Source organism: Micromonospora sp. NPDC049060 (genome assembly GCF_040649055.1).
GTDB classification, from domain to species: domain Bacteria; phylum Actinomycetota; class Actinomycetes; order Mycobacteriales; family Micromonosporaceae; genus Micromonospora; species Micromonospora reichwaldensis.
Genome location: NZ_JBEZEV010000030.1, coordinates 1 through 57,671 on the forward strand (window position 1 = coordinate 1; position 57,671 = coordinate 57,671).

At 73.6% G+C, this 57,671-nt stretch carries 43 protein-coding genes (1 of these 43 running past the window's edge); 20 read left to right on the forward strand and 23 right to left on the reverse strand.

The genetic code is table 11. The features are described 5' to 3' along the window. Positions 1-132 precede the first annotated feature (132 nt). Positions 133-405, reverse strand: coding sequence for a GlsB/YeaQ/YmgE family stress response membrane protein (locus AB0B83_RS14105; protein ID WP_311411082.1), 273 nt, complete (start codon positions 403-405; stop codon positions 133-135). A 187-nt stretch (positions 406-592) separates the two neighbouring features. After that, on the reverse strand, positions 593-1,855 hold the full coding sequence (locus tag AB0B83_RS14110) for an FAD-dependent oxidoreductase (RefSeq protein WP_357578520.1): 1,263 nt from the start codon (positions 1,853-1,855) through the stop codon (positions 593-595). Positions 1,856-1,990: 135 nt separating this feature from the next. Between AB0B83_RS14110 and AB0B83_RS14115 the strand changes: the two genes are divergently transcribed. Next, positions 1,991-3,562 (forward strand): helix-turn-helix domain-containing protein, encoded by a 1,572-nt coding sequence (locus tag AB0B83_RS14115; RefSeq protein ID WP_357578521.1) that lies wholly within the window; start codon positions 1,991-1,993, stop codon positions 3,560-3,562. A 4-nt stretch (positions 3,563-3,566) separates the two neighbouring features. On the opposite strand, the gene AB0B83_RS14120 is transcribed toward AB0B83_RS14115, so the two are convergent. The 15 genes from AB0B83_RS14120 to AB0B83_RS14190 all read right to left on the reverse strand — a co-directional run bounded on the left by AB0B83_RS14120 (position 3,567) and on the right by AB0B83_RS14190 (position 24,828). Next, positions 3,567-4,505: an aminoglycoside phosphotransferase family protein gene (locus AB0B83_RS14120; protein ID WP_357578522.1), complete on the reverse strand. Its 939-nt coding sequence runs from the start codon at positions 4,503-4,505 to the stop codon at positions 3,567-3,569. Between the two features lie 37 nt (positions 4,506-4,542). Next, positions 4,543-6,747 (reverse strand): ATP-dependent RecD-like DNA helicase, encoded by a 2,205-nt coding sequence (locus tag AB0B83_RS14125; protein WP_357578523.1) that lies wholly within the window; start codon positions 6,745-6,747, stop codon positions 4,543-4,545. A gap of 131 nt (positions 6,748-6,878) precedes the next feature. Next, complete coding sequence (locus tag AB0B83_RS14130; RefSeq protein ID WP_357578524.1) at positions 6,879-9,227, reverse strand: AbfB domain-containing protein; 2,349 nt, start codon at positions 9,225-9,227, stop codon at positions 6,879-6,881. Between the two features lie 128 nt (positions 9,228-9,355). Then, positions 9,356-12,784 (reverse strand): discoidin domain-containing protein, encoded by a 3,429-nt coding sequence (locus tag AB0B83_RS14135; RefSeq protein WP_357578525.1) that lies wholly within the window; start codon positions 12,782-12,784, stop codon positions 9,356-9,358. Positions 12,785-13,098: 314 nt separating this feature from the next. Beyond that, the gene (locus tag AB0B83_RS14140) at positions 13,099-14,154 is read right to left on the reverse strand and encodes an alcohol dehydrogenase catalytic domain-containing protein (protein ID WP_357578526.1); all 1,056 of its coding nucleotides are present in this window, start codon (positions 14,152-14,154) and stop codon (positions 13,099-13,101) included. After that, complete coding sequence (locus AB0B83_RS14145; protein WP_357578527.1) at positions 14,141-14,860, reverse strand: GntR family transcriptional regulator; 720 nt, start codon at positions 14,858-14,860, stop codon at positions 14,141-14,143. The genes AB0B83_RS14140 and AB0B83_RS14145 overlap by 14 nt, the downstream gene beginning before the upstream one ends. A gap of 8 nt (positions 14,861-14,868) precedes the next feature. Next, entirely contained in the window at positions 14,869-15,780 is a 912-nt protein-coding gene (locus AB0B83_RS14150) for a 2-deoxy-5-keto-D-gluconate 6-phosphate aldolase domain-containing protein (protein WP_357578528.1), read from the reverse strand. After that, positions 15,777-16,778 carry an alcohol dehydrogenase catalytic domain-containing protein gene (locus tag AB0B83_RS14155; RefSeq protein WP_357578529.1) on the reverse strand — a complete coding sequence of 334 codons (1,002 nt, stop codon included), beginning with the start codon at positions 16,776-16,778 and terminating at the stop codon, positions 15,777-15,779. The genes AB0B83_RS14150 and AB0B83_RS14155 overlap by 4 nt, the downstream gene beginning before the upstream one ends. Next, entirely contained in the window at positions 16,775-17,596 is an 822-nt protein-coding gene (locus tag AB0B83_RS14160; protein ID WP_132239812.1) for a carbohydrate ABC transporter permease, read from the reverse strand. Before AB0B83_RS14160 ends, AB0B83_RS14155 begins: the two co-directional genes overlap by 4 nt. Continuing rightward, positions 17,593-18,456, reverse strand: coding sequence for a sugar ABC transporter permease (locus tag AB0B83_RS14165; RefSeq protein ID WP_192581238.1), 864 nt, complete (start codon positions 18,454-18,456; stop codon positions 17,593-17,595). The genes AB0B83_RS14160 and AB0B83_RS14165 overlap by 4 nt, the downstream gene beginning before the upstream one ends. A 97-nt stretch (positions 18,457-18,553) precedes the next feature. Next, positions 18,554-19,849, reverse strand: coding sequence for a sugar ABC transporter substrate-binding protein (locus AB0B83_RS14170; RefSeq protein ID WP_357578530.1), 1,296 nt, complete (start codon positions 19,847-19,849; stop codon positions 18,554-18,556). A gap of 27 nt (positions 19,850-19,876) precedes the next feature. Beyond that, entirely contained in the window at positions 19,877-20,983 is a 1,107-nt protein-coding gene (locus tag AB0B83_RS14175) for a diphosphate--fructose-6-phosphate 1-phosphotransferase (protein WP_357578531.1), read from the reverse strand. A gap of 5 nt (positions 20,984-20,988) precedes the next feature. Next, positions 20,989-22,464, reverse strand: a complete 1,476-nt coding sequence (locus AB0B83_RS14180; protein ID WP_357578532.1) for an aldehyde dehydrogenase family protein — start codon at positions 22,462-22,464, stop codon at positions 20,989-20,991. Beyond that, entirely contained in the window at positions 22,461-23,681 is a 1,221-nt protein-coding gene (locus AB0B83_RS14185; RefSeq protein ID WP_357578533.1) for a mandelate racemase/muconate lactonizing enzyme family protein, read from the reverse strand. The genes AB0B83_RS14180 and AB0B83_RS14185 overlap by 4 nt, the downstream gene beginning before the upstream one ends. A 364-nt stretch (positions 23,682-24,045) precedes the next feature. Then, positions 24,046-24,828, reverse strand: coding sequence for a DeoR/GlpR family DNA-binding transcription regulator (locus tag AB0B83_RS14190; RefSeq protein WP_311411066.1), 783 nt, complete (start codon positions 24,826-24,828; stop codon positions 24,046-24,048). Positions 24,829-24,956: 128 nt separating this feature from the next. Between AB0B83_RS14190 and AB0B83_RS14195 the strand changes: the two genes are divergently transcribed. The 11 genes from AB0B83_RS14195 to AB0B83_RS14245 all read left to right on the forward strand — a co-directional run bounded on the left by AB0B83_RS14195 (position 24,957) and on the right by AB0B83_RS14245 (position 35,240). Next, on the forward strand, positions 24,957-25,832 hold the full coding sequence (locus AB0B83_RS14195; protein WP_357578534.1) for a hypothetical protein: 876 nt from the start codon (positions 24,957-24,959) through the stop codon (positions 25,830-25,832). A gap of 2 nt (positions 25,833-25,834) precedes the next feature. Beyond that, a complete protein-coding gene (locus AB0B83_RS14200; RefSeq protein WP_357578535.1) occupies positions 25,835-26,563 on the forward strand; it encodes a sulfite exporter TauE/SafE family protein in 729 nt (242 codons plus the stop codon). Continuing rightward, a complete protein-coding gene (locus AB0B83_RS14205; RefSeq protein WP_357578536.1) occupies positions 26,557-26,955 on the forward strand; it encodes a DUF202 domain-containing protein in 399 nt (132 codons plus the stop codon). The genes AB0B83_RS14200 and AB0B83_RS14205 overlap by 7 nt, the downstream gene beginning before the upstream one ends. Continuing rightward, the gene (locus AB0B83_RS14210; RefSeq protein WP_357578537.1) at positions 26,952-27,359 is read left to right on the forward strand and encodes a DUF202 domain-containing protein; all 408 of its coding nucleotides are present in this window, start codon (positions 26,952-26,954) and stop codon (positions 27,357-27,359) included. The genes AB0B83_RS14205 and AB0B83_RS14210 overlap by 4 nt, the downstream gene beginning before the upstream one ends. Before the next feature lie 521 nt (positions 27,360-27,880). Beyond that, complete coding sequence (locus AB0B83_RS14215) at positions 27,881-29,530, forward strand: family 10 glycosylhydrolase (protein ID WP_357578538.1); 1,650 nt, start codon at positions 27,881-27,883, stop codon at positions 29,528-29,530. A gap of 46 nt (positions 29,531-29,576) precedes the next feature. Further along, positions 29,577-30,131, forward strand: a complete 555-nt coding sequence (locus AB0B83_RS14220; RefSeq protein ID WP_357578539.1) for a hypothetical protein — start codon at positions 29,577-29,579, stop codon at positions 30,129-30,131. A gap of 128 nt (positions 30,132-30,259) precedes the next feature. Continuing rightward, positions 30,260-31,012, forward strand: coding sequence for a hypothetical protein (locus tag AB0B83_RS14225; RefSeq protein ID WP_357578540.1), 753 nt, complete (start codon positions 30,260-30,262; stop codon positions 31,010-31,012). Positions 31,013-31,114: 102 nt separating this feature from the next. Beyond that, positions 31,115-32,695, forward strand: coding sequence for a phenylacetate--CoA ligase family protein (locus AB0B83_RS14230; RefSeq protein WP_357578541.1), 1,581 nt, complete (start codon positions 31,115-31,117; stop codon positions 32,693-32,695). 3 nt (positions 32,696-32,698) lie between these two features. Beyond that, complete coding sequence (locus AB0B83_RS14235) at positions 32,699-33,139, forward strand: DUF4188 domain-containing protein (protein ID WP_357578542.1); 441 nt, start codon at positions 32,699-32,701, stop codon at positions 33,137-33,139. After that, positions 33,136-34,254, forward strand: coding sequence for a hypothetical protein (locus tag AB0B83_RS14240; RefSeq protein WP_357578543.1), 1,119 nt, complete (start codon positions 33,136-33,138; stop codon positions 34,252-34,254). The genes AB0B83_RS14235 and AB0B83_RS14240 overlap by 4 nt, the downstream gene beginning before the upstream one ends. A 2-nt stretch (positions 34,255-34,256) precedes the next feature. Beyond that, positions 34,257-35,240, forward strand: coding sequence for a nitroreductase (locus AB0B83_RS14245; RefSeq protein WP_357578544.1), 984 nt, complete (start codon positions 34,257-34,259; stop codon positions 35,238-35,240). Between the two features lie 60 nt (positions 35,241-35,300). On the opposite strand, the gene AB0B83_RS14250 is transcribed toward AB0B83_RS14245, so the two are convergent. Further along, positions 35,301-36,590, reverse strand: a complete 1,290-nt coding sequence (locus tag AB0B83_RS14250) for an MFS transporter (protein WP_357578545.1) — start codon at positions 36,588-36,590, stop codon at positions 35,301-35,303. A 209-nt stretch (positions 36,591-36,799) separates the two neighbouring features. Here AB0B83_RS14250 and AB0B83_RS14255 point away from each other — a divergent pair, with 209 nt between their 5' ends. The 6 genes from AB0B83_RS14255 (at position 36,800) to AB0B83_RS14280 (ending at position 46,326) form a co-directional block, all read left to right on the forward strand. Continuing rightward, positions 36,800-39,796 carry an MXAN_6230/SCO0854 family RING domain-containing protein gene (locus tag AB0B83_RS14255; RefSeq protein WP_357578546.1) on the forward strand — a complete coding sequence of 999 codons (2,997 nt, stop codon included), beginning with the start codon at positions 36,800-36,802 and terminating at the stop codon, positions 39,794-39,796. A 69-nt stretch (positions 39,797-39,865) separates the two neighbouring features. Next, positions 39,866-40,168, forward strand: coding sequence for a type VII secretion target (locus AB0B83_RS14260; protein WP_357578547.1), 303 nt, complete (start codon positions 39,866-39,868; stop codon positions 40,166-40,168). 7 nt (positions 40,169-40,175) lie between these two features. Next, positions 40,176-41,840 (forward strand): alpha/beta hydrolase, encoded by a 1,665-nt coding sequence (locus tag AB0B83_RS14265; RefSeq protein WP_357578548.1) that lies wholly within the window; start codon positions 40,176-40,178, stop codon positions 41,838-41,840. Continuing rightward, a complete protein-coding gene (locus tag AB0B83_RS14270; protein ID WP_357578549.1) occupies positions 41,837-42,376 on the forward strand; it encodes a hypothetical protein in 540 nt (179 codons plus the stop codon). Before AB0B83_RS14265 ends, AB0B83_RS14270 begins: the two co-directional genes overlap by 4 nt. A gap of 363 nt (positions 42,377-42,739) precedes the next feature. Next, positions 42,740-44,446, forward strand: a complete 1,707-nt coding sequence (locus AB0B83_RS14275; RefSeq protein WP_357578550.1) for an ABC transporter ATP-binding protein — start codon at positions 42,740-42,742, stop codon at positions 44,444-44,446. Beyond that, positions 44,443-46,326, forward strand: coding sequence for an ABC transporter ATP-binding protein (locus AB0B83_RS14280; protein WP_357578551.1), 1,884 nt, complete (start codon positions 44,443-44,445; stop codon positions 46,324-46,326). Before AB0B83_RS14275 ends, AB0B83_RS14280 begins: the two co-directional genes overlap by 4 nt. A 147-nt stretch (positions 46,327-46,473) precedes the next feature. Here the strand turns inward: AB0B83_RS14280 and AB0B83_RS14285 are convergent, their stop codons facing one another. From AB0B83_RS14285 to AB0B83_RS14300, 4 genes are read right to left on the reverse strand one after another with little or no spacing between them, the layout of a single operon-like run. Then, positions 46,474-47,064, reverse strand: coding sequence for a hypothetical protein (locus tag AB0B83_RS14285; RefSeq protein ID WP_357578552.1), 591 nt, complete (start codon positions 47,062-47,064; stop codon positions 46,474-46,476). Positions 47,065-47,074: 10 nt separating this feature from the next. Next, positions 47,075-50,149 (reverse strand): CHAT domain-containing protein, encoded by a 3,075-nt coding sequence (locus tag AB0B83_RS14290; protein ID WP_357578553.1) that lies wholly within the window; start codon positions 50,147-50,149, stop codon positions 47,075-47,077. Then, a complete protein-coding gene (locus AB0B83_RS14295) occupies positions 50,142-50,723 on the reverse strand; it encodes a hypothetical protein (RefSeq protein WP_357578554.1) in 582 nt (193 codons plus the stop codon). Before AB0B83_RS14295 ends, AB0B83_RS14290 begins: the two co-directional genes overlap by 8 nt. Positions 50,724-50,748: 25 nt before the next feature. Further along, the gene (locus AB0B83_RS14300; protein ID WP_357578555.1) at positions 50,749-51,522 is read right to left on the reverse strand and encodes a sigma-70 family RNA polymerase sigma factor; all 774 of its coding nucleotides are present in this window, start codon (positions 51,520-51,522) and stop codon (positions 50,749-50,751) included. Between the two features lie 242 nt (positions 51,523-51,764). Here AB0B83_RS14300 and AB0B83_RS14305 point away from each other — a divergent pair, with 242 nt between their 5' ends. Then, on the forward strand, positions 51,765-52,532 hold the full coding sequence (locus tag AB0B83_RS14305; protein ID WP_357578556.1) for a DUF2071 domain-containing protein: 768 nt from the start codon (positions 51,765-51,767) through the stop codon (positions 52,530-52,532). Here AB0B83_RS14305 and AB0B83_RS14310 read toward each other — a convergent pair. Further along, positions 52,524-53,003, reverse strand: coding sequence for a winged helix-turn-helix domain-containing protein (locus AB0B83_RS14310; protein ID WP_357578557.1), 480 nt, complete (start codon positions 53,001-53,003; stop codon positions 52,524-52,526). The two genes, AB0B83_RS14305 and AB0B83_RS14310, sit on opposite strands and share 9 nt — an antisense overlap. 357 nt (positions 53,004-53,360) lie before the next feature. On the opposite strand from AB0B83_RS14310, the gene AB0B83_RS14315 reads away from it, so the two are divergent. After that, positions 53,361-57,671 carry the 5' portion of a S8 family serine peptidase gene (locus AB0B83_RS14315; RefSeq protein WP_357578558.1) on the forward strand. It continues 72 nt past the right edge of the window, so 4,311 of the gene's 4,383 nt are visible here — the first part of the coding sequence; the start codon lies at positions 53,361-53,363; its stop codon lies beyond the right edge, outside the window.

Genomic DNA, 57,671 nt, shown 5'->3' on the forward strand with positions numbered 1-57,671 from the left:
CCAGCAGGTGCGCGTTGGAGCCCCGGCCGAACGGCGCACCGGCGTTCACCGGCGCCATCGAGGCCCTCTACCCGGTGGCCTACAAGCTGAAGTCCCGCCACGAGGGCGGGCCGGCACCGTGGGACGTGCAGGTCAGCGGATGCGTCGGCGACCGTAGGCGCCGGCGGCGATGGCGACACCGATCGCGGCGAAGACGACCTGGAGGGCCAGCTCGATCCAGTCGATCCCCTTGGTGTCGTCGACGCCGAGGGCCCCGGCGACGAGGGTGCCGAGGATCGCCGCCACCACACCGATGAGCAGTGTGAGCCAGATCGGGATGTTCTGCTTTCCCGGAACGACCAGGCGGCCCAACGCCCCGATGATCAGGCCGATGATGATGGCAGTGAAGAAACCGGTGACTTCCACGTGGAGCCGTCCTTCCGGGAGAGTTGTCGTCGAGCTGCGGTGTTGCCCCCGCCGGAAGGGCGGCGAAACCACTCCCGGTCACTTCCACAGCTTCTTCATACAACTGTCATGGGGCCGGGTACGAAACGTCATGGCGTCATCCGACGCACGCCGCGCCGGCCACTCCTCGACCCCGGGCGGACGCCCGTCAGCGCAGCGGGTCGAACGGGCGCAGCTCGACGGGCTGCCCACCGCCGGTGATCTGCTCGGCGAGCAGCTCGCCGGTGAGCGGGCCGAGGGTGATGCCCCACATGCCGTGGCCGCCGGCGGCGAAGACGCGCGGCGACCTGGTCCGGCCGATCAGGGGCAGGCCGTCCGGGGTGCAGGGTCGCGAGCCGACCCACTCGTCGGTGCGGGTGTCCAGGTCGGCGCCCCGCAGCAGCGGTCGGGCGGCCTCGGCGATGGCCGAGACGCGGCGCCGGTCCAGCGGCGCCTCGGCGCTGCGGAACTCCATCATGCCGGCGACGCGCAGCCGGTCGCCCAGCGGCGTGCAGGCCACGCGCTGCGCGGGGAAGTAGACCGGGCCGGCCGGCAGGTGCTCGATGGCGACGCTGAAGCTGTAGCCGCGGCCGGCCTGCACGACGGTGCGGACGCCGAAGCGCCGGGCCAACTGGCCGAGCCAGGTGCCGGTCGCCAGCACCACCGCGTCGTAGCGCTCGTCGGTGCCGGCGGAGGTCACCACCCGGACACCGGTCGCCTCGTCGCGGACGTCCAGGACGTCCACGCCGGCCCTGACCGCTGCGCCCCGCGCGCGGACCGAGTCGGCCAGGGCGTGCACGTACTGGCCCGGGTTGACGTAGCGCTGGTCGTGCAGGCGGATGGCGGCGCCGATCGTGTCCGACAGCGAGGGCTCCACCTCCCGGGCCTCGGCCCCGGTGAGGACGTCGAACTCGATCCCCTGGCCCGCGGAGTGGATGTGCGCCAGTTCGTCGAGCAGGACCGACCGCTCGGCCTCGGTCCGGTACGCGGCGAGGAACGACTTCGCCTCGTGCGTCGGCACCGCGACCCCACCGGCGGTCAGCGCGTCGAACGCCTCCAGCGCCCGCCGGTTCATCGGGATGAGTGCCCGCATCGCGCTCTGCCACTTCGACGCCGTGCTGTGCCGCGCGAAGCCGGCCAGGAACCGCAGCAACCGGGCGTCCGCGCGCGGCGGCACGTAGACCGGCGAGGACGGGCTCAGCACGGCGCGCACCCCGTACCGCAGCACCGCCGGCTCCGGCAGGGGAGTGGTGATGCCGGGGGTGAGCCAGCCCGCGTTGCCCCACGACGCGCCCGCCGCGACCCCCGTACGGTCGAGCACGGTGACCCGGACCCCCCGCTCCTGCAGGAACCAGGCGGTGGCCAGCCCGACCATCCCCGCGCCGACGACGGCGACGTGCTGGGGGGCGGGCACTGACTCGACGGGGGACATGGCGTCTTCTCCTTCGGGCGCGACAGGGATCGCGGCCAATCCTGTCCCCACCGGGCCGGGAGGTCATTGTCCGTTCCGGCCAAGGATCGCCCAGGTCATTGGCCCTGCCGGACAAGATCGGGGCACAATCGCGGCATGCTCACCGTGGCTGGCGTGGTGGACGCGGCCGGCGCCGCGTTGCTCAAGGTCGTCGTCCCCGCCGACGAGGCGGAGGTACGCGATGTGACCCTCGCCGACGACGCCACGACCGGCCAGAGCGGTGACCTCGTCCTCGGCGCGGGCGTCGCGACCCCGGAACAGGCCCTCGCCGTCGTCGCGCGCTGCCAGGAGGCCGGGGCGGCCGGCCTGGTGCTCAAGCCTCCGCTGGCCGCGCACCCCGACGTGACGTCGGCCGCCGCCGAACGGCGCCTCACCCTGGTCGAGCTTCAACGTCACGGCTCCTGGGCCCAGCTCGTCTGGCTGCTCCGCGGGATGATCGACCGGGCCGTCGCGCCCGGCTCGTCGGAGGCCGGGGAGCCCGGCGTCTACGACGAGCTGTTCGCCCTCGCCGACGCGACCGCCGCCGTCGTCGACGCGCCGGTGACGATCGAGGACGCCCAGTCCCGGGTGCTGGCCTACTCGTCGCGCCAGGACCGCACCGACCCGGCGCGCGTGTCGACGATCGTGGGGCGTCGCGCCCCCGGCAACGTGATCGCCCACTTCCGTTCCCGTGGCGTCTTCCGCAAGCTCGCGACGGGCAGCGAGCTGATCTTCGTACCGCAGGGCCCGGACGGGACGTTGCCCCGCCTCGTCGTCCCGATCCGCGCCGGCGGCGAGCTGCTCGGCTCGATCTGGGCCGTCGTCGAGGGCCCGGTGCCGGAGGAGCGGCTGCGCGACCTCCAGGGCACGGCGTCCGTGCTGGCCCTGCACCTGCTCCGCCTGCGCGTGCAGGCCGACGTCGCGCGCCGGGTGTCGGCCGACCGCCTGCGGGCGGTCCTGCGGGCCCCCGGCGGGCTGGGCCGGGAGGAGCTGGCCCTGCCCGAGGGACCGTGGCGGGTCGTCGCCCTCGGCGGTACGGGGGAGATGGTCGACAACCTCGCCCTGTGGGAGTCGATCACCCGCCGGCACGGCTGGCGCCAGCCGCTGCTCGCTGACGTCGGGGACGTCCTGTTCGCCGTCCTGGTGGACGAGGGCGCCGCGCCCGGTTCGCGGCGGTGGATGGAGAAGCTGATCCACGACGTCGCCGTGCAGGACCCGGGTCTGTACGCCGCGTCCGGCGGCGTCGCCCGGAACCTGGCGGACCTGCCGCGCTCGCGCGCCGAGGCGGCGGAGCTGCTCGCGTTGCGCGGTCCGGCCGGGCAGCGGGGCCCGGTGCTGCGGTTCGAGGACCACTGGGCGGAGCTGGTCGTGCACCGGGTGGTCGGCGCCGTGCCGGGCGTCGACCTGCTGCTGGGCGGCCCCCTGCCCGGTCTCGTGGCCCACGACCGGGAGCACGGCACCGACTACGTCGCCACCGTCGCCGCCTGGCTCGACCAGCAGGGCGACCCGCAGCGGGCCGCCCGGCAGCTGCACGTGCACCCCAACACGCTCCGCTACCGGTTGCGTCGCCTCACCGAGGTCGTCGCCGTGGATCTCGACTCGCCGCGCACGCGGCTGGCGTTGCAGATCCAGCTCGCGGCGCTGCGCCCCGCACCGACCGCCGTAACCGGGGCGCGTGCGCGGGGCTGAGCCGTCACGGCACGTTCTCGGCGACGAGGGCTTCGGCGGTGGCGAGGAAGGACCGCGCCTGCGCGACGTCTCCGAGCTGCATGAGGAACAGGCCGGTGGAGACCCGTTCCAGGAAGCCCCACTGCCAGATGGCGGCCTCGTCGACGCCGGTGTGTCCGGCCAGGAGCTGGCAGTACCGTCGCGCGGTGCCGCGGGCGTCGCCGGCCGACAGCTGCGCACACCAGTCGCGCAGCACGACGCCGAGGTCGTAGGCGCGGTCTCCGAGGAAGCCGTCCGGGTCGACGAACACGAATCCGGACTCGGCCCCCGTCCGCGGCGTCGGCACCCGCAAGGCGTTGCCGGGGTGCGGGTCGCCGTGCACGACGACGTACCGCTGCTGGTCGGCGGCGGCGCAGCGCTGCTCGGCGAAGTGCAGGGCCCGGGCGACGACACGCTCCGGGCAGGGCTGGCCGAGGCCCTCCCAGAGTCGGCCGACCAACTCGCTGAGCTGGCAGGCCTTGTCCAGCGTCGGGGCGGCGGTGAGTTCCGGCCACGGCGCCGTTCGCCAGGCCTGGCGCAGCGTGCGGCAGAGCACCTCGATGACCTGTTCGACAGGTGTGTCCAGCTGGCTCAGGGACGGCCCGAGTGCCTCGATCAGCATCGCGTTCCGCTCGATGTCGTGCGCGAACAGCCGGGCGTACCCGTGGCCGCGCGCCTCGACCATGGTCGGCACCTGGCGGGTCAGGTCCGGATCGGGTAGGACCAGCTTGAGCACGGCGTCGCGACCGTTCGCCGTACGGGCCCGGGCGACGTACGCCGCGGTTCCGCCGGCCAGGGGAGCGCCGACGGCGATGTGCCACCGGCGTTCCAGCTCGGCGATCAGCGTTGGTAGCCGGGCGAGCCATCGCCGGCCCACGTCGCCGAGCTGGTGTGCCCGTCGTTCGACCAACGGCTCCACCTGCACGATCAAACTCCTCCTGCGGTTCGCCAGCAGCCAGTGCTCAGGCGAGGCGGTGGTCGAGGGCGGTGTGGCGACGCCCGGCCCCGACGGTACGGACGGCGGCGGCGAGGGCGCGGCGGGAACCGACCAGGACGACGAGCTTCTTGGCGCGGGTGACAGCGGTGTAGAGCAGGTTGCGTTGCAGCATCATCCAGGCGCTGGTGGTCAGCGGGATGACCACGGCGGGATACTCGGAGCCCTGCGAGCGGTGGATCGTCATGGCGTACGCGTGGGCCAGCTCGTCGAGTTCGTCGAAGTCGTAGTCGATGCTCTCGTCCTCGTCGGTGCGTACCGTCAGGGTCTGCTCGTCGGTGCTGAGAGCGGTGACGATGCCGACGGTGCCGTTGAAGACGCCGGCCTGGCCCTTGTCGTAGTTGTTGCGGACCTGGGTGACCTTGTCGCCGACGCGGAACACCCGTCCGCCCAGGCGGCGCTCGGGTAGCCCCTCGCGCGCCGGGGTGAGCCGCTGCTGGAGCAGCGTGTTCAGGGCCGCCGCGCCGGCCGGGCCGCGGTGCATGGGGGTGAGGACCTGGACGTCGCGGCGCGGGTCGAGGCCGAAGCGGGCGGGGATCCGGGCGCAGGCGACGTCGACGGTCAGGGCGGCGGTGGCGTCGGTGTCGTCGCTGGCGAAGAGGAAGAAGTCGCTGAGGCCCTGGAGCAGGGGCGGCCTGCCGGCGTTGATGCGGTGGGCGTTGGTGACGACCCCGGACTCCGCGGCCTGGCGGAAGACCTGCGTCAGCCGGACCCGGGGGATGGCCGGGGCGGCGAGCAGGTCCCGCAGGACCTCGCCGGCGCCGACGGAGGGCAGCTGGTCGACGTCGCCGACGAGCAGCAGGTGCGCGCCGGGCGGAACGGCCTTGACGAGCTTGTTGGCCAGGATCAGGTCGAGCATGGAGGCCTCGTCGACGACGAGGAGGTCGACGTCGAGGGGATTGTCCCGGTCGTGGCTGGCCTCCCCGCCGGGGCGCAGCTGCAACAGCCGGTGCACGGTGGCCGCCGGGTGCCCGGTCAGCTCCGACAGCCGCTTGGCGGCGCGGCCCGTCGGCGCGACGAGGGTGACCTTGGCCTTCTTCGCGGCGGCGAGTTCGACGATCGAGCGCACGGTGAAGCTCTTGCCGCAGCCGGGGCCACCGGTCAGCACGGCGACCCTGGAGGTGAGGGCGAGGCGGACGGCCTGTTCCTGCTCGGGGGCCAGCTCTGTGCCGGTGCGGGCCTTCAACCAGGCCAGCGCCCGGCCCCAGTCGACGCCGGTGAAGTGGGGCAGCCGGTCGGCGCGGTCGCGCAGCAGCCGCAGCAGGGATCCGGCGAGGGACTGCTCGGCGCGGTGGAACGGCACCAGGTAGACCGCCGCCGTCGGCTCGCCGTCCGGCCCGGGCAGCGTCTCGCGGACCACCCCCTCCTCACCGACGAGCCCGTCCAGGCAGGTGGTGACGAGGTCGGCGGGCACGTCGAGGATCTTGGTGGCGTCGGCGACCAACTGACCGTCGGGCAGGTAGCAGTGCCCGTTGTCGGTGGCCTCGGACAGGGTGTACTGGAGGCCGGCCTTGACCCGCTGGGGGCTGTCGTGCGGGATCCCGACGGCCTGGGCGATGGTGTCGGCGGTCCTGAAGCCGATGCCCCACACGTCGGCCGCCAGCCGGTACGGCTCGTTCCGGACCACCGTGATGGAGGCGTCGCCGTACTGCTTGAAGATCCGCACGGCCAGGGAGGTGGACACGCCGACGCCCTGGAGGAAGACCATCACCTCCTTGATGGCCTTCTGCTCCTCCCACGCCGCGGTGATCTTCGCGGTGCGCTTCGGTCCCAGGCCGGGCACCTCGACCAGCCGGGCGGGCTCCTCCTCGATCACGCGGAGGGTGTCGAGGCCGAAGTGGGCGACGATCCGCTCGGCGAACACCGGACCGATGCCCTTGACCAGCCCCGAGCCGAGGTAACGGCGGATGCCCTGGATCGTGGCCGGCAGAACGGTCGTGTACGAGTGCACCTCGAACTGCCGGCCGTACTGGGGGTGCGACGACCACCGGCCGGACAGGCGCAGGCTTTCCCCCGGCTGGGCTCCCAGCAGCGCGCCGACCACCGTGAGCAGGTCGCTGCCGTGGCCGGTGGCCACCCGGGCGACGGTGTAGCCGGTCTCCTCGTTGACGTAGGTCAACCGTTCGAGCACCGCGTCCAGGACGGCCGACGACGGGCGGGTGGGGGCAGTCACCCGCCCATCCTGCCTCCCGCCGACGCGACGGCGCCCTCGGCCCGGCCGCCTGCCCGGCCCGACCGATGCGGGCGGCGGCCCCCGGATCCACCGCCACCTGGGCGGCGGTGCGCCGGCTCGCGGTCCGGTCCTCACGGCGCCCAGGGCGCGGCGACGTTCCAGGTGCTGTCCGCGCTCCAGAGGGTGGGCGTGTCGTACGCCGCGCCGCCGGCGCCGTTGCTGAGCCACACCTCCGAGTTGAAGTGGCGCAGGAACGAGCCCCGGAAGTTGTACGACTCCAGGGAGACCCCGCCGCCGGTCAGCCCGGTGCGGGCGCACCAGGTGGCGTCGGCGCGCATCAGCGCCGAGCCGTCGTTCGGCGAGTTGCGGACCCGGGACGCGGCGTGCCGGAGGTACTGCCCCGGAAAGTTGACCGACTCGAAGGAGTAGCAGGTGGCGTCGGCCAGCCCCGCCCGGATCGTGTAGGTGGCGTCGTTCTTCAGCAGCGCCGTGCTGCCCGAGTCGACGACCTCGGTGTAGGCGAGGCTGTCCTGGTGCCGCAGGTACCTCTGCGTGTGTCCGGGCGTGGTCACCTGCAACGACCGGCGCGTGTTCAGCGGCAGTACGACCGGCTGGTTGTCGCCGAGCGACCTGGACGCGTCGATGAGCGCCTGGTTGGCTGCCCGGACCCGGGACTCGACCATCTTGACGATCTGGCGGTCGTAGGTGAGGAAGCCGTTCAGCTCGCCTTCGACGTCGGTGATCTCGGTGTAGACCGAGGCGCTGAGGCCCTTGCCGAGCATCAGGTTCCGGGTGCCCTGCACCAGCCCGACGTACCGGTCGGTGAGGGCGGTGGAGTTCGGCTGCCACTCGTAGGCGAAGAAGCCGCCGCTGGGGCTGTACTCGTGCCCCGGCGTCCGCAGGCCCAGGCCGCCGAACTCACCGAGTACGGCGACCCGGGAGGCCGACGGGCTCGGCGAGGCGGGGCCGAGGTACATGTGCCAGTCGTCGATGTCCCCGTTGCCCGGGTCGCCGAGGGACTGGCAGCAGTTGTGGCCGCTGTGCACGTTCACCAGCCGGGTCGGGTCCTGGTTCTTCACGTTCTGCCCGACCCGCCGGGTGTCGGCGAGCGCGCGTTCGCCCCACCCCTCGTTGTAGACGGTGTAGGCGACCACCGAGGGGGAGCTGCGGTGTTCGTCGACGATCTCCCTCGCCTCGGCCTCGAACTGTGCCTGCTGGGCGTTGTCGGCGTTGATGTCCTGCGCGGTCATCGAGGGGACGTCCTGCCACACCAGCAGGCCGAGGCGGTCGGCGTGGTAGAACCACCGCTGCGGTTCGACCTTGATGTGCTTGCGGACCATGTTGAACCCGAGGTCCTTGTGTTTCTGCAGGTCGAAGGCGAGTGCCGCGTCGGTGGGGGCGGTGTACAGCCCGTCCGGCCAGTACCCCTGGTCGAGGGTGCCGACCTGGAACACGAACTGGCCGTTGAGCTTAGGGCGCAGCACCCCGCCGACCATCCCGGTGGTGATCTCCCGCATGCCGAAGTAGTGCGTCGTCCGGTCCGCCTGGGCGCCACCCGGGTCGCGCAGCGTCACCCGTAGGCCGTAGAGGAACGGATCGTCCGGGGACCACCGGCGGGCGTTCGGCACCGGCACGCTGAAGTCGGTGAAGCCACCGGTGGCCGAGCCGACCAGCGTGCTTCCGTTCAGCGCCTCGGCCAGCACGCTGTGTCCGGTGACGTTGCCCCGGGTGGACACCCGCACCCGTAGCGTGTTGGTGGACAGGTTCGGATAGACGTCGACGCCGCTGATCGACGCGGTGGGCACCGGCTCCAACCAGACGGTCTGCCAGATGCCGGAGCTGGGGGTGTAGAAGATCCCACCCGGGGTCCTGGTCTGCTTGCCGATCGGGGGGAGGCTGCCGTTCTGCCGGCTGTCCGTGGGATCCCACACCTTCACCACGATCTCGTTCGTGCCGCCGTTGAGATGCGGCGTGACGTCGAACGTGAAGGCGTCGTAGCCCCCGGTGTGCCCGCCGACCTGCGCGCCGTTGACCCACACGGTGCTCTGCCAGTCGACTGCCCCGAAGTGCAGCAGGGTCCGGCGGCCGGACCAGTCGGCCGGCACGGTGAAGGTGCGTCGGTAGAACAGGTAGTGGCGGTTGTCGTTGGCGGCGCGCCGCACGCCGGACAGGGCGCTCTCCACCGGGAAGGGCACGTTCACCCGCTCGGGGAGGTTCGTGCCGAACTGCGGGGCGTCGTCGGTGGCGGACTGGCGCAGCTGCCACTCGCCGTTGAGGTTGAGCCAGTCGGGCCGGGTCATCTGCGGTCGGGGGTACTCCGGCAGGGGCGTGCCCGTGAGGGCCTGGCTGGTCCACGGCGTGGTCAGCGGGGGCGTCTTCGCGGGCGCCGCCCGGGCCGGGGACACCGGGGTGAGCAGGGCGGCCAGCAGGGTGAGGGCGGCCGCCAGCGGCAGGGTGCGGATGCGGGCGCGACGTGTCATGCCGTCTCCGATGTGGACGGGTCGCGCGGGCGCGGGGCCCGTGCGACGGACGGGGGTTCTTCAGGCCTGCGCGGGGTGCGGGCCGGGGGGGGGCGACCCGCGCGGGTCGCCCCGCCCCGGGCGTACGGTCAGCTCGTGGGCTCGACCCAGATGTTGCGGTAGTGGACGTTGAGGCCCGGGTCGCCGTGGTCCTGCAGCCGGATCGGCCCCACCGAGGGTCCCTCCGGGGCGCCGTTGCCGGTGGGCCCGTTGATCACCGCGTTGTCGTGGACGGTGACGCCGTTCCACACGACCGTGACCCGGGCGTTCTCCGTCTTGACCCCGGCGCTGTCGAAGCGGGCCGCCCGGAAGGTGACGTCGTAGGTCTGCCACGTCTCCGGTGCGCTGGCCGCGTTGACCGATGGCGCGATCTTTCCGTAGATGGCGCCGCCCTCGTCGTTGGCCGGGGTGGTGTCGCCGAAGGAGTCCAGGACCTGGAGTTCGTAGCGGTCCTGGAGGTAGATCCCGCTGTTGGCGCGGGCCTGGCCGGTGACGTCCGGCGGGAGGTTGGGCAGCCAGAACTCGACGTGCAGCCGGAAGTCACCGAACGCGCGCCGGCTGCGGATGTCGCCGCCGAGGACCTCCACGCCGCCCTTGGCCAGCGGCCACGTGGCCGGGGTGCCGTTGGTGCTCTCGAAGTTGTCGAGGTGGGACCCGTCGAGGAGCGTGACGCGACCGGTGTCGCCTGTGGGGCCGTGGGCCTCGAACTCGTAGATCCGGGCCGCGTTGTCGGAGGTGCTGGTGGCCTTGGTGACGTTGAGTCGGACGTATCTGGCCTGGGTGGGGGAGATGTCGTGGGTGGTGGTGTTGGCGGTGTTGGCGGTGACGTTCGTCGTGGTCGTCCACGAGGTGCCGTTGGTGCTGGTCTGGATGGTGAAGTCGCGGGTGTTCCAGGCGGTGTTCTCGCCGCCGGCGCCGGCGTGGCGTACGACGAAGCGGTTCACGCTGCGGGTGGTGCCCAGGTCGACCTGGAGCCACTTGGTGGTGCCCGTCGAGCACCACTTGTCACTGTTCCCACCGGACACGCTGCCGTTCACGGCCCTGGCCGGGCCCTCGGTGGCCGAGCAGGAACTGTCGGCCGTCGCCGCCCTGCCCAGCGCGAGGTTCCCGGTCGCGGTCTGCCCGCCGTAGGCCTCGAACTCGTAGATGCGGGCCGCGTTGTCGGAGGTGCTGGTGGCCTTGGTGACGTTGAGCCGGACGTATCTGGCCTGGGTGGGGGAGAAGTCGTGGGTGGTGGTGTTGGCCGTGTTGGCGGTGACGTTCGTCGTGGTCGTCCACGAGGTGCCGTTGGTGCTGGTCTGGATGGTGAAGTCGCGGGTGTTCCAGGCGGTGTTCTCGCCGCCGGCGCCCGCGTGGCGTACGACGAAGCGGTTCAGGCTCTGGGTGGTGCCCAGGTCGACCTGCAACCACTTGGTCGCGCCCGTCGAACACCACTTGTCGAGGTTGCCGCTGGTGGTCGTCCCGTTGACGGCCCTGGCCGGGCCCTCGGTGGGCGAGCACGAGCTGTCGGCGGTCGCCGCCCTGCCGAGCGCGAGGTTGACGGGCGGCTGCTGACCCGGGATGGCGTTGAGCGTGTACCAGACCTCGGTGCTCCAGAGCGACTGCCCGTTGCTGGCCGCGAACGGCCGGGGCGAGCGGACGTGCACGACCCGGCCGGGCTTGAGGCCGTTGATCGCCAACGTGACGGTCTTCCCGTCGGCCGACAGGGTGGCCGAGGAGACCGACAGCGTCTCCTCGTCGATCTTCGGCCCGCCGTACGCGGCCGTCGCCACGTAGCGCCACTGCTTGACCCGGTACTTGCTGGCCAGCGCGGTGGCGGTCGACGCCGACAGGGGCTGGGTGTACTCGATCTGGAAGCCGTTGGGGGTGGCCCGCATCGCCAGCATGTCGAAGTTGTTGCCGCCGTTCGGGGCGATCTTCTGCAGGCCGTAGCTGAGCTTGCCCTCCTGCCCCCAGTTGCCGCCGCCGTGCAGGCCGCCGGTGTAGATGGCGCCGTCGGGCCCGACGGACACCTCGGACACTCCCGCCTCCAGGCCCTGGGTCATCCGGAACAGCGCGCCCTGGTACTCGCCGTTGACCTTCTCCAGGTAGGCGCGCTGGAGCCCGCCGTAGGTGACGTCGCCGATGACCATCTGCCCGGCGAACGGGCCCTGGTTGAGCATGACGGGGGTGCTCGGCGAGTTGCCGATCTCGTTCTGCGGCAGCCAGAGCACCGGCTGGGTGACCGGGTTGTTGTCGAACGGGCCGGCCGGGTTCATGTAGTGGTTGAAGAAGCGCCCCTGCTTGACGTGCACGAGCTTCGACGACGGCAGCCAGCCGCCTTGGTTGTCGGTGACGAAGATGTCGCCCTCGGGGCCCCAGCCGATGCCGTGCGGGGTGCGCAGGCCGCCGGCCACGTAGTCGATCGCGCCGGTGCTCCGGTTCACCCGGATGGTCGTGCCCCGGTTCGGGGCCGGCTGCGGGTCGGTCGTGGCTCCGCCGTAGTTGATGGAGACCGAGAGGTTGAGGTAGAAGTAGCCGTCCCGGTAGAGCAGGCCGAACCCGAACTCGTGGAAGTTGCTGCCGAACGGCCAGGTGGCCACGGTGCGGTACTGGTCGGTCACCCCGTCACCGTTGGTGTCGTTGAGCTCGGTGAGTTTCGCCTTCTCCGAGACGTAGATCTTCCCGTCGACGATCTTGAGCCCCATCGGCTCCTGGAGCCCCGTCGCGACCCGCTCCCGGGTCACCTGGCCGGGGCTGGTGCTGCCGGTGACGTTGCCGAGGATCCACACCTCGCCCACGGTGGTCAGTGAACCGCCCCAGGTGGCCACGGCCAGCCGGCCGTCGGGGAACCAGTCGAACCCGGTGACCTGCGGCTGGAAACCGCTCGGGCGCAGGTCGGTCAGGGTGTAGTTCGGGTGCACCGACGTCAGCGGCAGCCCGTCGCCGGGGGAGTCGCCGCTGGCCTCGCACTCCTTGCGGCCGGGTGCGGTCACCCGGACGACGCCGGCGTCGGTGCTCAGCGCCGAGTCGGGGACGGTCACGAACGTGCTGGAGCCCGGCGTACGCCACTGCAACGTGAGCTGCTGGCCGCCCGTACGCTCGAAGTGCTCGATGCGCAGGGAGTGGTAGCCGGCGGTCAGGGTGACGGCGCCGTCCTTCGGTTCCGGGCCGTGCGCGCCGTCGTGGTCGACGATCAGTGTGTCGTCGATCAGCAGGCGGGAGCCGTCGTCGCTGATGAGCCGGAAGGTGTAGCTGCCGGCCTGGGTGATGTTGACGTTGCCGAGGACGTGGACCAGGAAGTGGTCCTCGATGCCGAAGTCGGCCGCGCTCGTCCAGTCGACCGTCGGCATGAGCTTGTCGACGTTCGGTGTCTGGCCGGCCTTCAGGGTGCAGAGGTTGTTGAGTGGCACCTGCAGGTCGAAGACGCGCAGGGTGACACCGGGCTCCTGCGGCGGCGGAGCCGCACCCGCGCTCGGCGGGGACAGCCACAGGCCGGCGAGGGCGACGACAGCGGTGAGGGCGCTTGCGAGGGGCACGCGTGCTCGTCGGGACGATCCGAGCATTCTCTCCTCCAGGGGAGCGGGACAACGACGTACGTCGTCGCGCGGCGCTCGGGCTCAGCGGCGGGCCCGGACATCGAACGGACATCGTTGTCATGTCCTGATGGTTGGCCTGGCACGCCGCTGCCTGGTGAGGGCAACACTATGATTCTTAAATCTAAATGTCTAGATGTTTGTGCGAGATCGTCTGAACTTTCGTCCGGACGGTCAAAAGTCGGCAACGCCGTACGGCGCCACCGGAGCCCGGCCCCGGTGGCGCCGCACGGATGGACCCGCCCGCTTCCGCCTGCCTACCGGCGGGCGGCCTCGACGCCGTGCGGGGCGACGAAGACCTTGTCGGCCTGGCCGACGGCCTGGGCGTCGAGCGCCTGCGAGGCCTTCTCCAGCGGGAAGAACGCCGGCCGCAGCCGGTCCAGACCGAGCGTCGGCAGCATGCCCACGGCGCGGTGGTGGGTGTACGGATTGATGACCGCCCCCACGATGGTCAGCTCGCGCGCGAAGACCTCGTTGGGGCGTACCCGGGCCTCCTCGTCCGGCCGGGCGACACCGAATACCAGGATCCGGCCGCCACGGCTGGCCATGCCGATCGCGGACTCCAGCAGGCGCGCCGAGCCGACCGCGTCGACGACGTACGGGAAGCCCAGACCGTCGGTCATGTCCCGGGCCGCCGCCCCGCTGGCCGGGTCGGTCGGATCGAAGGCGGCGTCGGCTCCCATCCGCAGCGCGAGGTCGCGGCGGTCCGGGCGGGGATCCATGACGACGACGGGGGCGAGCCCCCGGGAGCGGGCCAGCGCCACCATCATCGCCCCCGCCGGGCCGGCGCCGTAGACGAGCACGGGCAGGCCGGAGCGGGGCGCGAGCTGGTCCATGCCGTGGATGCAGCACGCGAGCGGCTCGGTGAGGGCGCCGATCCACGGTGGGGTGTCCGGAGGCAGCCGGTAGGCGATCCGTGCCGGCACGACCATGCGCTCGGTCATCCCGCCGTCGAGCCGTACGCCGTAGCCCCGCTTGGCGTCGCAGAGGTGTTCCTGCCCCAGCCGGCAGTACGCGCAGGCGGTGCAGTAGTCGTGGGGCTCGACGGTCACGAGGTCGCCGGGCGTGAGCCGGTCGACCCCGGGGCCGACCTCCCGCACCCGTCCGCAGACCTCGTGGCCCAGCACGACCGGGCGGGCCGCCGGGAAGCTGCCGCCGACGATGTGGCCGTCCGTGCCGCAGACCCCGACGGCCAGGGGCTCGATGGCCACCTCGCCGGCACCCGGGACACGCGCGGGCAGCTGCTCGACGCGTACGTCGCCGGGACCGTGGCACCGGACGGCGGCGATCGTGCGGGCGTCAGTAAGCGGCACGGAGCAGCTCCTTGAGTCGGCGGATGTGCGCCCGGGCGGCCTCACCCGCGGCGTCGGGATCACCCGAGCAGAGCGCCTCGAAGATGGCCTGGTGGTCGGCGACGGCCTGGGCCATGCCGCCGGTGAGGCTGGTCGAGCGCATCGCGATCAGGACCCGACTCTGGACGCCGTCGAGCATCCGGGTCAGCACCGGGCTCTGCGCGGCCTGCCGGATCTCCCGGTGGAACGCGGCGTCGAGCTCGATGTGGCGGGCGAAGTCGCCGTCCGCCGCGACCTGCCGGTGCTCGGTGAGCAGGGCGAGCAGGCGGCGGCGCAGCGCCGGGCTGTAGCGCTGCGCCGCCAGCCGGGCCACCGCCCACTCCAGAGCCTCGCGGGCCTCGTAGAGGCTGACCAGTTCCTCGCCCTCGATGCGGGCGACGACCGCGCCGCGGTTGAGGGTCTCGCGCGCCAGCTCGTCCTGCACCAGGCGGATCACCGCGTCCCGCACGGGGCTGCGGCTCACCCGGAACTCCTCGGCCAACGCCGGGACGCTCAGCCGGGTGCCGGGCCGCAGCTCGCCGGAGATGATCCGGTCGCGCAGCGTCCGGTAGAGCAGCTCGCCGACCCGCTCACCGGTGTGCGGGTCCGCCTCCTGCGCGGGCGCGGACGCGGTGGCGGGCGCCGGCAGCGTCGCGGCGGGGGGCCGGGGCGGGGAAGGTGGCGTCACTGGTGTCCTCACTCGTGCGGCTCGGGCCCGACCGGCACCGCGGCGAGGAACGCGGCGGCGAATCCGCGATAGTTCGCGGCGACCGCCGCCACCGCCTGAGGGCGGGCCAGGTCCCCGGCGAGCAGCCCGCGCAGCGCGTCCCACCAGATGCTACGCCCGATAGCGAAGCCGGTGAATCCGGCGGCGGCGGCGTCGGCGAGCCACCCCTCGACCCGCGCCGCCGGCGCGTTGGCGCCGAGCAGGATGCACTCGCCGCCGGCCTCGGCCGCGATCCGGGCCGCGGTGCGGTAGTGCTCCTGCCGGTCGAGGTGCTCCAGCTTCCAGACGTCCACCGGCACCTCCTCGAGCAGCTCGGTCATCGCGCGGTGCACCAGCGCGGGACGCAGGTCCCGCTCGAACCGTCCCAGGTCGCCGCCGACGGCGTCGAGCTGCGCGGGCGTGGGCGGCGCGAGCAGCTCGAACAGGAAACGGCCACCGGTGTCGCGGACCGTCGCGGACACCTCGGCCAGCCGGGCGCGCTGGACGCGGTTGCCGTCGACGTCGCCCTCGACGTTGTAGCGGACCAGGACCTTGGGCAGCTCGGGGCCGTGGTGCTCCAGGTGGGACCTGAGGTCGGCCGGCTCGGTCTCGTAGATCTCGCAACCGCCGCGTTCGAGCGGCATGCTCACGGTCACCCCGTTGGCGTGCGCCCGCTCGGCCACGCCGGGGCCGAGCGTCGCGTCGACGAGGATGCCGGCGTGCGCGGCGAGCCTCGGCTCGTCCGCGAGCGCCGCGAGCAGACCCTCCACCACCATGTGCTTGCCGTCGGCGATCGCCGCGCGCTGGCCGCGCGTGGCGGTGCCGGTGTGGCCGTAGAGCGCCTGGGTGAGCCAGGGACGCTGGTCGACCGCGAGGATGAGCAGGTGCTGCGGCTGGTTCATGAGGCGTCCTCCGACACGATGCAGGGTTTGAAGTAGTCGCCGGCGACGAAGCGGGCGAAGGCGTCCGGCAGTTCGGCGAGGGTCACCGGCACCGTCAGCCGGTCCCGCAGCGCGGCGCCGTGGTCGCGCAGCAGGTCCCAGTTCGCCTCGACCTCGCTGGTGGGGAAGTAGAAGGAACGCACCGTGTAACAGTCGGTGCGCCGCCAACGGGGCGTCGCGGGCATCGTGTAGGGCTCGTCGGACTCGCCGAGGGCGATCACCGCGCCGCCGGGCGCGACCACCCGCTGCGCGGTCTCCCGGGCCGCCGCGGCCCCGCTGACCTCGACCACGAGGTCGTACTGGTTCTCCGCCGCCAGGTCGCCGGCGGCCCGGGCGCCCAGCTCGACGGCCGTGGCCAGGCGACCCTCGTGCGGGTCGAAGGCGTCCACCTCGCCGACGCCGAAGGCGCCCGCCACGGCGACGACACCGAGGCCCAACGGGCCGGCGCCGATGACCAGCGCCCGGTCGACGCCGTCGGGCTGCGTGCGCTGCCACAGGCGCAGGGCGTGCGCGGCGGTGCCCACGGTGTCCAGACCCAGCACCGCCGTGTCCAGCGGCACGTCGTCGGGCACCGGCAGAAGGCAGCGGGCCGGCACGTCGACGTGCTCGGCGAACCCGCCGTCGCGCTGCCAGCCGATCAGCTCCCGCAGGTGCAGGCACTGGTTGGTGCGGCCGGCGGCGCAGCGTCGGCACGTACCGCAGAAGACCGGGATGTAGACGATGCCGCGGGTCCCGACGGGCACGGTGACGTCCGCGCCGACGTCGACCACGGTGCCGGCGATCTCGTGCCCCGGCACCACGGGCGAGCCCGACCGCAGCAGCCGCTTGTCCGAGCCGCAGAGGGCGCAGACGTCGACGCGGACGCGTACCTGCCCGTTCGCTACCGGGCCGAGGGTGGCCCGCTCGAAGTCGATCCGTCCGTCGCCCAGGAAGCGGGCACGGACACTGGTGGTCGTCACTTGACGGCACCTCCGGTGATTCCACGCACCAGCCACCGCTGCGCGAAGATCGTCAGCAGGAGGGCCGGCGCTGAGATGAGCGTGCTCGCGGCCATCAGACCGCCGAAGTCGTTCGATCCCTGGCCGATGAAGTTGAAGGCGATGACCGTCAGCGGCAGCGTCTGGTCGTTGGCGAGCGCCAGGGCGAACAGGAAGTAGTTCCAGGAGAAGACGAAGCTGAGCGTGAGTGCCACCGAGACGCCCGGCATGGCGAGCGGCAGCACCACCATGCGGAACCGCTGCCAGGTGGAGGCGCCGTCGATGAGCGTCGACTCCTCGATGCTGATCGGGATCTCCTCGAAGAACGGGATCAGCAGCCAGATGCACAGCGGCAGGGTGACGATCAGGTGCGCCACGATGAGCAGGGCGTAGTTGAGCCCCGTGTTCGACGGGGCGTCGATGCGGATGGAGAGCACGAACAGCGGCAGCACGAACAGCACGCCGGGTGCCATCCGGGCGAGCAGCGTCACGAAGCCCAGCGTGTTCAGCTGCCGCCGGACGATCACGTACGCGGCCGGCGCGCCCAGCACCAGGCCGAGCAGGGTGGAGCCGCCGGCCACGATGAAGCTGTTGACGATGTAGCGGCCGAACTCGAAGCGCTCGAACAGGTTGGTGAAGTTCTCCAGCGTCAGCGGCGAGGCCACGTCGAACAGGGAGCCGGTGATGTCGACGTTGCGCCGCAGCGACGACCAGAGCATGAACAGCACCGGGCCGAAGAAGACCACGGCGAACAGGACGTACGCGGTGTAGACGCCGACCAGCCGCTTGCCCGCGCTCATTTCGCGGCCCTCCTTCGGACCAGGGTGAAGACGGTGGCGATCAGGACGACGAGGACCAGCAGGGCGATCTGCAGGGCGGCGGCGTAGCTGGGCGCCTGGTTGATGAACGCCTCGTTGTAGCCGTACACGTTGAGGGTGTTCGTCGAGTCGACCGGCCCGCCCTGGGTCATGATGTAGATGGTGTCGAAGAAGCGGACCAGGTCGACGGTGCGCAGCAGCATCGCGACGATGAGCACCGGCCGCAGCAGGGGCAGACCGATGTTCCACGCGGTACGCCAGCCGCTCGCCCCGTCGATGGCCGCCGCCTCGAACGGCTCCTCCGGCAACGACCGGATGCCGGCGGAGATGATCAGCGCCATGAACGGCGTCCACTGCCAGATGTCCACGAGCGCGATGGACCAGGGCGCGATGGACGGGTCACCGAGCCAGACCACGGGGTCGATCCCGATGACGGCCAGCAGCTCGTTGGCCGCCCCCAGCGACGGATCCATGATCAGCAGCCAGAGCAGGCCGACCGCCACCGACGCGGTGATCGCCGGGATGAGCATCATGCCCTGGAAGACGCGCCGACCCGGCACGTCCAGGCTCATCACGTAGCCGAGCGCGAGTCCCAGCACGGTCTCCACGGCGAGGCACACCACGAAGAGGAAGAGCGTGACCTTCAGGGAGTTGTAGAACGCCGGGTTGGCGAACATCTGGGCGTAGTTGTCGAACCCGAGGAAGCCCGTGTTCGTGCCGTCGGACTGCCGGTCGGTCACCGACAACCAGACGGTGTACGCGATCGGCAGCAGGACCAGCAGGGCGGTGACCACGGCGGCCGGCACCACGAAGGGCCAGATCCCCCGGGCGGTCGGATGCACCGTCCTTCTCGGCCGGCGCCCCGCCCCCCGCCCCGCCGTGCTGGCGGGGCGGGGGCCGGTCGGGCGTTTCGTCGTCGTGTCGGTGCTCATGAGGCTCCTACTCGCTGTTCTTCGCCAGCAGCGGGGTGAGGCCGTCCTGGATCTGCTTGGCCGCGTCCGCGGCGCTCGCCCGGCCGAGGATCACGGTGCCGACCGCGTCGCCGATGACCTTGCGCATCTCGGGGGCCGCGACACCCACCGGCCCGACCTCGGTGTCACCGTCGGTCTGCGCCTTCGTCAGCGCCGCGTTCCACTGCTTGAGCGTCTCGGTGTTGAGGGTGGCGGTGTAGGCCGGGTCCTGGCTGACCGAGGTGCGCGGCGGCGCGATGCCGGACTTGGTGAGCTCCAGCTGCGTCTTCGCGCTGGTGGCCCACTGCACGAACTTCCACGCCGCGTCCTTGTTCTTCGAGAACGAGGAGACCGACAGGCCCCAGGAGAGCACGGTGGTCTTGGAACCGGCGGCGCCGGCCGGGAAGTCGAGGACGCCGATCTTGTCCGCGATCTTGGAGGTCTTGGGGTCGACGATGCTGCTGACCTCGTTGCTCGACTCCAGCTCCATGGCGGCGTTGCCGGCGGCGAACAGGGCCGAGGACTGGGTGAAGGTGTTGTTCACGACGCCGGGCGGGCCGTACTCGCGGGCCAGGGTGGCGTAGCGGTCGATCGCCTCGATCGCCTTCGGGTCGTCGAAGTTGGGCGTGCCGTCGGGCTTGGTCCAGCTCACGCCCTGCGAGTGCAGGAACGGACCGAAGGTGAACGGCAGTGCCGCGGACTGTCCGCGCAGCGCGATCGGGGTGACGCTGCCGCCGGACTTCTGCTTGATCGTCTCGGCGGCGGTGGTCAGCTCGTCGAGCGTCTTCGGCGGCGTGACGCCGTACTTGTCGAACAGGTCGGTGCGGTAGTACAGCACCACGCCCTCGACGTTGATCGGCGCGGCGATCAGCTTGTCGTTGACGGTCATGCCGGCCCGTACGGCGGCCGGGAAGTCGTCGACGTCGTAGTCCGCCCCCGCCTTGCCGACGTGCTCGTCCAGCGGCTCGTAGTAGTTGGACTTGGCGAACTGGGGGCCCTCACGGGAGGGCAGCGTCATGAACACGTCCATCGAGGCACTGCGCGACTGGAGGTTGAGCTGCACCTTGTCGCGCATCTGCTGCTCGGCGAACGTCTGGACCTTCACCGTGACGCCCGACTCCTTCTCGAAGTCGTCGATCAACGGCTCGATCGCCCGCTGCCAGGGGTGGTTCGACATGATCAGGTTGATCTCGTTGGCGGAGCCGGCGGAGTCCGAGCCGCAGCCGGCGGTGAGTCCGCCGACCAGGGCCAGGGCGAGCGCCGCGCTCAGGTACCTGTGCCGCATGTGCCTGCCTTTCGATGGAGGGGTCACTCAGGCGATGAGAGGGGTGAGCCAGTCGTGGAAGTCGCCGAGGTCGGCGGGGTCGGTCGTGCGCCACGGCGCGGGTACCGGTCGGGTGCGGCCGGCCACCTCCGCCAGTGGCACCGGGTCGTACCCGGCGGCGTAGGGGTCGGTGCCGACGCGGTGCAGGCCGACCATGAGCCCGCTGCGCCCGTCCGCGAGCAGCCGCGCGGCGTGCCGCCCGGCCTCGGTCGCCTCCCGGCGGTCGACGTCGCCGGCCAAGGCGCCGGCCGAGCGCTGCACCATGCCGAGGACCTCGCCGCGGGCGGCGACCCCGAGTTCGGCGGTGACGAGCGCGGCGAGCCGGCGGGACACCCCGCCCAGCAGGATCCGGGTGTGGTTGGCCGCCTCGAAGGGCTCGTCGGTCAGCTCGCGGGCGGCACCTTCGCTGGTCACCACGAACGCGCGGCCGTGCTTGTGCAGGGCGTCGTCGACCTGGCGCAGGAAGTCGGCCCGGTCGAACGGCACCTCCGGCAGCAGGACGAGGTGCGGTGCGTGCGCCGGGTCCTCCCGGTGCCACGTCGCGGCCAGCGCCAGCCAGCCCACCGACCGGCCCAGGGTCTCCACGATGCGTACCGGCTCGATCGCCCGCATGGCCGCGTGGTCGCGGGCGAGGTCGGGCACGACCCGGGTCAGGTAGCGCGCGGCGGAGCCGAATCCCGGGCAGTGGTCGACGCCGACCAGGTCGTTGTCGACGGTCTTGGGGATGCCTGCGGTGCACAGGGGCAACCCGGCCTGCTCGGCGCGTTCGGTGAGGGCCCGCAGCAGCGCCATCGTGCCGTTGCCGCCGATCAGGGCGACCCCGTCGACGCGGTGCTCGGCGAGCGTCGCGACCGCCGCGTCGAGGTCGTCGCCGGTGACCGCCCGGCGGCCGGCGCCGAGCCAGGACCCGCCGCGGTGGGTCCAGGCGGGCGGGACGTCGGCGAGGGTGACCGGGGTGAGCCGGCCGTCGACGAGACCGTCGGGGCCCCCGCGCAGGGCGAGGACCTCGTGGCCCTCAGCGCCCTCCAGGAAGCCGCGCAGGCTCGCGTTGACGACGGCGGTCGGCGCGCCGGTCTGGCCGATGAGCAGGCGCATGACGCTCAGGCCCTCACCGGGCGGGAGGCGACGCTGAGGTGGGTCTGGAACGCCTCCAGGCCCGGCCGGCCGCCCTCGTAGCCGACGCCCGAGTCACCGAGCCCGCCGAACGGCACCCACGGCGTGTTCGGCGTGCCCGTGTTGATCCCGACGATGCCGGCGCGCAGCCGGTCGGCGACCGCCCGCGCGGCGTCCAGGTCGGTGCCGCACACGTAGCCGGCGAGCCCGTAGCCCGTGGCGTGGTGCACCGCCAACGCCGCGTCGAGGTCGTCGTAGACGTGCACCGGCGCGACCGGTCCGAAGATCTCACCGGTCATGGCGCGGCTGTCCACGGGCGCGTCGAGCAGCACCGTCGGGGCGGCGTAGTGCCCGACGGACGGTGCCGCGCCGTGCGGCGCGACGGCACGGGCGCCCCGGGCGACGGCCTCGTCGACCAGAGCGGCCATGCGTGCCGGGTCGCCGGCCGGGGCGAGCGGGCCGATGTCGGTGCCGGGGTCCCGGGGATCGCCGACGCGCAGGGCGCGGGTGGCCTCGACGAACGCCTCGACGAACTCCCCGGACACCTCCCGGGCGACCAGGATCTGGTTGGCCGCGATGCAGGACTGGCCGTTGTTGCGGTACTTGGCGACCATCAGGGTCTGCGCCGCGGCCTGCGGGTCGGCGTCCGGGAGGACGACGAACGGCGCGCAGCCGCCCAACTCCATCACCGTACGCAGGAACCGCGGCGCCGCCTCGGTGGCCACCAGGCGACCGACCCGGGTCGACCCGGTGAACGAGACCGCCCGCACCGCCGGCGCCGCGAGCCACGGGGAGACGACGTCGGCCGGGGTGCCGAGGACGGTGCCGAGCACCCCGTCGGGCAGGTGCCGCTCGCACACCGCGGCGAGCACCATCGACGACAGCGGAGCCAGTTCCGAGGGCTTGAACAGCACCGGGCAGCCGGCGGCGAGCGCCGGTGCGATCTTCCGGGCGGGGATGGAGACCGGGAAGTTCCACGGGGTGAGTACGGCCGCGACCCCGACCGGCCGGGCGGCGACCCGGTGCTCGTGCTGCGGCACCACCGTCAGCCGCTGCTCCTCCTGCCGCTCGACGAGGTCGGCCATGACCCGGAAGTAGGTCACGGTCAGCCCCAGCTCGGCGGTGGACTCGGCGAGCCGCTTGCCGGTCTCCCTGGTGATCAGCCCGGCCCAGTCCGGGCGGGTCGCCAGGGCCTCGATGTCGTCGGCGATGGCCCGCAGGGCCGCGGCGCGCTCCGCCACCGGGGTGGCCGCCCAGGTCGGCAGCGCGGCGGTGGCGGCGGCGAGCGCGCGGGCGGCGTCGGCCGAGCCGCCGGTGCTGACCTCGGCGAAGGCCGTCCCGGTGGACGGGTCGACGACGGGCAGGGTGGGCGCCCCCGTGACGGCGCCCGGGACCGCCCGGCCGCCGATGCGCACCGCGCTCGGGGTTGCCAGGACCTCGTCGACGATCGGGGAATCGGTCACGACAGCTGCTCCTCGTACGGGTCGAGCTGGTCCGGATCGAGGTCGATACCGAGACCGGGGCGGTGGGGCACGGTGACCGTGCCGTGGGCGGTCAGGAACTCGTCGGCGGCTTGGCGCAGCGGGTTGGACCGGACGTCCCACTCGACGAGGGACGTCGCCGGGCTGCTGGCGGCCACCTGCACGGTCGCGGCGGTCGCGATCGCGCCGTTGTACAGATGCGGGTTGACGGTCTTGCCGGCGGCCTCGGCGGCCCGGAGCACCGTCAGGTACTCGCTGATCCCACCGACCTTGGTGAGGTCCGGTTGCACGATGGTGACCCCGCTGCCGCGCAGGTACGGGGTGAAGGCCGCGGCGCCGTAGAGGTTCTCGCCGGTGGCCAGGGGCATGCCGGTGCGGGCGCCGAGCTCGTCGAGTTCCTCCGGACGGTCGCCGGCGAGCGGCTCCTCGACCCAGGCGACACCCAGGTCGGCCAGCGCCGGCAGCATCCGCAGCGCCTCGGGCAACGACCACGCCTGGTTGGCGTCGGCGAAGATCTGCGCCCCGTCGCCGAGGACGCGCCGCGTGGTGCGGACGTTGTCCAGGTCCCGGTCCCGGCCGAAGCCGACCTTGACCTTCACGGCGGTCAGCCCGAGCGCCCCGCAGTGCGTCGCGGTCTCGGCGACCCCGGCGGGGCCGAGGCTGGAGCCGTAGACGGGCAGCTCGGTGCGGGGGTGCGTGGTGAGCAGCGACGCCAGGCTCCGCCCGGCGTGCCGGGCGGCCAGGTCCCAGAGCGCGATGTCGACCGCGCTCACCGCCTGGTGGATCGGGCCGGGCGCACCCCACTGGCGGCCCAGCGGACCCAGCTTCGCCATCAGCGCCCGCTGCGCGTCGGCGGGGTCGGCCGGCCGCGTGCCGAGCAGCAGCGGCGCCACGCCCTCCCTGATCGTGGCGACGCGCTCGCGCCAGGCCCAGGACGGGTAGTTTGCCCAGCTCTCGCCGATGCCGACCGAACCGTCGGCCAGCTCGACCTCGACCAGCACCATCACCCGGTGGGTCAGGGGAGCGAAGGACATCGCGATCTGCTCGGCGGGCCGGGCGCGGAACACCCGGCACCGCACGTCGGCGACGGGGACGTCGGGCAGCCGCACGGCGCCCACCGAGGCGCCGGCCTGCTCGGCCGAGGGACCGGCCTGGTCGACCGCGTCCGGGGCGTGCTGCAGATCTCCGCTGAGTCCCATGAGGCCTCTCTCACACTTGTGAAGAACTGCATGCAGTTCTAGCCGGCGTTCATCGGCCCGTCAAGGGCTGGAAACAAACTGGGGCGTCCCGGTGGCCGGCGGTGGCGGGCGAAAAAGGACGACGCGCCCCGCAACGGGACGCGTCGCCGCGCGGTGGTGCTGGTGGGCTACGTGGGCCGCCGGGCCCGGCGCGGGGCTACGCGGACGGCAGGGCCTGCTGCTGGGCTACGCGCCGCCGCTGGGCTACGCGGACGGCAGGGCCCGACGCTGGGCTGCCGGGACGGCCGGAGCCCGCGGCAGGGCGTCGTGGCACCCGGTGCCGCCCGCCGGATCGGCGGCCGGTGGCGGGGGTGGACCGGGGAGGTCAGGCGGTGATGACGCGGATGCCGTTGCGCCGCACCGTCGTCGCGACCGCCTCGGGCAGGGGAGCGTCGACGACCACGGTGTCGATCCGGTCGAGCCCGCAGACCTGCACCGGGGCGGTGGCGGTCAGCTTGCTCGCGTCGACCACCAGGACGATCTCGTCGGCGATCTCCATCAGGGCGTGCTTGGCGCTGAGCTCGATCTCCGAGCGCACGTAGACCCCGCGCTCGTCGACGGCGCCGGCGCCGAGGAAGAGCATCCGGATCCGCAGGCGGCGGGTCAGGTCCAGGGCCGCGAAGCCGACCAGCGCCTGGTTGTCGTGCAGCAGCTCGCCGCCGATCCCGATGACGCGGGCACGCGGACGCGACAGCATGTGCCCCAGCACCGGCACCGAGTGGGTGACCACGCATCCCTCGAACTCGGCGGGCAGGGCGTGGGCCACCTCGGCGGCGGTGGTCCCGCTGTCGATGCCGATGGTGTCGCCGGGCTGCACCAGGGCGGCGGCGGCCGCCCCGATCGCGAGTTTGGCCTGCGTGTGGGTCTGGGCCCGGGAGGCGAAGCCGGGGCCGGCCACGCCGCCCGGCGGCAGGCTGACCCCGCCGTGCACGAGGGTCACCTCGTGGGACTCGGCGAGCTGGCGCAGGTCGCGTCGCACGGTCATCTGCGAGACGCCGAGCTGGGCGCTGAGCTCCGCCACGGAGAGGAAGCCCGCCCGCCGCAGCGCGGCCATGATCTGCGTGCGGCGCCGGGGGGCGCTCTCGTAACGGGACGTCTGCACGCTCACGCCGGGCCCTCCTGCCGGATGTCACCCCACGGGGCTCGGTGGAGAGTTTAGAGCAACCGAGGGATGTTATTTTTCTACCATCCGATGGTACGTTGCAAACGTCCTTTGGTAATCCTGGGAGGTACCCCATGACCGTCGCCACCGTGTCGCCCACCGTCCTGGCCCGCCCCTCCGGCGGCTACGCCATGCTCGCCGTCGACCAGCGGGAGGCCCTGCGGGCGATGTTCGCCGCCCACCAGAGCCAGCCGGTGACCGACGAGCAGATCACCGACTTCAAGGTCGCGGCGGCCCGCGCGCTGAGCCCGTACGCCTCGGCGATCCTCGTCGACAAGCAGTTCGGCTGGGACGCCGTCATCGCCCAGGAGGCCGTCGCCGCCGAGTGCGCCCTGATCGCCGCCGCCGACCGCTTCACCGCCAGCGCCACCGAGTTCGTCGCCGACGTCGCCATCGACGACGACGTCGACCCCGCCGCCGTACGCGCCCAGGGCGCCAAGGCGCTCAAGCTGCTCGTGCTCTGGCGCCCCGACGAGGACCCCGCCCCCCGGATCGCCCTGGTGACGGACTTCGTGCGGCGGTGCCGCGACAACGGACTCGTCAGCATCATCGAGCCGGTGTCCCGCGCCCCCCGCCAGGGCGGCGCCTTCGACCACGACGCCGGCATCCTCGCCGCCGCCAGCGAACTCGGCTCGCTCGGCGCCGACCTCTACAAGGCCGAGGTCCCCACCGCTGGGCAGGGCACCCCGGCGGAGATCGTCGCCGGCTGCTCCCGGCTGAGCGAGTCCATCGCCGGGCCCTGGGTGGTGCTGTCGTCGGGCGTACCCGCCGAACTCTTCCCCGACGCCGTCCGCCTCGCCTGCCAGGCCGGGGCGTCGGGCTTCCTGGCGGGCCGGGCGATCTGGGCGTCGGTCGTCGGCAGCCCGACGATGGCCGACGACCTGCGGACCATCTCCGTGGATCGGCTGCGCCGCCTCTGCGACGTGGTTGACGACGCCGTGTCCCGCTGACGGTGGCCCTCCTCGGCGCCGCCCTCGCGGTGGTGGCGGTCGCCCTCGGGGCGGCCATGCAGCGGGTCACCGGGCTCGGCTTCGCGCTGGTCGCGGCGCCGTTCCTGGTCATCATCCTCGGCCCGTTCACCGGCGTCGTGCTGGCGAACCTGCTCTCCGCCGCGATCAACCTCGTCGTGCTGGCCTCGACCTTCCGGGCCCTGCACCGCAGGTTGGCCGTGGAGATGATCGTCGGCGTCGTGGTCGCCGTCCCCCTCGGCGCCTGGGTGGTGGCGTCCCTGCCCGGTCCGTTGCTGCTCATCGGCGTCGGCTCGATCACGGCGATCTCCGTCGCCTGGGTCGCCCGGGGCAACCCGCTGCGCTTCCTGCGCGGCCGGGCCGGGCCGGTGCTGTCGGGCTTCACCTCGGGGTTCTTCAACACCACCGCGGGCACCGGCGGGCCGCCCCTGGCCGTCTACGCGGTGAGCACCGACTGGGGCCAGCGCAGCTTCGTGCCGACCGTGCAGGTCGTCGGCCTGGTCACCAACGTGCTGTCGCTGGCCGCCAAGGGCACGCCGGCGCTGTCCTGGCCCCTGCTGCTGGCCTGCGCCGTGGCGATGACCGTCGGCATCGCCGGAGGTCAGGTCCTGTCCCGCTGGCTGCCGGAGGAGCGGGCCCGAGGATCGGTCATCGGGCTGGCCTTGATTGGCAGCGTCATCGCCGTCGGAAAGGGAGTGACCGCCCTGTGGTAGTCGACACGGACGACGAGACCTCCTCGCGGACGCCCGGGCGACGCCGGTGGCCCGGCCGGGTCTTCGACCGGGGCGTCGATCCCGACCCCCGGTTCAGTCTCGCCAACGAGCGCACCTTCCTGGCCTGGATCCGTACGTCGCTGGCGCTCTTCGCGGCCGGGATCGCCCTGGAGGCGCTGGCCCTGCCCATCGCGCCCGGGCTGCGCCGCGCCGCGGCCGTCGTGCTGATCCTGCTCGGCGCCGTGGCCCCGGTGCAGGCGTGGATCGGCTGGCTGCGTACGGAGGCGGCGCTGCGCCTCGGTCGGAGCCTGCCGCCACCCGCGCTGGCGTTGCCGCTCGGCCTGGGCCTGGTCCTGGCGGCCGGACTGATCCTGGTCGGCCTCGTCCGGTGAGCCGTGCCGCCGCACCCCGCGACGGGCACCGCCCGGCGGCGGCGGGTCCACCCGGGACACCTCCTCGCCTGGACGGCGACCCCGGCCTGCAACTGGAGCGGACCATGCTGGCCTGGCGGCGCACGGCGGCGGCGTTCCTTGTGGCGGGTGCCGTCGGCGCGCGACTGCTCACCCCGCTGCTCGGCGGCTGGGTCTATCCGGCCGTGGCGGCACCGGCGCTGTGCGTGGGCGCGCTCGCCCTCGCCAGGTGCGTCCCGCCGCGCCGCACGACGTCGACCCCGGTGCCGGCGACCGTCGTGCCGCGGGCCGGCTGGATGGCCGGCGTCGCGGGGCTCACCTGCCTGCTCGGGCTCGCCGCTGCGGCGGCCGTGCTGACCGCCGCGACACCGGTGCCGATCCCGTGACCGCGCGGGGCCGGTGACGGCGCCGTCGCGTCGCCCGTACGTGGGCCGCCGCAGCCTCGCCTCGGCGGTGGTGCGGGGGAGCGGTAGGCTGTCCGAAGCGGGCATACGACGGCCGATGACGCGCCCCGACCACCCGCGTTCCCTCCCGGCTCGCAGCCGCCAGTGAACACGTTGCGCGCCGCCCTGTGAATCTTGGAGTACGTCTTGGCAGACCTGACGCCGCCCGCCCTGAATCCCTTCGAGTCAGAGGGAGACAGGGACACCGACCGCGAACGCGGGCGAGCGGTGGACGTGAGCGCGGACGCGATGACCCGTATGCGCACCCCGTTCGTCTCGACAGACGGTGACCGCGGCACCGCAGACGAGAGGCGGGCGTCGCGTTCCTGACGCGCCACGCCTGAGCCGCCGAGGGCGACGACCCGGCCTGATCCGCCACGGCGTCGGCGTCCGGCCCCCGGCCGACCGTCCACCGACGGTCCAACCGGCTCGCGAGGTGGGGCCGGACTGGGCAGACTGGGGCGATGCCCGCCGCTGAGTCGCCCGCCCACCGCCGTCGTACCCAGGCATTGGTCGCGGTGGTCGCCGCGCTCGCCGTGGCGGTCGCGCTCGGCGCCTGGTCGTTGCGGGACCGGGTCGCCGGTGGACGCGAGGTGTCGGAGCAGGGCGCCGTGACCCCCTTCGGGGCCGCCCCGGCGGATCGCACCCCCGCCTGCGCCGGTCGACCGGCCGAGGCGCCCCGCGAGTTGCGGGGCATGTGGATCACGACGGTCAACAACATCGACTGGCCGAGCCGGCGGGGGTTGTCGGCCGAGGCGGCGCGGGCGGAGTTCCGGGGCTGGCTGGACCTGGCGGTGCGGCACCACCACAACGCGGTCTTCGTGCACGTGCGCCCGAGCGGGGACGCGCTCTGGCCGTCGGCGTACGCGCCGTGGTCGGAGTGGCTGACCGGGCGCCGCGACGGCCGCGACCCGGGCTGGGACCCGATGGAGTTCATGGTCGCCGAGGCGCACGCCCGCAACCTGGAGTTCCACGCCTGGTTCAACCCGTACCGGGGCGGGCAGCCGGCCACGGTGGGCGGGCCCGGCCCGAGGCTGGACCGGCTCGCGCCGACGCACCCGCTGCGGCGGCACCGCGACTGGGTGGTGACCTATCCCAGCGCCGACCGGCCCGGCAGCCGCCTCTACTTCAACCCCGGCATCCCCGAGGCGCGCACGTTCGTCGAGGACTCGATGCTGGAGGCGGTCCAGCGGTACGACGTCGACGGGGTGCACTTCGACGACTTCTTCTACCCGTACCCGGAGGCCGGGCAGGACTTCCCGGACGACGCGACGTTCGCCCGGTACGGCCAGGGGTTCGCCGACAAGCACGCCTGGCGCCGGGACAACGTGAACACGCTGGTCCGCGAGATGAGCGAACGGATCAAGGCGATCAAGCCCTGGGTCAAGTTCGGGATCAGCCCGTTCGGCATCTGGCGCAACGAGCGCACCGACCCGGCCGGCTCGGCGACCGCGGGATTGCAGAGCTACGACGACATCTACGCCGACACCCGACTCTGGGTACGGCGGCAGTGGCTGGACTACGTCGTGCCGCAGCTGTACTGGCACATCGGGTTCGGCAAGGCCGACTACGCCAAGCTGCTGCCGTGGTGGGCAGCCACGGTGCGGGGCACCCGGGTGCAGCTCTACATCGGCCAGGCCGACTACCGGGTGGGCGAGCACGGTGCCTGGCGCGACCCGGCCGAGTTGGACCGTCAGCTCACCCTCAACCGCCGGCACGGCGCGAGCGGAAGCGTGCACTTCAGCGCCAGGCAGGTACGCGCCGACAAGCTCGGCGCGGTCAGCCGGTACCGCGCGGCCCACTATGCCGGGCCGGCGCTGGCGCCCGCGATGGCGCAGCTACCGGCGACGCCGCCGGCCGCCCCCACGGTCACCGACGCGCGGCGTGCGGGCGTTGGCGGGGTGACGCTGACCTGGCGCGGGGACGGCGCCGCGAGCTTCGCCGTCTACCGCGTCGACGGCGACACGGCGCGGCTCGTGGGCACCGCCCGGGGCACCGGCTGGGTCGACCGCACCGCCCCGGCCGACCGTCCGCTGTCCTACTGCGTCTCTGGCCTGGACCGCAGCGGCAACGAGGGCCGCCTGAGCGCGCCGGTGGCCGTCGCGGCGCCGTAGGAGGGGGGTTGCGGGAACGCGCGGTGGCGCCGGTTACCCTGCGGCGGTGGTGGTCGGCGAGGACGGGGAGCGGCTGGCGGCGTCGCTGGCGGAGCAGCTCGACGCGGTCGCCTTCACCGACCTGACCACGGACCAGGTCACCGCCCGGCTTATCGACGCGGTGGTCGGCTGGGCGGGGGAGCAGGGCTGGCGGGTCTACCGGCGGGCGTCCAGCGTGTTGCCGCTGCCGCCGCCGATGTCCGCGCAGCAGTCGGTGCTCGACGTGGCCTGTGCCCGCCCGCACGGACCGCCGGTCGTCGTCGAGGTCGATCACGGTACGCGCCGCCGCACCTGGGAGAAGCTGCTCGCCGAGGCCGACGCGGGGCGGATCCCGCTCTGGGTGCGCTGGGGTGCCGGCCGGTTCACCGCGCCGCCTGCGCCGATCCTGATGGTGACCTGCGAGGTGAGCGGGCGGCCGGATCCGACCGGCCGGGGCCGGGTGCACAGTCGTTCGCCGCGAGCCGACAAGCTGCCGCCGGCGCATTCGGCCGTGCGGGTGGCGACGGTGGACGCCGTCGAGTTGCCGCTGCCGCCGCCCGGGTCGCCCGGCACCGGGGCCTGAGTCGCACGGCAACGGCCGCCGCACGCCTCGCAAGGGACCGCCCCGGCGCGTGGGTGCCGGCGGGCGGTCGGCGGTGGGACGCCCGGCAGGGGCACCACAGCGTGGCCGAGCCGTGCCAGACTGCGATCATGGACGAGACGCCGAGCTTCCTCCGCCCCTTCGTGCTGACGCCGACGGCACGTCAGCCCGAGCGGGAGGCGAATCTCGACTGGTACGTGCCGGAGGGCGGCGGTCCGCACCCCGCCGTGCTCGTCGTCCACGGTGGACCGCTGCCACCCGGCCCGCACCCGGGTCCCCGCGACTGGCCGGTCTTCCGCGGCTACGGCTGCCTTCTCGCCGACCTCGGTCTCCTGACCGTCACCGTCGAGCACCGGATGCGCGTCGTCGTCGGTCCGCAGGGCCCCGTCACCGACTGCCCGACCGCCGCCCTCGACGTCGCCTCGGCCGTGGAGCGGCTCCGCGCCGACCCGCGCGTCGACGGCGGCCGGATCGCCCTGTGGTTCTTCTCCGGCGGGGGACTGCTGAGCACGGACTGGCTGCGGGACCGGCCTTCCTGGCTGCGGGCGGTGGCACTGACGTACCCCGTCCTCGCGCCGCTGCCGGGTTGGGGCGTCGACCCGCGCTTCGCGCCGGGCGCGGCGATCGGCGAGCCGGGTGGGCCCGTACCGCCGCTGCTGATCACCCGGGTCGGCCGGGAGGGGGAGGAGATGGCCGAGACGGTCGCGGCGTTCCTCGACGCGGCGGGCGACGCCGGCGTACGGGTGGAGGTGATCGACGTACCGGGCGGGCAGCACGGGTTCGACATGCTGGACCACACCGACGAGTCCCGGCGGGCGGTCGAGCAGGCGGCCGACTGGATCTCGCAGCGACTGGCCCCGTGACGGGGTAGGGGCCGGCGCCCGGATCGAGCTGGGTCCGGGTACTCAGCGTCGACCGGTGCGACAGCTCAGGCGTCCTCGGTCGGCGGCGCCGAGGATTCTGACATGGCCGAGACGCTGCATCGATACGCTGATCCGTCCTTTCTCACGGCACCACGTCTGACGGCCGGCGAGCGCTGGCGACGGGTACGTCTGACGATCTCCGGTCGGTTGATCGGGGCGGCGGTGCGGCTCGCCGGCAGCCATCCCGCCTCGTGGCGGTGGTCGGCCCGGCGGCACCACCGGGCACTGGACGTGCTCGCGGCGGCGAACGCGCGCGCCGGTTGCGCGCTCGCCGCGCTGGACGTCCCGGCGTACCGCGCCTTCCTGCGCGCCCGGCCGGCCGGGGCCCGCCGCCGGCTGCGGGACTTCCCGGAGACCGACAAGGTGAGCTACGTCGTCCCCTTCGACGCCGCCCGGCGCTGCCGGGGCGGACGACTGCCGGAGCGCGGCGTGGTGGTCGACGAGTCGGCCGGCTCGTCGGGCCGGCCCTTCAACTGGCCCCGGGGCGAGCGCGAGCTGCGCGCGGTGCACCGCGACATCGTCGGCTACACCAGCCTGGTCTTCCCCATGCGTCGCCCCTTCGTCATCAACGCCTACTCGATGGGCGCGTGGGCGACCGGGACGACGACCGGCGCCGCGATGGCCCGGATCGCGGTGGTCAAGAACACCGGCCCGGACCTCGGCAAGATCGTCGACACGCTTCGCGAGTTCGGCCCGGACTTCGACTACCTGGTGACCGCGTACCCGCCGTTCCTCAAGCACCTGCGCGACCGGCTCGACGCCGAGGGCTTCGACTGGTCGCGCCACCGCATCTTCGCCAGCTGCGGGGGAGAGGCGATGACGGAGGCGCTGCGGGCCTATCTGGAGGAGCGGTTCCTGCGGGTCCGGTCCGCGTACGGCGCCTCGGACCTGACCATCGGCATCGGCGCGGAGACCCGGTTCACCGTGTGGCTGCGGCGACGCCTGCGTGACGACCCCGAGCTGCGGGCGGCGCTGCTCGGCGCCGACGAGCAGCGGTTGCCGATGGCGTTCCAGTACAACCCGCTGGCCACCTACCTGGAGACCAACGAGCGCCGGGAACTGCTCTGCACGATCACCGGTCCCGACGTCCTGCAGCCACGGCTGCGGTACAACGTCGGCGACGAGGCGCTGCTCGTCGGGTACCGACGGATCCTCGACCTGGTCCGCGGCGACCCGCGGCGCTGGGCCGACTGCCGCGCGGCGCTGGCCAGCGAGCGGATGACCCTGCCAGTGCTGCTGCTGTTCGGCCGGCGCGACTCGACGGTGTCGTACCTGGGCGCCAACCTCTATCCGCAGGACGTGGAGTACGGCCTCTACGCCGACAACCCGTACGCGGCCGAGATCAGCCGGTTCTGCCTGTCGCTGACCGAGGACGCCGCGCTGGAGACCCGGCCCGTGGTCCACCTGGAACTGCGCCGCCCGCTGTCCGGGTCGGACCGCGAGGCTCTCGCCGCCGCCTGCCGCAGCGGGGTACGCCGGCACCTGGCGGCCGTCTCCCGCGACTTCGCGCAGTCGCTGACCGAGGACCCGACCGCCGGTGACCTCCGCATCGAACTGCACGAACCGGGCGCCGGCCCGTTCGCCGGACAGCAGAAGCTCAAGAACGTCTACCTGAAGGGCTGAGCGATGCGTACCCGTGACTTCTCCCGCGCCCCCGCGCGGGCCCAGGCCGGCGCCATGTTCTTCGGCGCCACGCGTTACCGCGGCCCGCTGGCGATCCTGCGGCTCTTCCCGGCCTGGCGCCGGATGGTCCGCGACATGCGTCGCATGTCCGGATACCGCTGGCACCGGGTGTACTGGGAGTTCCCGTTCACCCTCGGCACCGTCGCGTTCTTCACCGACCGCGAGGCACTGATGCGCTTCGCCCGCTCCCGCCACCACCGCAAGCTGATGGTCTGGCTCACCGACGGCGACCGCAACGCCACCGCGGGCTTCATCCGGCTCTTCACCGCCGAACCCGACGGCTACTCCAACGGCCTGTGGCGGGCCGAGTCCACCGAGTTGGGGCACATCGAGACGTTCAGCCCGCTGGGCTCGGAGACGGTGGGACCGGCGGTGCGGCGATGACCGCCCCGGGCGGCCTGGAGCGGGTCGTCGACAGGCGCGGCCTGCGCGAGTTCCTGGCGCTCACCGACCGGGTGTACGCCGGCGAGCCGCGCTTCGTGCCGCCGTCGCGCCAGCAGGTGCGGCGGTGGTGGCGCGACGGCGTGCCGATGTACGTGCTGCGCGACGGCGGAACCGGTGCGGTCGTCGGGCGCACCACGCTGCACACCGACGCCGCCCTCGACGCCAAGCTCGGCCGCCGGTGTCAGCTCTTCGGGCTCACCGAGTTCACCGAGGCGGCGGCGCGACCGCTGTTCGAGGCGATCGTCGCCGCCGCCCGCGCCGCAGGCGACCGGGACGCGCTCTTCGGGCCGGTGGCGTTGCTGCCCAACCAGGCGGGCGGCGTCATCACCTCCGGGTACGCCGACCGGGGCTTCATCGACAGCGCCTGGAACCCGCCCCGGTACGTGACCGCCTACGAGTCGTACGGGTTCCGCCGGCGGTTCGAGTCGGACACCTGGATCTGCCCGGTCTCCGGCGCCGCCGACGCCCCGTGCGGTGCCGACCAGCCCGGCACCGACCAGCCCGGCACCGACGCCGACGGCGCGGAGCTGCGGGTGCACCGGGGCGACGTCCGGCGGCTCGCCGAGCAGCTCGAACTGCTGCGCGGGATGCTCAACGCGTCCTTCGCCCAGCTCGGCTACTACACCGAGATCTCCGCCGCGCAACTGCGCCGGCAGACCGACGGGCTCGCGTACCTGCTGGACGAGTCGCTGCTGCTCTACCTGACCAGGGCCGGGCAACCGGTGGCGTTCGTGCTCTGCGTGCCGGACATCAGCGAGTTCGTCGTCCGCGTCAGGGGCGACCTCAACCTGTTCCACCAGCTCCGGCTGCTGGCGGTCCGCCGCCGGTACCGGCGGGAGGCGGTGCTGATCGTCAAGGGCGTGCTGCCCGAGTACCAGGGGCGCGGATACCAGCGGCTGCTCTCCGGCGCGCTGCGCCGCAACCTGCACGCCGGCGGGTACACCACGCTGCGCAGCACCTACGTCGGCCGGGACAACCCGGCCTCGGCCGCGCAGTACCGAGCGTCGGGCGGCCGGCCGCTGCACGGGTACACCTTCTACGAGAAGGCGCTGTAGACATGGACCTCGCGGCGTTCCGCGCCCTGGCGCCGCTCTGCTGGCGGGCGCCGAGCGCGCACAACACCCAGCCGTGGCGCCTCGACCACCAGCCCGATGCGGTCCGGGTGGGCTGGGAGCCGGCGCACACCCTGCCGGCGGCCGATCCGTCCGGCCGGGACCTGCGGCTGTCCCTGGGCGCCTTCGTCGAGACCTGCCTGGTCGTCGCCGCCGACGCCGGGCTCCGGCTGCGCTTCGTCGCCGACCACTGTGCCGCCGACCGCCGGGCGGGCTGGCTGCGGGCGTCCCCGCACCGCTACGACACCCCGTTCGACGCGGCGCAGGTGCTCACCCGCCGCACCCACCGGGGCCGGTTCTCAGCCGGCCCGGACGCCGAGGTGCTGGCCGCCGCCGACGCCGTCGCGCGGGCGTCGGGCGGGACGGTCCGGGCCGTACCGGACGCCGGCCGGCTGGCCCGCCTGCTGAGGGTCGCCGACCGGCAGACGTACGCGGATCCCGCCGTGGTCGCCGAGCTGCGGTCGTGGCTGCGGCTCACGCCGGCGCACCCGGACTACCACGCCGACGGGCTCACCGACCGGTGCCTGGGTCTGTCCGGGCGCGAGGCGACCGCGTTGCGGGCGGCGCTGGCGGCGTACCCGGTCCTGCGCCCGCTGGGCCTGCCCCGGCTCCTCGCGGCGGCGTCCGGCAACCCGCTCGCACGCGGTGGCGCTGTGATCGTCCTGATCGGACCGCCCGGGACGGACGACGCGACACATGTCGAATTCGGTCGGGTGCTCGCGCGCGTGTGGCTGACCCTGCACGCGGCCGGGCTGGCGGCGCACCCGCTGAGCCAGCTGATCGACACGGCCGCGACCCGAGACGCCCTCGGCTCGCTGCTGGGCATGGCGCCGGAGCGCCTGCTGCACGTGGCCCGGGTCGGCCGGCCGGTGGGCCCGGCGGCACCCTCGGCGCGCCGGCTCGGCGGCTCCGGGCAGGGCTTCCGTTGACCCCCGGCGATGGTGGCGGCACGTGCGGGGCCCCCGGCGTGCGGGTGGCACGTGCCAGGGTCACGACGCCTGGCTGGTCGCGGGCCGCTGGAGCGCCGGCGGGCGGGCCACCGGCTCCGAGCCGGCGCGGCGGATCGGGGTGAACAGCCCGCCGACCGCGACCAGGAGACACCCCGCTCCGGCGACGACAGTGACCGCGGTGACGCCGTAACGGCCCGCCGCCCAGGTCAGCACGGCGGCGCCGGCCGGCCCGAGCGCGTAGTGCGTGCTCCAGAACGCCGAGGTGACCCGCCCGAGCAGGTGGTCCGGCGTGATCTCCTGGCGCAGCGACATCGAGCAGATCCCGCCCACGCTGACGCCGCACAGGTACACCGCGGTCAGCACGGTGACGCCCCGTACGCTCCCGACGACGCCGATGCCCACGATGGCGAGACCGCACATCGCGTGCGCGCCGATCCAGGTGATGCCGAAGCCACGCCTGCGGCGCAGCGGCGCCACCAGCAGCGCCCCGACGACCGTGCCAAGGGCCGCCAACCCCAGCACCGTGCCGACCGTGCCGTCGGAGCCGCCGAGGTCGTGCTTGACGTGGTAGACGAGGACGTCGGTGAAGCCGTACGTCAGGAAGATGAAGACCGACAGCAGGACGGTCAGCGAGCGGAGCACGGGCTGCCGCCAGAGGAACCGCGCACCGGCGAGGAACTCGGCCAGCCGGCCCTCGCGCGCCGCCGCGCCGCCGGCCGTCGCACCCTCGTCGGACCGCCGCAGCCGCACCAGCCAGAGGCCGAAGGCAGACAGGGCGAAGCTGGCCGCGTTGATGGCGATGGCCGCCGTGGGACCGAAGCGGGCCGACACCACGCCGGCGAGCAGCGGCCCGAGCACGGCCGCTGCCGCGAACGTCGCCTGTAGGCGACCGTTGGCCTCGGTGATCCTGGGTCGGTCGACGAGGTTGCGCACCGCCGTCACCGCGGCGACCTGGAACACCATGCCCGCGGCCTCGCAGATCGGCAGCACGACGAAGAGCAGCCAGACCTGCGGACCACCGAGCCAGGCCAGGGGGATGAGGCCGTAGAGCACCAGCCGGGCCAGGTCGGCGGTGATCATCAGTTTGCGTCTGTCGTACCGGTCGACCAGGACGCCGCCGAAGATCCCCGCGCCGACGGACGCGGCGCCGGCCGCGGCCGTGAGCAGGCCCATCTGGGCGACCGACCCGGTCGCGTGGAGCACGAGCAGCGGCACCGCGATGTAGGCGAACGAGTCGCCGGCGGCGGAGAGCGACTGCGCAGCCCAGTAGGCGCCGAAGTTGCGATCGCGCCACAGGGGACGCCGAACCGGATCGGTGCGTCGGTTCATACCGGCGAGGGTAATCCGATCCATCCTGCGGGCGTTGTCCCTGGCGAGCCAGACGGGCGTCGGCCGGGAATCAGGGTGAGGCCGGCCGTGGCCGCGCCGTATGATCCTTCCCGCGGTGGGCGGCTCCCCGCGGTGCTTCCTTCTCACCCTGTCCTGGCAACTAGCGTCGCGACTCTCCGCCCACCGCTCCGCACGGGGAGGGCGCGAGCATGGATCCGCTGGCGGTGGTGCTGCTGCGACGCGCCGGCCGGGTCGCGGTGGTGGGCACGGGCGCCGCCCCTGCGGACGGTGTCGCCTGGGTGGCCGCGCTCGAGGCCGACCTGGCCGGTCGTGGCTGGCTGCTCCGGGCGGACCTGCGCACGGCGGCGGCCCGGCTGCCGGCGGCGGTGCGGGTCCGGTGGGCCGACTGGCTGCTGGCGACCATCGACGAGCTGGCCGGCGCGGACCGCCCGATGCTGCCGTTCTACCGTTCGTTCCCCGACACCCCGCGCGACGTCGAGGCGGTCTACGTACGGCGGCTGCTGACCCACCTGTTCGGCGTGCCCGGCGCGCCCTGCGTGCTGTGCGGCCGCGAGGAGGGTGGCGCGCCGCTGGACCCGTGCGGCCATCCCGTCTGCCCGGCGTGCTTCCCGCCGGAGCAGGTCACCGCCTGCCCGATCTGCGGCCGCCGGCTGGCGGCGGGCGACACCTACCTTCCCGTCGTCGCGCCCGCGCCCCCGGTGCGCCGCCCGCCGCGGCGAGCCGGTGCGTCGGCCGGGGACGCCGGCGAGCACCCCGTCCCGGCCGCGCCGCCGCTGCCGATGCGCCTCGCCGGGCTCGAGGCCGACCCGGTCGGCGCCGCGGTCCGGCTCCGGGACGAGCTGGTCGCCCGGCCCGCCGCGCTGAGCGAGTCCGACCGGGCCGACCTCGGGGTGCTCGTGGACGCCACCGCGCCGGGCCGCCTCGACTGGTTGCCCGAGGTGGTGCCCGCGCGGGAGACCCTCGCGCTGGTCGTCGCCCGGGCGCTGCACGCCGCGACGGGCACCCCCGGCCACCGCGACGTGGTCGCCGCTGCCCGGCGGCGGTGGTCGACCGCGACGGACGTGGCGCGGACCCTGTGGGCGTACTCCGGTGGGGACCCGGGGCTGGTCCTGCCGCGGCGCGACGACGAGTCCGCGGCTCCGGGCGTGGCCTGGCGTCCGGTCCACGAGCCCGCCGTCGTCGTGCCGGTCACTCGGGTGCGGGCCCTGCCCCGGCCGCTGCGGCGCGCGGCTCTCGCGCACCTCGACGCCTGCGGCGCCGCGGGCGCGGCCGAGGATCTGCGGCGGCACCCGACCGTCTGGAAGCGCCTCGGCGAGCGGCTGCACCCGTACGAGAACGTGGCCGCGCACCCGGCGGCGGCCGTCGCCTTCGCCGCGCTGCGCGGCACCCGCGCGGCCCGCGCCGGTGTCCTCGGCGCGGCCATCGTGGCGGCCTGCGCCCGCGAGCCCCGGCGGCTCGTGCCGACCGGGCACCCCGACGGCACGGTCACGGTCCGCGTGCGGACCCACGCGTCCCTGGTGGAGGAGGCCCTGACCGGCGACGACGCGGCGGAGGCCGCCCGCCTGCTCACCGAACGTCCGGGCGAGCTGTGGCGCCGGCTCGACCACCTGCTGCGGGTCGCCGGCGACGATCCGGCGGCGCACGCGGCCGTCGAGGCAGCCATGCGCCGGACCGTGGCCCGGGTGGCACCCGGCGTGCTCGCCGCGGCGGCGGCTCAACTGACCGGCCGCGACCGGACGGTACGGGCGACGGCCGCCGAACTGGCGGCGACCGCGCGGGCGCGGGCGGCGGCGCGGGCCCGCCGCTCCGAGCAGGCCGGTGCCGCCCCGGCGCTCACCGTCGGCCTGGGCGACGTTCTGCGCGCCGTCGCGCGGGGCGTGCGCGGCGCCGGCCCCGCCTTCCTGCGGGGGGCGCTCCGGCCGGCCGGCGGGGCGGCCCCTCCCGCCGAGGCGCCGCCCGCAGGCGGCACCGTGGAGGAGTCCGGCACAGTGGAGGAGTCCGGGAACGTCGGTGGCCGTCCCGGTCCCGGTATGCCCCGGCGGGTGTTCCATCCCCGCGGCAGCGTCGTGACCACCTGGACCGAGCCTGAGCGTCGCCCGCCGGTGCCCGCGCCGGCGATCACCGCGGTACGCGGACTGGTCGACGCCGAGTTGACCGCCCGCGCCGCCCGGCTCGGCCGGTTCGACGTGGCCGTCCTCGACGCCGCCCTGGCCGAGGTGCCCGCGCCGACGCGGGAGCGGGCCGCCTCGGCGCAGCTGGCGGGGTGGCCCCGGGGCAGTGTGCGGGCGCTGCCCGGCGCGCAGGTGTTGCGGTTCTTCCTGCACTGGGAGGACCCGGGCGCCACGCGGGTCGACCTCGACCTGTCCTGCGTGTTCTTCGACCGGGACTGGCAGCGGGTGGGCCACTGCGACTTCACCCGGTTGCGTTTCGCCGGCGACGGCGCGATCCACTCCGGCGACCTCACCTCCGCCCCGGCTCCGCTCGGAGCCACCGAGTTCCTCGACCTCCACCTGGCCCGTCTCGCCGAGCGCGGCGTGCACTACGCGGTGCCGACCGTCCTCAGCTACAACGCCGTGCCGTTCGAGGCCCTCACGGAGGCGCTCGCCGGCGTCATGCTGCCCCTCCCCAGGGGTGAGCAGTTCGACGGGGCCCGGGTCGCGCAGCGGTTCGACCTGCGCGGCAACGCCCGGATGCTGCTGCCGATGGTCGTGGACCTGCGTTCCCGGCGGTTGCTCTGGACCGACCTGACCCTGACCGGCCGTGGCTACGGCCACAGCGTCGACCGCCACGGTGACCAGCTGGCCCGGGCGGCCGCCGACCATTGGGAGCACTTCCTGGGCGGCCACCACGCCACGGTCCTCGACCTGCTGGCGTGGCACGCGGTCGGGCGCGCCGACCGGATCCTGGTCGGCCACGCGGACCGCACCTACACCGAGGTGCCGGCCGACGTGGCCGCCGTCCGCGCGGCCGCGTCGACGGACACCGGCGGGATCCGCGTACCGCCCGACCTGGCCGGCCGCACGGTCCTGGCCGGCGCCGCCGACCCCGACGCCCTCGACCGCCTGGCCCCCGCGCCCGCCCCGGTCGCGCCGGGCTCGACGGTGGTGACGGTGACCGGCACGCCCGGTCACCCGTGGACGGTGCTGCGCGCCGGCGACGTGCTGGCCGGGCTGGGCACCGGCTGAGGCGACCGATCCGTGCGGTGCGTGGGGCGGGTATGTAGGCTCGCTTCGATCTTCGCGGGAGGCCAGTCAGTGATCGAACTTCACGTCGAGCCGGAGTTGCTGGAGAAGGCGTCGCGGGTGTGCGACGACCTGCGGGACGACCTGCGGCGCGGTGTGTCCGACGTCGGAGACGAGACGCGGGCCGCGGTTGCCGGTCTGCCCGGCTGGCAGACCCGGGCGGCGCTGGAGCAGCTGCGCTGGTCGTGGTCGGACGACCTGGCCGGGTTGGACCGCCATCTGTCCCAGGTCGGCGACGCTCTGCAGGGCTGCGCGATGGACTACCGCTACAGCGACGAGGCCAGCGCCGCCCGCTTCGACATCCCCGAGCGGTGACCGCTCGGTGGTGACGTACGCGGACCTGCGCGAGGCGCGCGTCGCCCCGCTGCGGGACGCCGCGCAGGCCTGGACGGACCTGTCGCGGGCCTGCGCGGAGCTGGAGGCGCGGTGCGGCGCCGAGCTGACCCGGCCGCTGCGCGGCTCGGGCTGGCAGGGCTCGGCGGCCAGCGCGGCGTTGGCCCGGATGGACGAGCTCGATGACGAGTTCGAGGTGGCGAGCCTGCAGACCCGGACCGCCGCGAGCGTGTTGCGGGAAGCGGCGGAGGAGTTCGGCGACCTGCAGCGGCGGTTGGAGTCGGCCGTCGGCGCCGCCCGATCCCTCGGACTGAGCGTGGACGAGGCCGGGCGGGTGTCCGCGCCGGCGATGGCGGCAGGGGACAGGCACGACCCGGACGCGGAGACGCTCCACCGTCGACATGTCCGGAACGCCGCGATCCACACCGACCTGATCACGCGGATCGTCGCCGAGGCCACCGAGGCCGACAGCCGGATCGCCCGCGCCCTGACCCAGTTGAAGGCCGGCGCTCCGGGGCAGTTCGCCTGGGAGTACGACAGGGCCAACGACGGCGCACTGGCCGCCGCCGCGGCGCTCGAGCTGAGCGAGGAGAGCATCCCCGCGCCGGGCAGCAGCCCCGCCGACGTGCACGCCTGGTGGAGCGGCCTGTCCGACGACGAGCGGCAGGTCTACCTCACCGCCTACCCGGAGCGGATCGGCGCACTCGACGGGCTGCCCGCCACGGACCGCGACGCGGCGAACCAACTGGCGCTGCGTACGTTCGTCGGTGACGACGCGGGCCGGCACCGCGACCGGGACGACCCGCGGCACGCCGCCGCGCTCATGCTGCTGGACAAGCTGGAAGGCGCGGAGAACGCGGCGCCGCACGAACGGCTCTACCTGCTGTCGTTCGATCCGGCGGGTGACGGGAAGGCGGCGGTCGCGATCGGCAACCCGGACACCGCCGCCCACACCGCGGTCCTCGTGCCCGGGGTCGGCACCGAACTCGACGACATCCGTGGCCTGATCGGTCGGGCCGACGACCTGCGGGAGGCCTCGGTCGAGCTTGCTCCCGCCGGCAGCGACGTATCCGTCGTGGCCTGGCTCGGCTACGACACCCCGTCGCTCGACCTCGACATCGTCAGCGCCGTGTTCGGCGCCAGGTCCGAGGCCGGCGCCCGCGCGCTCGACGGCTTCGTCGACGGGCTCCGCGCCTCCCACGACGACGGTCCCTCCCACCTCACCGCCATCGGCCACAGCTACGGCTCGACCGTCCTCGGCGAGGCCGCCAGCAACGGCGACGGCCTCGCCGTCGACGACATGATCGCCGTCGGCAGTCCCGGCATGCGCGTCGAGAACGCCGGCGAGTTCAACATCGACCCGAGACACGTGTGGGCGGGCGCCGCGGCCGACGACACCGTCGTCGCGCGACCGGAGGAGACGATCGGCTGGCTCGACAACGTGCCCGTCGTCGGGGAGTGGGCGGTCGACGGCCTCGTCGGCATCCACGGCCCCGCCCCGCACGACCCGGAGTTCGGCGGCAACGTCCTGCACGTCGACACGTCCGGCCACAGCGGATACTGGGCGCAGAACAGTCAGATGCTGCGCTCCCAGGCAGCCGTCATCGTCGGCGACTACGAGGCCGCCGCCCTCGACCACGGCACAGCCCCATGACCCCACGTCACCGCACGTCCCGGTGGCGCGCCGTGGCGGTGGCGGCCATGCTGGTGCCCGCCACCGCCTGCGCGGGCGGGGGACCCGGCTCGTCGTCAGGAAAGGACGATTCGTTGCAGACCAAGGCAGCCGCCGAGGTGAGCACCCTGGCCGAGGCTCGCGCCCGGGCCGTCGCCACCACCGCCGGCGTCACGCTCGACGCCTGGCGGACCAACACCTCGCCCTGCCAGGGCCAGCGGGGCGAGATCGCCGACGACGGACGGTGGACGTTGAGCGGCTTCGCCGGACTTGCGGTCCCGCCCGCCGACCAGATCGCCACGCTGCGGCGCATCCGGGACATGTGGCGGCAGCAGGGCTACGAGATCACCGAGGACCGCACCTTCGCCGACGGTACCAGGGGTGCCGTGTCCATGCGTGACCCCGGCACCGGGATCACGATCAGCCTCACGACCACCGCGAGCCGGGACCGCGTCGCCCTGATCCTGGCCAGTGGCTGCTACCGGCCCGCAGCCGGGGAGGACCCGGCCAACGCCTAGCTCACCGGTTCGTCAGCCGTCCCCACGGGTCGCGGGGGCGAGCCGACCGCCCATGTGCGGCGCGAGCGAACGCCCGGACGGGTCCGGTCTCGGCGCGGGCGCGCCGGACGGGGTGGCCGGGCATCATCGACCCCGAGGTCGGCGAAGCCGCTGATGCTGCCGCTCGGTCGCCATCACGTGACGACCCGCCCGCCGGGCCCCCGTTCGTCGCGTGTATTAGGCGAGGCTAACCTGGCCGTTGATCGCTGGGAGGGCGCAGCTCGTGCACACATCCACGTTCGTCCAGGTCGTCGCCGACACCAGGCGGGCCCTGACACCCACCTGGGCCGACGCCCCCGACCAGCACGCCGGGGCCTGACGCTCATGGCAGTCGACGAGCTCAGCGGTACGACGGTGCTGCGCCGCGCCCTGCGCCGCCAGCGCGGCCGCGTGGTGGCCGGCACCGCACTGCTCTGCACCCACCAGGCCACCGAGGCCCTCGTCCCGGTCGCGATCGGCGTGATCATCGACCGCGCGGTCGCCACCGGGGACGTACGGGCGCTGCTGCTCTCCCTCGCCGGTCTCGCCGCGCTCTTCACCGTCCTCGCCTTCGCCTACCGCACCGGCGCCCGCCTGGGGTACGCCGCCCTGGAGCAGGAGGCCCACCTCCTGCGCGTCGAGATCGCCCGCAGCGCCCTCGACCCGCGCGGCAACCGCTCCGGCATGCGCGACGGCGAGCTGCTGTCCGTCACCGCCTCCGACGCCGAGTTGACCGCGCTCGTCGTACGGGTCGCGGGGCTCTGCGCCGCCGCGCTCACCGCCATCGTGGTCGCGGCCGTCGCGCTGCTCGTCGTCGACGTCCCGCTCGGGCTGGGCGTGCTCGTCGGCGTGCCGCTTGTGGTCGTCGCCCTGCAACGGATGGCGCCGCTGCTCAGCCGGCGCAGCGCCGCACAGCAGGAGGCCCTCGCCGCCACGACCTCGCTCGCCGTCGACCTCGTCACCGGCCTGCGCGTGCTGCGCGGCATCGGCGCGCAGGACCACGCCGCCCGCCGGTACGCGGCCGCCAGCCGCCACGCCCTCGACGTCACCCTGCGGGCCGCCACCACCAAGGGTCTGCACCTCGGGCTCACCACCACAGTCAACGGCCTCTTCCTCGCGGCGGTCGCCGGGGTCGCCGGCTGGCTCGCGATCCAGGGCCGGCTCACCGTCGGTGAACTCGTCGCCGTCGTCGGGCTGGCCCAGTTCGTCGCCGAGCCCGTGCAGACGCTGGGCTGGTCCGTGCAACTGTTCGCCATGGCCCGCGCCAGCGCCGGGCGGGTCGCCCGGGTCCTCGGCGCCGAGCCGCTCACCTGGCCGGGTACCGCCGGACCACCCGCCCCGGCCGCGGCGCGGCTCACCCTCGACGCGGTCGGGTACGCCGGACTCGACGGGCTGTGCCTGCGGGTCGGCGCCGGTGAGGTCCTGGGTGTGCTCGCCCACGACCCGAGCGAGGCCGAGGCGCTGGTGACGCTGCTGTCCGGCCGCGTGCCCCGGGAGGACTACCGGGGCACGTTGTACGTCGACGGCGTGCCCGCCGAGGACCTGCACGTCGACGCCGTGCGCGGCATCCTCCTGGTCGAGCAGCACGACGTGGCGTTGTTCGAGGGGACGCTGCGCGCCAACCTCGCCGCCGGCGCCGACGCCGACGAGGCGGTCCTGCGCGCCGCCGTACGCGCCGCGGCGGCCGAGGACGTGCTCGCCGCGCACCCGCACGGCCTCGACCGGCTGCTCACCGAGCGGGGCGCCAACCTCTCCGGCGGGCAGCGGCAGCGGATCGGGCTGGCCAGGGCGCTCGTCGCCGACCCGCCGGTGCTGGTGCTGCACAACCCCACCACGGCGGTCGACGCGGTGACCGAGGCGCTGCTCGCCGAGGGGCTGACCTCGGCCCGCGCGGCGGCGGCCCGCGGCACGGTGCTGATCACCAACAGCCCGGTCCTGCTGCGCAGCACGCACCGGGTGGTCGTGATCGACCGCGGGCGGGTCGTCGCCGAGGGACCGCACGAGCACCTGCTCGCCAGCGACGCCCGCTACCGGGAGGAGGTCCTGCGATGACCGACGAGCCGAGCACGCCCGACGTGCGGACCAGGCGGCTGCTGCCCACGGCCACCGCGCGGCAGACCTGGGCCGCCCTCCGGGTCGAGTTCGCCCGGCTGCCCGGGCTCAGCGCCGCCGCCGGCACGTTGCTGGTCGCCGCGGCGGCGACCGGGCTGGTCGCCCCCTGGGTGCTCGGCCGCCTCGTCGACGACGTCATCGCCGGGTCCGACACGCCCCGCGTCGTGGCCTGGGCGGGGGTGATCGCGGGCGCCGCGGTGCTCGCCGGCGTCCTCACCGCGGTCGGCGCCGCGCTCACGGCCCGCCTCGGCGAGACCGTGCTGGCGCGGCTGCGGGAGCGGGTCCTCGACCGCGCCCTGCACCTGCCGTCGGCCACGCTGGAGCGCGCCGGCACCGGGGACCTGGTGGCCCGCGCCGGCGACGACGTGGCCGTGGTGACGAACGTGATCGCCACCAGCGGACCCGCCTTCCTCGGCGCGCTGCTGTCCATCGTGCTGACCGCGGCGGGGCTCTTCGCCCTCGACTGGCGGCTCGGCCTCGCCGGGCTGGCCGCCGCCCCCGCCTACGCGTTGGCGCTGTACTGGTACCTGAAGCGCTCCGTCCCGTACTACGCGCGCGAGCGGGTGGCGACCGGCGAGCGGGCACAGGCCATGGCGGGGGCGCTGCGCGGCGCGGCGACCGTGCGCGCGTACCGGATGGAGGACGCGCACGTCGGTCGGATCGCCGATCGCTCCGCCACGGCCCGCGACCTGTCGCTGGAGATCTTCAGCCTGCACACCCGGTTCGGGCTGCGGATCAACCGGTCCGAGTTCGTGGGGCTCGCCGCCGTACTGCTCGCCGGCTTCCTGCTGGTCCGCGACGACCTGGCCACCGTGGGGGCGGCGACGACCGCGGCCCTCTACTTCCACCGCCTGTTCAACCCGATCGGCCTGCTGCTGTTCCAGTCGGACTCCGTGCTCCAGGCCGGGGCGAGCCTCGCCCGGCTCGTCGGCGTCACCACCCTGCCCGACACCGCTGCGCCCGACGGCTCCGCGCCCGCCCGTGCGGAACGGCCCGGGACGGGCGCGCTCGGACCCGCGGCGCTGGAGGTGCTCGTCGACCGGCACTGCTACGACGACGGACCCGTCGTGCTGCGGGACGTCGCCCTCCGTCTCGCACCCGGGGAACGCGTCGCCCTCGTCGGCGCGAGCGGCGCGGGCAAGAGCACGCTCGCCGGCATCGCCGCCGGAATCATCGCGCCCACCAGCGGCGCGGTCCGCCTGCGCGGCGTGCCGCTGACCGACCTGGACGAGCACCGCATCCGGCGCGAGATCGCGCTGATCAGCCAGGAGGTCCACGTCTTCGCCGGAACGCTCGGCGAGGACCTGCGCCTCGCCGACCCCGACGCGACCGACGCCGAGGTGGCCGCCGCCCTCGACCTCGTCGGCGTCACCGACTGGTTGCGCACGCTGCCGGACGGGCTCGACACGTGCGTGGGGGAGGGCGGGCGGCAGCTCACCGCCGCCCAGGCCCAGCAGCTCGCCCTGGCCCGCCTCGTCCTCGCCGATCCGGCCGTCGCGATCCTCGACGAGGCCACCGCGGAGGCCGGCAGCGCGGGCGCGCGTGACCTCGACCGCGCCGCCACGGCGGCCACCGAGGGCCGTACGACGCTGATCGTCGCCCACCGCCTCAGCCAGGCGGCCACCGCCGACCGTGTCGTCGTCATGGAGCACGGGCGCGTCGTCGAGCACGGTACGCACGAGCAGTTGCTGGCGGCCGGGGGTGGCTACGCCCGGCTGTGGCGTTCCTGGAGCACGCCCGACGTCGTGGTCCCGAAGGAGCGCGGGAGCGACGAGTTCGCCGCCGCGCATCCTCGACCGTCGGGCGTGTCGCCGGGTTAGGGCACGACGCGCCGTCACGCCGACTGCCGCGCCGGCCGGGCCCGCACCAGGCCCCGCGCCGCCGCAGCCGACGCCGCAGACCGCTGCCACCCGGGAACCGTCACGGCGCGTTACCGTTCCGTCAGAGCAGCCGTTTCAGGGCCCGGGTCAGTCCGATCCCTTGGCGTGGGTGAGCAGCCGCCTGCCGGGTTCCCGGTCCCCCCATGTCTTGACGCCCTTGCCATGGGTGCCGTACTCGGAGTGCCGCTTCTCGAAGTCCATCGCCCGTACGTCGCCGTCACCGAGGTCGGCGATGGAGTGGCTGTGGGTGCCGAAGTAGGTCGAACGGCCGTTCTCGGTGCGCAGGTTCTCCTCCTCCCACAGCACGACCTTCTTCAGGCTTCCGTCGGGCAGCAAGACCACCCAGCTCTGCTCGTGGGTGGTCTCCTGATGCGTGGTGTTCCGGTGCCTCGTGTTGCGCTCGACGTGCTGGTTGCGCCTGCCGAGCACCCAGTGGGGGCCGACGACGTCGACCCGTTGGATGACCGCGACCCTTTCGGGCCTGTGCTGGACCTTCGTGAACATGTTGAACAAGCCGTGTCTGACCTCCACCCGCTTCGTCACGGTCTGGTACTCGGTCCTGGTGTAGGAGATGCCGCTCTCCGTCGGCTTGCGGGTCTCCCTGGCGACGCGCCTGGCGTAGGCGCGGATGCGGGCCCAGTCGAGGGTGCTGGCCTCGTACGCGGACTTGTCGGGCATGGGTCTCCTCTCAGAAGTGGGCGCCGCCGAGCGCGACGAGGCCACCCCACAGCCGGGGGGTCAGCCGTCGGTCGGGTTTCTCGGCGAGCCAGCCGAGTTTGGCGTCGCGCAGCGCCCGCACCGGGTCGGTGCCGTCGCCCATGTGCTTCCAGAACCGCTGCATGACCTGCGACGTGCTCTCGTCGTCGATCTCGTGGAGGCTGCCGACGACCGTGGTGGCGCCGCGGGCGAACAGGGCGAGCGGGAAACCCGCCAGCTCGACGCCACCGCGCAGCCGGACGCTGGAGTGGCAGGAGGCGAGCACACACAACTGGGGAAAGGACAGTGCCATGGCCTCGGCGGCAGTGAGCTCGGTCCCGTCGGGCAGGATCTTGCTCTGCCCCCACCCGTCGGTCACGTCGTCCGTACCGTGCACGGCCAGCGCGAGCATGCGGTACCCGGTGGTCTCGCCCGAGCCCAGCGTGCTCACCAGCACCGCACGGGAGGTCACTTCGAACAGCGGCGGCAGGTAGCTCTCCAGCGAGCGGAACTCCGGCTCGGTGTGGGTCAGTCTGTCCAGGTCGTAGACGGCGATGGACGGCTGCACCGCAGGCACCACGGCCCGCCTCAGCAGGTGCGTCATGGTGGTGAGCGAGGCGTGCACGCTGACGACCGCGGCGTCGACGAGCTGGCGGGAACCGTCGAGCGGCAAGACGTCGAAGGCGATGTCGAACAGCCCGGTCGGCACGATCATGAGGCGTACGGGGGCACTGCCGGCGGTCAGCCCCAGCAGCGGCTCCGGCAGCAGGATCCGGGTCAACCGTGCCAGGACCAACCAGTAGCCCGGCTGGTCGGGGGTCATCCGCGCCGGCGAGAACGGCAGCGGCACCGCGTCGGTGTGTTCGTGGACAATTCCGTCGCCGTCGCGCCAGGTGAGTCTCCGGTAGAGCACGCGCGGCGAAGTCCCGCCGCCCAGCGCGGACACCTCCGACGCCAGCAGTTGCAGCACCGCGCTCACGTCGTGCTGTGGGCAGAGTTCCAGGACGCTCCGGGCGTCGATGTCGGGCAGACCCCGTCCGTCGGCCAGGGCGCTCAGCACCCCGAGGATGCGGTCGGCCTGGCTGACCGAGCGGCGTCTCGTCTCCGCGATGGCGTCTGCGGTGCGGCTGAGCACCCGCGACTCGGACGCGGGCGGGATCTCGGTCTCGGGCAGCGCGGGCCGGGCCGCGTTGGCGGCGATGACCGACTCGGCGGCACGGCGTACCGCGTCGGTGACGGCCGGGCTGCGGGCCAGGTCGCTGATCAGGGCGCCGACGCGGTCGCGGCGTACCGCCTCCATGATCCTGTCCATCGCCGCCGCGTCACCCAGGCGCACGGCCAGGTCGGCGGCCTCCCGGAACAGCCCGCCGAACTGCTGGCCGAGCGCGGCCCGCTCGGCGAGGTCGGACACCCCGATGAACAGTTCGGCGACACACCGTACGGCCGCCAGGAGGCGCCGCAGCGTCGTGGCGGGCACCTCGTCGGGTTCCGTCCGGCCGCTGAGACCGCACGCCAGCGCCGCGGTCCACCAGCTCCTGGCGGCCTTCTCCATGTCCACGACCACGCCGTCGAACTCCAGGTCGGCGCATGACGCCAAGGCAGCCGACTCCGCGTCGGCGTAGGCCCGCGCCGTGCCCTCCGCGGTGTCGGCGTCCTCGGCGACCCGCCGGTGCCAGCACGCCAGGGCGTAGTTGAGCACGCCCCGGTGCCGGGGCGTCGCCCGCTCGGACAGCTCGGTGAGCCGGTCGAACACCCGGGTGTCGCCCGGAGCGCACCACTCGGCAGCGGCGACCGCCGCGTTGACCATGAGGCCCGCCCGCACCCCGGTCGCCCCCGCGGCCAGGGCGAGGTCGGCGGCGCGCAGTGGGTCGCCCGCGGTGGGGTGGCAGGCCAACAGCCGCGCCCGTGTGAACCGCACCGCCGCCAGTCCGTTGCGGCCGTCTCCGGAGTACGCCGATTCGGCCACGTCCAGCCATGCCGAGGCCAGCTCCCACCGCTCGACGCTCAGCTGTGACCGCGTCTTCCAGAGCTGGACCGCGCAGTCGTAGGCGGAGTTGCCCACCGCTATCCGGCGTGACCGCAGGCCACGGCGGCGCAACTCGGGCACCAGGGCGCCGACGGAGGCCGGCGTCGGCTCGCCCTCGAGCCCGACGCCCTGCAGGCTGACGACGAGCCGCGCCCGCAGCAGCTCGTACGCGCGAGAGTGGTCGTGCAGGTGCGCGGCGTTGTAGGCCGCCTGGGCGAGCCACGCCCGATGGGCCCGGTTGAGGCCGCTCTGTTCCGCCCAGGACCGCAGCCTGGCCTCGACCGCCCGGAAGCCGTCCCGGTCCCCGATGTGCCTGGCGAGCCCCCCGCGATGCGACAACGCCTCGGCGAGCAGCGACGGCCGGACGGGAACCAGGCTCTCGGCCAGCGGTGTCATCCGGTCGATGGCGTCGCGCCACAGCTCGATGTCGCCGAGCGACGCCGCGACCATGCCCATGTCCTTGAAGGCCCGGCAGGCGAGCACCGCGCGGACCACCATGGGTGACTCCGCGACGGCGTCCGGCGCCGCCGCCCACGGGCCCGGGGTCGGGTCGGCCGGTCCCTCCGTCAGGGACGCGGCCTCGGTCGCCGCGGCCAGCGACTCCGACCAGCGGTGTGCCTGTCGCAGGGCCCGGCTGAGGTGGCCGAGCGACCACGCGAGCAGCAGCGGGTCGCGTTCCTCCCGGGCCAGGGCGACCGCCTCGGCGCACTCGTCGGCCCGGTGGTCGATGTCGGCGTTCGCAACGGCGGAGTCGAGCCGGATCTGCGGCTGCCACGTGCGGAAGACCAGGGCGACGATCCGTTGGCTGCGTTGTGTCCGGTCGGTGGGGGCCGCCACCGAGCCGGCGAGGGCGGCCGCCGCGGTACGGACCTCCGACACCGGCGGACGACCCGGTGGACGGCCCGGGCCGCCCGACTCGGCCATCGTCGGATCGGCGGCCAGGCAGACCTGGGCGAGCGCGGACGATCTGGTCGGTCCCCCGGGGAGGGCCAGCACGTCCACGACGAACGCGGCCCAGTCAGGCGTCGAGGCCCTAGTCACCTGCCCGCACCACCAACAGGTCGACGGCCAGCCCGGCGACCACGTCCGGCTCGTCGGCGGGAAGGGCGATGCGGCAGGTGAGATCGACCGGCCAGAAGCCGTCCGCGGGCGGTTCGCCGGCCGGGGCGAGGGCGCCCTCGGCCCTCCACGAGCCGTGGTGGGCGACCACGACCAGGCCGGTGCCCGCCGGTGGCCGGTCGGGCAGGGAGAGCACGACCCGCAGTTCGGCGCGGTCCTGGTCGATCACGAGCGCGACATCCGGCCACGGATCCAGTCCGGCTCGTCGCCTGCCCACCGCGGCGGTGAAGAACTCGGCGTTCTCCACGTTGCGGACGATCCGCCGTCGGGTGCCGGCCGAGCGGACGGTCGCGGGGCTCAGCGCCAGCGTCCACGACGCCAGCACCTCCCGGGTGCCGGCGGCGAACGCGCGCTCCGCCTCGGCCCGGGCCAGCACCTCGGTGAGCCGGCCCTCCACGTCGAGCCGGGCGCGCAACGCCTCGATCGCCGCGTCGTCGGCGGCCCGCACCGCCGCCTCCGCTTCGTCGTTCCATTCGTCGTTGTGGTGGTCGAACACGGTTGTCTCCTTTACGAGAGCAGGATCAGAGCAGGTCGTCCGCGATGAGCAGCGCTTTGAGCCGCTTGCGGGCGTGACGGAGGTTGGAGCGCACCGTCTCCGCCACGGAACCGGTCGCCTCGGCGATCTCCGCGTTCGACAGACCCGCGTAGTGCAGGGCGACGACGACCCGTTGGGCGGCGGGCAGACGGTCGACGGCCTCCAGGATCCGGCGCTCCCGCTGGCCGATGTCCGAACCGTCCACCCCGGGCAGCCTGGCCCCGACCGCGTCGAGCGACACGGTGCGGCCCGCCGAGCGCAGGCTGCTGCGGTAGCCGTTCACCACCGAGCGGTACGCGTAGGGCGCCGGGTCCTCGATGCTTCCCCATCGCGCGTAGAGCCGCGTCAGCACATCGCCGACTACGTCCTCGGCCTCGGCTTCGGTGGCACCGAGCCGCATGACCGTGTAGACCAGCCTCGGGTATTCGGCGCGGAAGAACTCCGCGAAGTCCGTACGCTCATCGTCTCTTTCCTCCATCAGCTGCGCACTGCCCTCTCCGTCGTCGGGCGTGGTGTCCGGAGCGGCGGGAGCGAGCTCCGCGAAGCCCGCCTCCGCCAGCACCGCGGCCGCCGGGTCGTGCCTGCCGGAGAGCAGGTACGCCCCGGCCAAACCGGCGGCCACCGCCCCGCCGGCTCCGGTCAGCCACAGTGAGCTGGTGGCCGCGTACAACCCGGCGAGCCCGACCAGAGCCACGTTGAAGATCCCGACCGCCCCGACCACATCGGACCGCCGCGACCGCGGCGCCTCCTCGACAGCCATGTCGCCTCCCGCCTTAAGCTTCAGCTCCGGACACGAACATCACGCGCCGGACCCCGGAAGCGTGCAAACACGATTTCCGGCCACGGCAGGTCGGGAAGCAATCCCGTCCCCCGGCGACCGGTGTGGGACAGCCACCGATCGACCGGCCGTCCGCCGGTTTGCCGGACGAAAGTGGCGGGGCAGCGATCAGGGCGAGGGCTGCCCGCTCGGCGTCGCCTGTCGGCTGCGGGCAGGATGGGCAGGTGGACACCGAGCCGATCGACGCCGCCCCCGGACAGGCGTTCCCGCGGGCGATCCTGCGGCAACGCTGGGACGATCTCACGTTCCTGCACTGGGCGGTGGCGCCGGAGCGCGTCGCGCCGCTGCTGCCCGCCGGGACGCGTCCCGACACGCTCGACGGGGTCAGCTACGTCGGGCTGATCGGCTTCCGCATGGTGGGGCTGGGCTTCGGCAGGGGGCCGGGGATCCCGTACTTCGGCAGCTTCTGGGAGACCAACGTCCGGCTCTACTCGGTGGACGACACCGGCCGGCGGGCCGTGGTGTTCCGTTCGCTCGACGCGTCGCGGCTGGTCCCGGTGCTGGTCGCCCGGGTGACCCTGGGGCTGCCGTACATGTGGTCGGCGATGCGGCTGGACCGGGACGGCGACCGCTACACCTACCGGTGCCGGCGCCGCTGGCCCGGCCCGGTGGGCGCGACGAGCCGCATGGTGGTGCGGGTGGGGGAGCCGGTCGCCGAGCCGACCCCGCTGGAGCACTTCGTCACCGCCCGCTGGGGGCTGCACACCCGGGCGTACGGGCGGACGCTGCACCTGCCGAACTGGCATCCGCGCTGGCCGCTGCACCGGGCGGAGCTGTTGCACCTGGACGACGAACTGGTCGCCGCCGCCGGGCTGCCGCCGCCCGCCGGGGCGCCGGTGAGCGTGCTGTATTCGCCCGGTGTCCCGGTCCGGTTCGGCCCGCCGGTCGCGCGGGGCCGGGCCCGCGCTGCCCAAGTCAGGCAGTCATCCTGAACCGCTGACCTTCGGCTGCTGATGGTCGGTCAGCCGGAACCCGACGCCGCGCACCGCGTCGATGGCCACCCCGGTGCCGAGTTCGTGGAGCTTGCGACGCAGCCGCTTGACCAGGGACTGCACGTCCGCCCTGCGTTCCCGTCCCTCGTCACGCCAGACCGAGCGGTGCAGCTCGGCGTAGCTCCACACCCGGATCGGCTCGGTGGTCAGGCAGGCCAGCAGGTCGTGCTCGAGGCGCGTCAGACCGATCTCGCGGCCCCGGCTGCGGGCCGTCGACCGGGTCGAGTCGATAAGCAGCGCGTCGTCGTCGGCGCTCGGCGGACGCGCGGACGGCGTCGGGGCGGGCCCCGACGGGACCGCGATCAGCCGGCGCAGCTCGTCGAGGTCGGCGACCAGCAGCAGCGGCGCGACCCCGTCCAGCCGTTCCGCGAGTCGTATCCGCTCGGCTGCCGACGGCGTCACCGCGATCACCAGCGGAAATGGTTCGTCGGCCGGATCTGGTCCGCCCGACGCAGTGCTTTCGTCGCGTGCCCCCACAGCACCCACCCGGAAACTACGGACAGCCTCTGCCCATCTTCGTCAGGACCGTGACAATCATTGGCAAGCTCCCCATTCGCCGGCCAACGGCTAGTGACAAATTGCTTACGGCAAGTTCTTGATCGTCCAATCTTGTCGATCATAGTGTCCAGACGGGCAGCCGGCGTGACCCGCGCGGTGCCTTGGGGGGCATGGAGGGGCCGGATCCCGCTCATCCGAACGGAGACGAGCCCCTGCACCCTCCACCATGGCTCGTTCCACTCTGGGTCGTTCTGGAGGAGGCACCACCGAATGTTCACACGTCCACCCACCAGGCGCTGGGCCAGATCCCTGGTCAGCGCCGGTGCGGCGATGATCCTCGCCGCGACAGGCCTGGCCGCGACAGGGTCAGGCGCACAGGCCTCCCCGTCCGACAAGATCCGGCCGGAGCTCACGAAGGCACTCCAGGGCAAGACGGAGGGCGACTTCTGGATCCGCTTCAAGGACAAGGCGGACCTCAGCCAGGCCGCCGCCATCAAGGACTGGGCCAAGCGCGGTACCGCCGTCGCCGACGCCCTGAAGAAGACCGCCGCCGGCAGCCAGTCCAAGATCCGGGCCGAGCTCGACGGAACGGGCACGAAGTACGAGACCTTCTGGGCGACCAACGCGATCAAGGTCAGCGGCGGCTCCCTGACGATGGCGCAGAGCTTCGCCGCGCACGCCGAGGTCGAGGGCCTGTACGCCCCGGTCGCCTACAAGGTGCCCGAGGTCTCCGAGGGCACCGACGAGAAGACGGTGAACGCCCTCGAGTGGGGCATCGCGAACATCAACGCCGACGACGTCTGGTCCCAGTACGGTGCCAAGGGCGCCGGCATCACGGTGGCGAACATCGACACCGGGGTCCAGTTCGACCACCCCGCGCTGGTGAACTCCTACCGGGGCAACAACGGCGACGGCACGTTCGACCACAACTACAACTGGTACCGCGCCACCGGCTCCTGCGCCGCGCCCTGTGACACCAACGGCCACGGCACGCACACGATGGGCACGATGGCCGGCTCCGCCGGTGCGAACCAGATCGGCGTCGCACCCGACGTGAAGTGGATCGCGGCCAACGGCTGCTGCCCGAGCGACGCGGCGCTTGTCACCTCCGGCCAGTGGATGCTCGAGCCGACGGACCTCAACGGCCAGAACCCGGACGCGAGCAAGCGCCCGAACATCATCAACAACTCGTGGGGAACCACGCTGCCCTCCAACGACCCGTTCATGGAGGACGTGACGCTGGCCTGGACCGCGTCGGGCATCTTCGGCGTCTGGTCCAACGGCAACAGCGGATCGGCCTGCCAGACCAGCGGCTCACCGGGCAGCCTGGTCAGCAACTACTCCGCCGGCGCCTACGACGTCAACAACAACATCGCCAGCTTCTCGGCCCGCGGCGCCGGCCAGAACGGCGAGATCAAGCCCAACATCGCGGCGCCCGGCGTGAACGTCCGGTCGAGCATTCCGGGCGGCGGCTACGCCAGCTACAACGGCACCTCGATGGCCGCCCCGCACCTCGCGGGCGCGATCGCGCTGCTGTGGTCCGCCGCACCGGCGCTCGTCGGCGACGTCAACGCCACCCGCGCGCTGCTGGACAACTCGGCGACCGACAAGGCCGACACCCAGTGCGGTGGCACCACCGACGACAACAACGTGTTCGGCGAGGGCCGCCTGGACGCGCTCGCGCTGCTCAGCGCCGCCCCGATCGGCGACACCGGCACCCTGGCCGGCAAGGTCACGGACGCGACCACCGGCGCCCCGATCGCCGGCGCCACGGTCACCCTGACCGGCGCGGCGGACCGCGAGCTGACCACCGGGGCCGACGGGACGTACTCGTCCCTGCTCCCGGCCGGCGACTACCAGGTCGCCGTGGCGGCGTTCGGCTACCAGGCGAAGACCACGCCGGCCACGGTCGCCCGCAACGCGACCACGACCGTCGACGTGGCGCTGACGGCGGTGCCGAGCGTCACCGTCAGCGGCACCGTCACCGACGGCTCCGGGCACGGCTGGCCGCTCTACGCCAAGGTGACCGTGCAGGGCCAGTCGGGCGTGTCCGACTACACCACCCCCGTCAACGGCCGCTACAGCCTCAAGCTGCCGGCCGGCGCCACCTACGACCTGAAGGTCGAGTCGCAGTACCCGGGCTACCAGACGGTGACCAAGCAGGTCGTGGTCGGCACGGGTAACGCCACGGCCAACGTGGCGGTGCCGGTGCAGACCAACGCCTGCACGACCGCACCCGGCTACCGCTTCGGCTCCGACGGCGAGTACGAGACCTTCGACGGCAGCACCGTGCCGGCCGGCTGGTCCGTGGTGGACCACGCCGCCAGTGGCCAGGTCTGGAAGTTCACGGACGACGGCGCCCGGGGCAACCTGACCGGCGGCACCGGCAACTTCGCGATCGTCGACAGCGACGAGTACGGCTCCGGCGGCAAGCAGGACACCTCGCTCGTCAGCCCGGTCGTCGACCTGACCGGCGTCACCGCACCGGTCATCCGGTTCAACCAGGACTACAACTGGCTGGGCAGCGACCGCGCCGACGTCGACCTCAGCCTCGACGGCGGGACCACCTGGACCAACGTGCTCCGGCAGGCGGCCGACGTCCGTGGCCCGAAGGTGACCGAGGTCGCCATCCCGCAGGCCGCGGGCCAGGCCCAGGCGCGGGTCCGGTTCCGCTACTACGACGCCTCGTACGAGTGGTGGTGGTCGATCGACAACGTCCTGATCGGCAGCCAGCTCACCTGCACGCCGATCGACGGCGGTCTGGTGCTCGGCCACGTCCGCGACAAGAACGACAACGGCTACGTCAACGGCGCCACCGTCACCAGCGACGACCGGCCGGCGGAGAAGGCCACCACCGTGGCGACCCCGGACGACACCGGGCTGGGGGACGGCTTCTACTGGCTGTTCTCGACGCTGACGGACACCCACAAGTTCACCGCCCGGGCCGGCAACTACGTCAGCCAGAGCAAGCAGGTCGACGTCCAGGCCGACTGGGCCACGGCGGCGAACTTCCAGCTCGCGGCCGGCCGCCTGTCGGTCAAGCCGGCCCAGGTCACCGGCACGGCCCGGATGCCCAGCGGCAAGGTCACCAAGGCGTTCACGGTGACGAACACCGGCGGGGCCCCGGTCTCCGTCGAGTTCAGTGAGCGTCCCGGCGGGTTCGAGCTGCTGCGGGCCGACGGGTCCCGGATGAGCAAGCAGGAGGTGCTCGGCTCCCAGGGCGCGCCGGTGCAGCGGCTCGAGGTCCCGACCTCGTTCGCGGCGAAGACGTCCGGCAAGTCGACGGCGGCGGCGTCGCCCGAGGCCGGCCCGCAGGCCGCGCCCTGGACCGACATCGCCAACTACCCGGCCGTGGTGATGGACAACCGGGTGGTCAACCTGGGCGGCAAGGTGTACTCCATCGCCGGCGGCACCGGCTCGGCGTCCTCGGCAAAGAACTACGCCTACGACCCGGTCGCGCAGACCTGGACCGCGATCGCCGATCTGCCCGGCGCTCGTACCGCCATGACAGTGGGCGTCCTGGACGGCAAGATCATCGCGACCGGCGGCTGGGCGGCGGCCGGCCCGGACGGCACCACCTGGTCGTACGACCCGGCGGCCAACACCTGGACGGAGAAGGCCGACAACCCGGCGCCGCGCTCCGCCGCCGGTCAGGCGGTCGCGGGCGGCAAGCTGTACGCCGTCGGTGGCTGCACCACGGCGTCCTGCACGCCGATGTCGAACGACGTCGTGCGGTACGACCCGGCCAGCGACAGCTGGGAGACCCTGGCGGACTACCCGAAGTCGGTGGCCTTCCTCTCCTGCGGCGGGATCGACGGCGTCGTCTACTGCACCGGGGGCAACGACGGCTCCGCGGCGCAGAAGGCGAGCTACGCCTTCGACCCGGGCGCCAACACCTGGACGGCCATCGCCGACGCGCCGGCCGACAACTGGGCCAGCTCGTTCGCTGTGGCCAACGGGAAGTTCCTGGTCGTCGGCGGCTCGCAGGGTGGCGCCATCACCAACGTGGGCTTCGCCTACGACCCGGCCACCTCCTCGTGGTCGAGCCTGCCGAACGCCAACACGGCGCGCTACCGCGGCGGCGCGGCGTGCGGCTTCTACAAGGTCGGCGGCTCCTCCGGCGGCTTCACCGCGACGCGGGACAGCGAGGCGCTGCCCGGGTTCGAGGAGTGCGCCGTCAGCACCGCCGACGTCAGCTGGATGACGATCGACAAGACGGCGGCCACCCTGGCGCCGGGCGAGGCCGTCACGGTCAACGTCGGCATGACGGCGAACGTGGACCAGCCCGGCACCTACACCGCCTCGGTCGCCATCAAGGAGAACACCCCGTACACGGTGGAGCCGGTCGCGGTCACGATGAACGTGCTGCAGCCGACCACCTGGGGCAAGCTGACGGGCACGGTCACCGGGACGAGCTGCCAGGGTGCCAGCTCGCCGCTCTCCGGTGCCACCGTGCAGGTCGACTCGTGGGCGATGTCCTGGACGTTCTCCACGGACGCCGAGGGCAAGTACGCCTACTGGATGGACCGTCGGAACAACCCGTTGACGATGATCGTCGCCAAGGACGGCTGGAAGCCCCAG

What these genes read in the sequence shown, in the direction of transcription:
- AB0B83_RS14215 (WP_357578538.1), top strand. Translation starts at nt 27,881, where the DNA reads ATGCCCGCCGCTGAGTCGCCCGCCCACCGCCGTCGTACCCAGGCATTG.
- AB0B83_RS14235 (WP_357578542.1), top strand. Translation starts at nt 32,699, where the DNA reads ATGCGTACCCGTGACTTCTCCCGCGCCCCCGCGCGGGCCCAGGCCGGC.
- AB0B83_RS14175 (WP_357578531.1), bottom strand. Translation starts at nt 20,983, where the DNA reads ATGCGCCTGCTCATCGGCCAGACCGGCGCGCCGACCGCCGTCGTCAAC.
- AB0B83_RS14270 (WP_357578549.1), top strand. Translation starts at nt 41,837, where the DNA reads ATGACCCCACGTCACCGCACGTCCCGGTGGCGCGCCGTGGCGGTGGCG.
- AB0B83_RS14110 (WP_357578520.1), bottom strand. Translation starts at nt 1,855, where the DNA reads ATGTCCCCCGTCGAGTCAGTGCCCGCCCCCCAGCACGTCGCCGTCGTC.
- AB0B83_RS14230 (WP_357578541.1), top strand. Translation starts at nt 31,115, where the DNA reads ATGGCCGAGACGCTGCATCGATACGCTGATCCGTCCTTTCTCACGGCA.
- AB0B83_RS14195 (WP_357578534.1), top strand. Translation starts at nt 24,957, where the DNA reads ATGACCGTCGCCACCGTGTCGCCCACCGTCCTGGCCCGCCCCTCCGGC.
- AB0B83_RS14255 (WP_357578546.1), top strand. Translation starts at nt 36,800, where the DNA reads ATGGATCCGCTGGCGGTGGTGCTGCTGCGACGCGCCGGCCGGGTCGCG.
- AB0B83_RS14150 (WP_357578528.1), bottom strand. Translation starts at nt 15,780, where the DNA reads ATGAACCAGCCGCAGCACCTGCTCATCCTCGCGGTCGACCAGCGTCCC.
- AB0B83_RS14115 (WP_357578521.1), top strand. Translation starts at nt 1,991, where the DNA reads ATGCTCACCGTGGCTGGCGTGGTGGACGCGGCCGGCGCCGCGTTGCTC.
- AB0B83_RS14300 (WP_357578555.1), bottom strand. Translation starts at nt 51,522, where the DNA reads ATGGCTGTCGAGGAGGCGCCGCGGTCGCGGCGGTCCGATGTGGTCGGG.
- AB0B83_RS14285 (WP_357578552.1), bottom strand. Translation starts at nt 47,064, where the DNA reads ATGCCCGACAAGTCCGCGTACGAGGCCAGCACCCTCGACTGGGCCCGC.
- AB0B83_RS14275 (WP_357578550.1), top strand. Translation starts at nt 42,740, where the DNA reads ATGGCAGTCGACGAGCTCAGCGGTACGACGGTGCTGCGCCGCGCCCTG.
- AB0B83_RS14250 (WP_357578545.1), bottom strand. Translation starts at nt 36,590, where the DNA reads ATGAACCGACGCACCGATCCGGTTCGGCGTCCCCTGTGGCGCGATCGC.
- AB0B83_RS14170 (WP_357578530.1), bottom strand. Translation starts at nt 19,849, where the DNA reads ATGCGGCACAGGTACCTGAGCGCGGCGCTCGCCCTGGCCCTGGTCGGC.
- AB0B83_RS14280 (WP_357578551.1), top strand. Translation starts at nt 44,443, where the DNA reads ATGACCGACGAGCCGAGCACGCCCGACGTGCGGACCAGGCGGCTGCTG.
- AB0B83_RS14245 (WP_357578544.1), top strand. Translation starts at nt 34,257, where the DNA reads ATGGACCTCGCGGCGTTCCGCGCCCTGGCGCCGCTCTGCTGGCGGGCG.
- AB0B83_RS14160 (WP_132239812.1), bottom strand. Translation starts at nt 17,596, where the DNA reads ATGAGCGCGGGCAAGCGGCTGGTCGGCGTCTACACCGCGTACGTCCTG.
- AB0B83_RS14225 (WP_357578540.1), top strand. Translation starts at nt 30,260, where the DNA reads ATGGACGAGACGCCGAGCTTCCTCCGCCCCTTCGTGCTGACGCCGACG.
- AB0B83_RS14240 (WP_357578543.1), top strand. Translation starts at nt 33,136, where the DNA reads ATGACCGCCCCGGGCGGCCTGGAGCGGGTCGTCGACAGGCGCGGCCTG.
- AB0B83_RS14130 (WP_357578524.1), bottom strand. Translation starts at nt 9,227, where the DNA reads ATGACACGTCGCGCCCGCATCCGCACCCTGCCGCTGGCGGCCGCCCTC.
- AB0B83_RS14185 (WP_357578533.1), bottom strand. Translation starts at nt 23,681, where the DNA reads ATGGGACTCAGCGGAGATCTGCAGCACGCCCCGGACGCGGTCGACCAG.